The sequence below is a fragment of the Qipengyuania intermedia genome, assembly GCF_019711615.1.
GTDB lineage: Bacteria > Pseudomonadota > Alphaproteobacteria > Sphingomonadales > Sphingomonadaceae > Qipengyuania > Qipengyuania intermedia.
Genome location: NZ_JAIGNS010000003.1, coordinates 1 through 57,050, shown reverse-complemented (window position 1 = coordinate 57,050; position 57,050 = coordinate 1). Strand labels below are relative to the sequence as shown.

The following is a 57,050-nucleotide window of genomic DNA, read 5'->3' as shown; positions in this document are numbered from 1 at the left end:
AGAAGAAGGCCTGCCCCTTACGCACCTCGTCCGCATAGCGCAGCGTCTCGAGCAGCAAACCCTTGCCGCACGGCTTGATGGCGACAAGCTTTTCCGAACCGCGCACCGATAACTGTCCGAGCGCCACCTTGCCCGCCTTGCGCAGCGCCTCGCGCAGCACAATGAACGCCTCTTCGGCGAGGTCGTCCTTGGGCGCGACGTAATAGGGCTTCTCGAAATACAGCGGGTCGATCTCGCAGGTGTCGACGAACTGCACCAGCTCCAGCGTCTTGCGGCTCTCGATCTTGACCGCCTCGATCTCCTCCTCCTCCAGCAGGACGTATTCGCCCTTGGACACCTCGTATCCCTTGATGATCTCGTCGCGATCGACCGGGCCGATGCCAGGCACGACCTTCTCGTACTTGATCCTTTTGCCGCTGGGCTCGTGGATCTGGTTGAAGCTGATCTTTGCGCCCGTTTTGGACGCCGAGTAGATCTCCACCGGGATCGAGACGAGCGCTAGCCTGATCTGTCCCTGCCAATATGCGCGTGCTGCCATGCGTAACTCCGTTTCGAAGGAGTCAGCGATTAGAAGCGAGGATGGTTTCAAATGGCGGAATTGGGGCCGATTGCGGACTGACCGGAGTTGGCTCTGGAAATGTCCGAAGCGGACATCGGAATTGTAGAGCCTCGGGTCGACTTAATTCGCCGCCTCTACTGGGCTCAGGAACTTCGTCGAGCGACTGCTGAATTTACCCCTCCAGAAAGACCAGCTCGCAAGGAGACCCAACAGCACAAGAGCCAACCCGGCAAAGGTCATTGCGATCCGCCATAGGAATCCGCCAACCTTCGCGGCATGTATCGGGTAGAGTTTCTCGACAACGGTAGAAGCTGCATCACCCATCGCCGGATCATCCTTGGCAACGATGGTTCCAGTTTCTGGCGCGATCCATGCATAGCTTCGACCATTAGGCGTCCACTCAAAGTCCTGCCGGAAACGAACTGTAATCGGTTCGCCGGGCGCTGCAGGCATCATCAATCGACGGGCGGGGGCCGAAGGATAAGCCGCCTGAGCGTTGGCCATGACGGATGCCCAATCGGTACTTTCGCTGATGGACGCTAGGTCACTCGGGAGTTCGGGCTTAGCATCGGTAGTCGCGATCGGTGAGAGCAACACGGAAGAGATCGCCGGGAACACCATCATCGTGCCAGTGGCAGCGACGATGAGCAGCAAAGGCGATGTGACCACGCCCAGATCGCGATGATGCCTTACTATTGCGCTAGAGGTGTAGCGCGCCGGCCATAGGCGGAACCGGAATGTCTTTCTGGTACGCCACCAAAGGATCGCCCCGGTGATGGTGAATGCCAACAACAGCAGCCCCAGAACTCCGGTTATGGTCTTCCCAGCTTCGCCCATCAGCAGGTAGTGATGCAGGTCGAACAACCACAGTTCGGGCCGCTCCCAGATCCCCGACCAGCGATCGATAACGGTCCCATCTTGTGCGATGTAAGCACCGCTCCCGTCCAAATAGATTGCCTGGTGTAATCCGATCTCTTCGCTAGCAAACGTGATGCGGGACAGCCCGGGCGCGGTCTCAACGGCAACTTCAATCGCCTTGGCCAGTTCGGCCGGACTGCTGGCCGGTGCGTCATTGGCACCGTCCAGCAGGATCCAGCTGTCTTCCCATAGGAGAACTGTGCCGGACAGTCCGATCACAGCCAGAACCAAGCCGACCAGGCCGCCTGTCCAGCGATGCAGAAGCGAGAGAAGTTTCATCAGAATTCGCTGCGCAAGCTCAAGGTAAAAGTGCGCCCGCGGCCGGAGAAGAAGCGGCTGTTGTCCGTCACACGGACCGTATCGCTATCATAGGTGACGTAGAACTTGTCGGTCAGGTTCTGGGCGGCCAGCGAAACTTCTCCGAAGTCCGCACGATACGAAACGAATGCATCGAGCAGCGTGTAGCCTTCGAAATCGGTAGCCGTCGAAGCGTCGTTGAACTCGCGCTCGAGATACATGCGCGCCTGCGCCCGAGCGCTAAAGCGTCCCGAGGTGTAATCGGCTGCCAAATTCACGCGGTCGGGAGAAATGTTCGCGCCGTCGAGGTCCTCGTCGATGAGGCCATCGTCGTCGGCATCGGTCTGCCCTTCAAGCGCCGCGTAGCCCCCGCTAAGCGAAAGCCCGGTAATCGGGGTCTGCCATGCGAGACTTGCCTCGAAGCCTTGGATCTCGATCGGCTGGCGCTCGACCTCGAATACATCGTTGCGCAGGACGAGAAGCGATCCAAAATCGCTCGACGACCAGAAGTAGCTGGCCGATGCCTTGATAGCGCCGCGATCCCATTCGAGCCCCAGCTCGCGGTTGTTCGAGACCACCGGCTCAAGGGAAAGGAAATCGTCGACGTCGATCCCCGCTTGGGTGATCCCTCGCAGGATACGGCCGACATCGGCGATGGTGAAACCTTCGGCATAGCTTCCGTAGGCCCGCAGCCCGTCGATTGGCTCGATGATAACACCGCCGTTCAAGAGCATATCGTCGAACGATGGTGAGCCACCCTCGACATCCACGGACCCGTAGCTGGCGAGCGTCGTGAAATCGCCGACATTGAGTTCGACATTCTCGTAGCGAAGACCGCCTGCCAGACGCACTACTCCATCAGCCAAGGCCAGATTGCCCTGGAGGAAGGGGGCCAGACTCCGGAAATCGCTTTGCGGTACCCAAACACGATCGGTTTGCACGAGGGACTGCGCGGTCCGGTCGAACAACGCATCGAATCCGGCCGTCAGCACGAGGTCTTCAAAACCCGGAAGCGCACCTTCGTAGCTGACCTTCGCGCCGAGCTTGCGCGACCGATTAGCCGACTGATCGAAAAGGGTGCCGCTTGGATCGATCGCCGGATCCTGAAAGGTCCCGAATACACCGCCGCCGAAGACGTCGCTGGTTCGGCTATAGAACCCCTGCAAAACAAACGTGCCGCCGGCGAGGTCGGGATCGGTCAATGAAGCCGAAAGTAGCTCCGCAGTGTTCGAAGGCGGCGCGCCCGGCGTTTCGCCACGCTCGCTAGTGGATGGGATGTTGGTCGTGCGATTGCCGGAAACAGAAACGTAATTGGCATTGCCTTCGAGTTCGAACCTGTTCGCGACAACTTCAAAACGGGCACCGTTGGCGAGATCGTAGCCGAGGCGAGCGAAGGCTGACCAGCTGTCGCTGTCCTGGATCTCGCCCTGTGTGCCATCGACCCCGATGCGATTCCCCGAGCCATCGAAGAACGCTCCACGTTTTTCGAGCGTAGCACCAAAGTTGGCGTCGAGCGATCCGGCGCGATAACCGACCAACGCGCCTGTTTTCGCGCCAATACCTTCGCCATCGAAGCCATCGGGAAGTGTGACCTGCGAGAGGGTACGGAGAGAAACGCCGTCTTGCCGGGGCGCGCCGACAGTCACCTGGTTCACCACGCCACCTGTGGCTCCGATACCCTGGAGCGCGTTCGATCCGTAAATGACTTCAACGCGATCGATAAAGAACGGGTCGATCGTGTAGCCGTCGCGCGAACCATCTCGGACAGGCGTCGACTGGGGAATGCCATTGATCGCGTAAAGCGGCGCACGCCCGCGCAGGCTTTCACCTGCTCCTGACAGTTTCTCCCGGGTCGGAGAGAAGGACGGCAACAGCGCGGAGACTGCATCCACCGTCGAGCCGGAAACAAGGACCTGCCTTTCGAGCGCTTCGCTATCGATAACGTCTACGGTCAGCGGCAGCGCGCTAGCCGGAAGCTGCGTTCGGGCCGCGGTAACGACAATCGTATGCTCGCCATCCGTGTCCGACGATGCCGTCCCGAGAACATCGGTGGTTTGAGCAATAGCGGGCGAAAGCGGTGTCAGCGCAAGCGCGCCGACCAGATAGCGGTACATTCAAAGCTCCCTTGAGATTTGCCGTCGCCTAACCTTTCTGCGATTAATTCGCAATAGCAATATTGAGACTTCCTTAGAGAGCTCGCTTGCCGTCAGTGATGTCGGTTGAGGGGCCGTTTGCGGTCAGTCCGGTTATGGCATCTAGATCGCGATAAGCTGCCGCTCGGCTTCCGACCCGTTTGCAGTCATCGCGAAGCGAAGGTAAGCTAGGCCATGTTGTCGAGCCTGCTGCGTTCTCTGCCGTATTTGGTGCACACAAACAGAGAGCTTGGTTTGATGCTTGCGGGTGAGAAGCCGATGGCCTCTTTCGTCGGTGGCTGGGGCTGCTTTCCGGAAGTCGTAGAACGATACCTAAGACTTTTCGATCGCCATGTCGCAGAGGGTCGGCTTGTGCGCATGGACCATTTTTCTGAAGCTATCGGGAGGCGTGCCTACATTGCTCACCGGATATTGTTCGCGTTACCGGGAGAAGAATGGCGAATGCAGGCAATGATTGATCTTATGACGGGTGACGAACCGTGGTCGCCCGCGTTAGAGCGTCGGCAAGGCGAGCTCCTTGGTTACGCGGACTGGATGAACGACTATTGGCTGGAGTTCATCTATGGAAAGCAGACGGTCTGAATTCCACCCAATGTCTGACAATCAGCGCACCTGCGAGCTAACCTGGAAACGGTCGATAAGTGCTGCCGAGCGACCGCTTCCTTAGTTAGATTTCAGTCCTCTCCGCCAATAGCAACGCATCCTCGACATCGACACCAAGGTAACGCACCGTGTTCTCGATCTTGGTGTAGCCCAGCAGGATTTGGATAGCCCGGATGTTTCCCGTCGCGCGGTAGATCATCGCCGCTTTCGTCCGACGCAACGAATGCGCCCCATATTCTGCCTTTCGCAGTCCGATTGCCGTTACCCATTCATCGACCAGGCGGGCATACTGTCGCGTGCTCATGTGGCTTGCTGGATCAACACGACTCGGAAATAGGTAGTCGACAGTCGAGCCACCTCTGCGATCCAACCACGCTAGCAGTGTAGCTCGCACATCAGCGGTAATCTCGAACTGCACCGGCTTGTTGGTCTTTTGCTGGATGACGGTTGCTCGATTGCGGATGTCGACACCCGCAACCACGTCTCCGATCTTGATCTTCACCAAATCGCAGCCCCGCAGTTTGCTGTCGATCGCGAGATCGAAAAGGGCCTTGTCCCTCAATCGCCCTTCGCGATCGAGATGAAAGCGGATCGCCCAAATCTGCTTCTGCGTCAGCGGACGCTTAGTTCCGACATTCTTACCAGCGTTCCAGGCCGGGTGATGCCGCGTGGCTGCATCAAACCGTGAGTATCCCATTCATTTTCTCCTCGGCCATGATTGGCCGAGAAGATAACGCTCGAGATAATAATGCTTGTTTTCAGCCCAAAAATCGACTGGCAGCTTTCAGTGGGGGAAACTCGAAAAGCTGCCTATCAATTGGCCGAAGGTTTTCAGATTTTACCAGTCAGCAGTTTGCTTCCATTGGCACGCGTCCGGATTAGCAAGCTCAATCACACTGCTCTGCTAGTCCCACGAGATCACGCTATCCGCCGAACTCCAGCTCGCTGGCCGGATCATCTTTTCGTGTGCGATACGGACTGACCTGATCTCCGCCTCAATCTCTCGCCGCCAATGCGCGAGGAAATCGAACAGCACCGGGAAATCCGGTGCTGCATCGTATTCCTGCCAAGCATAGATCTGCAGGAGCGAAGGGTGATCCGGCATGAAATAGCAGATCTCAGCCGTCGTCAGCCCGTACCCTTCCAGCTGAACCAGCAAAGCGAGGTCGGTCATTGAAGTGTGGGCTGGCTGTCCGGGCCGTCGAGCGAGCGCAGCGCCGCGAATACATCGTCAACGGAAGCCGGACCCAATTCGGGGGGCTGGCGCATCGCCGGCTGGTTTTCGACGGCATGCCGATCTGACGCCCAGGAAGCCAGAATGGCTCGCTTCACTTCGGGCTCAAGCGCTGGATGATGCGCCACATCGAATGGATGCAAATATCGTGCGAATGGTTGCGACATAGGAAAATCCTCCTTTCTGCCTTGCCGCTGGTCACTCACTGCGGATTGCTCCGCTCGGCGTATTTTGTGAGTCGATTTCAGACCGTCAAGACCCTTATAAGGCGTCCGGAAAGCGCCCATTGGCAGTCGCAATCGGCGAGTGCCAAAAAATTTGATTTGGACCTCTTGAAGCCGTTTCCAGCAAAACTAAATCGCGAAATGCCTCCTGCCGATCATCCGGGGGAGGCGCTGTAAGTCATTTCGCTTTGTAATGGAGGTTATGCATGCATTTCCGACCTTTGCACGATCGCGTGCTGGTTCGCCGTATCGAGGCCGAAGAAAAGACGGCCGGCGGCATTATCATCCCTGACACCGCCAAGGAAAAGCCGATGGAAGGCGAAGTCGTCGCCGTTGGCCCGGGGGCGCGTGACGATGCCGGGAAGCTGGTGGAACTCGCCGTCAAGGCGGGCGACCGCATCCTGTTCGGCAAGTGGTCCGGCACCGAAGTGCGGATCGACGGCGAGGACCTGCTCATCATGAAGGAGAGCGACATCCTCGGCATCATCGAAACTGCCGCCGAGCTCAAAAAGGCGGCGTAAGCAACCAACCCGATCTTCGGTTCAATCGAAAGAAGAGAAAGGAGCAGGCCAGATGGCTGCGAAAGAAGTAAAGTTTGCGTCGGATGCGCGTGATCGCATGCTCCGCGGCGTGGATACGCTTGCAAATGCGGTCAAGGTAACTCTCGGCCCCAAGGGCCGCAACGTGGTGATCGAGAAGAGCTTCGGTGCTCCTCGTATCACCAAGGATGGCGTCACTGTCGCCAAGGAAATCGAACTCAAGGACAAGTTCGAAAACATGGGCGCACAGATGCTGCGCGAAGTCGCCAGCAAGCAGAACGACAAGGCGGGTGATGGCACCACCACCGCCACCGTTCTTACCCAGGCCATCGTGCGCGAAGGTGCCAAGGCGGTTGCTGCCGGCATGAATCCGATGGACCTGAAGCGCGGTATCGACCTCGCCGTCGGCACCGTGGTCAAGGACCTCGAAAGCCATGCCAAGAAGGTGTCCGCCAACAGCGAAATTGCACAGGTCGCGACCATTTCCGCCAATGGCGACGAAACCGTCGGTCGCATCCTTGCTGAAGCCATGGACAAAGTCGGCAACGAAGGCGTGATCACGGTCGAGGAAGCCAAGAGCCTCGAAACCGAGCTCGAAACGGTCGAGGGCATGCAGTTCGATCGCGGCTATCTCTCGCCCTACTTCGTGACCAACGCCGAAAAGCTGAAGGTGGAACTCGAGGATCCCTACATCCTCATCCATGAGAAGAAGCTGTCGAACCTGCAGGCGCTGATCCCGTTGCTCGAACAGGTCGTGCAGTCGGGCAAGCCGTTGCTGATCATCGCGGAGGATGTCGAAGGCGAAGCCCTGGCAACCCTGGTGGTCAACAAGCTGCGCGGCGGCCTGAAGGTCGCGGCGGTCAAGGCACCCGGCTTCGGCGATCGCCGCAAGGCCATGCTGCAGGATATTGCCATCCTCACCGCCGGCAATGTGGTCAGCGAGGAACTCGGCACCAAGCTGGAAAATGTCACGATCGGCATGCTCGGCCGGGCCAAGAAGGTCATCATCGACAAGGACAACACCACCATTGTCGATGGTGCCGGTAACAAGGCCGACATCGACGCCCGGGTAAGTCAGATCCGCGCCCAGATCGAGACCACGACCAGCGACTACGATCGTGAGAAGCTGCAGGAACGCGTGGCCAAGCTGGCTGGCGGCGTTGCCGTCATCCGCGTCGGCGGTGCCACTGAAGTCGAGGTCAAGGAGCGCAAGGATCGTGTCGACGACGCGCTGCACGCAACCCGTGCGGCCGTCGAGGAAGGCATCCTGCCGGGTGGCGGGATAGCCTTGCTCCGCGCGCTCAAGTCGCTCGAAGGCCTAAAGGCAGCCAATGACGACCAGCAGTCGGGTATCGACATTGTGCGCCGTGCGCTGCGCGCCCCGGCTCGCCAGATTGCCGAGAACGCGGGCGAGGACGGTGCCTATATCGTCGGCAAGCTGCTCGAAGGCGACGACTACAACCACGGCTTCAACGCCGCGACCGGCGAATATGAAGACCTGGTGAAGTCGGGTGTCATCGATCCGGCGAAGGTGGTGCGCACTGCGCTGCAGGACGCGGCTTCGGTTGCCTCGCTGCTGATCACCACCGAGGCGCTGGTGGCCGAACTGCCCAAGGAAGACACGCCCGCACCGATGCCGGCGATGGACTTCTAACAAGGTTAGGAGAGCGCGGCATCAAGCTGCGCTCTCCACACCTCCACGCACGGCTGGCGGCAGTGCTGCCTGGCGTCTCCACACGCCCTCTTGAGCAAGGCAGTCTCCGAAAATGGCGATGTCAGAAAAATCGGTCCAATGAGAGAGGAGGAGATTATGACCGACAGGTATCTGGGATATCTTTCACGCGAACATGCGCGGCTCGAGAACGAAATCCGGCTGGAAAGCAAACGACCCAAGCCTGACGAAGTTCTGATTGCCCGCCTGAAGAAGCTCAAACTGGCGCTCAAGGACCAAATGCGAAGCTGGGCTTCCGATCACGCGAGCAGCGATCGGCTGACCGCGTAAACGGACTAGAACCAAACATATTCTCTCTTGGAAGAAGGCAGGCGCACCTCTATCGGTGCGCCTCGTTCTCTCTTGCAAGGTGCTGAAAAAACGACGATAAAAAATTTTATCCAGTCTTGAAACCAATTGCGCGTTTCCTAATTTCGTTGATACCGGATGCCATAATGGGTCCGGTTGGACATTAGGGCGTCAGCTCTTTCGTTCGCTGACGCTTCTCGTGCCCAGATTGCTCAACAAGGAGGATTTGGAAATGAGAACTGCATTTGATTTGACCCCCTATCGCCGCTCGACGGTCGGCTTTGATCGGCTCTTTGATGCGCTCGAAAACAGCTTCCGTGCTGAGACGCAGGACAGCTACCCACCCTTCGACATCGTCCGAACCAGCGAGGACAGCTACCGGATCACTCTGGCGGTGGCCGGCTTCCGTCCGGACGAAATAGACATCACCGCACAGCAGAACCAGCTCGTCATCTCCGGTCAGAAAGACGAGAAAGACGAAGACGGTGTGAATTTCTTGCATCGCGGTATCGCTGCGCGCGCGTTCCAGCGCCGGTTCCAGCTGGCCGACTATGTCGAAGTGCGCGATGCGGACTATGAGCACGGCATGTTGACGATCTCGCTCCAGCGGATCGTCCCGGAATCGCTCAAGCCGCGCAAGATCGCCATCGGAAGCAGCAAGCATGGCAATGACGACACGCCGCAGCTGACTGAAGACAAGGCGGCCTGAGCCTCATGGCAGCTGAGAGGGCCGGTCTCACCAATGGGACCGGCCCATCTTGGTAAATTAGATTCCCGGTTCGAGTTTAAGCCTGACCATGCGCTCTTCGCCGCCGCGCATCAGCGTGAGTTCGACGATTTGTCCGACGCGAAAGTCGTCAAGTCGGGCGAGCAGATCGCCCACTCTGGACACAGGTTTGCCATTCAGAGCGGTAACGATGTCCCCAGGAGCTACGCCGCCCCTAGTGCGCTGCGCTGCAATCAGACCGGCGCGATCCGCTGAGGACCCGGGATCGACCCGCAGTATGAAAACACCTTCGATCCCCGAAACACGTTTGAGCCGGTCGTTGATATCGTCATCGCTTTCAAGGCCAAGGCTGGGTCGCGTATAGCGCCCCTCAGAAATCAGTTGCGGCACAACCCGCATGACCGTGTCGACCGGTACGGCAAAACCGATGCCTGCCGATGCCCCCGAGGGACTGTAGATTGCGGTATTGATCCCGATCAGTCTGCCCGCTGAATCGAGCAGCGGACCGCCAGAATTGCCTGGGTTGATGGCCGCATCGGTCTGGATCAGGTTGCGAATGTCGGGGCCGTTCTCATTAGGCAGCGAGCGATCCAGTGCCGAGACGATCCCTTTAGTCAGGGTCCAGTCTAGGCCGAACGGGTTTCCAATCGCGAAGACATTCTGCCCGACTTGCAGATCATTGCTCGTTCCTATGGGGACCCGAGCGGGCGCTGTGAAACCTGCACCGCCGATCTTCAAAACAGCAAGGTCGTGCTGTGGGCTCGTACCCACCAGTGTGGCGGAAAACTGGCGACCGTCAGCAAGCTGTATTTGCGCTTCTGATGCACCCTCGATGACATGATAATTGGTAAGGATATGACCTGCCTCATCCCATACGAGGCCCGAACCCGACCCGCGCGGGACGCTATAGACATTACGTGTCCAGAAATCGGCAACTCGCTGCCGTGTCGATATGAAGACGACGGACTCTCGGGCATTGCGGAACAGGTCGATATTGGCGCGTTCATCTGCAGCTAGATCTCCACGCGGAGTGACCATCCGTGGCTCGGCCACCGGAGCTGACTGGTTGAAGAGTAACGACACTGTTGCAGCTAAGAGGAGCCCATTCATTATGATCAAAACCACTATCCATGGACGCGAATTTGGCGTTGCCTTCGTCAACGATCTTCTCATCACAGATAAATAGCGCTGGTTATGCAAGGATCAACGGAACGCCGCTTCATTCTTCGATCGACAGCGGTATCGACAAATTTCAATCCATGATCGGACATTGGGGAAGCCCATAACCAAGGCTAAGCTGCCAGTCCGCTTCCAGGTTCCTCTAAGAGGGCCCGAACGTCCGCAATGGGGGCGCAAAGCTGCCATTAATCGGGCATAGGCACCGCAATCTCCCATTGATCTTGGTGCCCATCACTTTCATGTCGGGTGCACCAATAAAGGCGGTCCAACAGGGCCGCCTTTATTGGTTCGGCGCATGAGGATCGAAAATCGTTCGGAATCGGAGCGGAGCGGAGATGGCGTAGCTGCGAAGCAGCGGAGCAATCCTGTCGGGCGCACCAAGTCACCGATGCTTCTTGTGGGAATATGCAGCGAGCACGGTGAGGCCTGCAGATGAAATCACCAGCGCGAGGCAGACGCCGCCCCAGCCAAAAACATCGTAGATCGCCGTCGCGGCAATGCTCCCGATCCCGCCTCCGACGAACATCAGGACGATATAGATCGTGGTGAGCCGCGTTCGAAGGTCCGCTGCGAGGGACAGAAAGGTCATGCGGCCCGTTACATCGATCCCCGGCCCGACCAGGTTCACCAGCACCAGCGGCACGATTAGGCCCCAGAGCGATCCGCTCATTGGATAGAACAGCGCGATACCAACCAACTGTATGGCCGCGAAGACCAGTCTCGCCTTGCGCGCCCCGACCAGATCGGCCCACCTTCCGAGGCGGGGCGTCGAAAAGATGGAGACGGCAGCGATCGCAGCGAGGTACCCCACCGTATCGGTGCCATATCCTACTTCGGGCGAGGTCAGATAAAGCGCGAGAGCCAGCCAGAGCGCGATGAATTGGGCGAAATTGAGTGCCTGGATTGCTCCCGAAAGTACGACATCGCGATGCTGCCGGGCGAGGGGAAAGACCGACCCCACCAGCGACCAGTACCTGGCTTGGCCGCGCTCGCGCTCGCCACCTTCCATCAGGTACGGAAGCGCGAGCGTAACGCTGATCATCAGTCCGGTCGCGATCCAGTACACCAGTCGCCAACCATAATGCTCCGCTATCCAGCCTGCACCCACACGCGCGATAAGAATACCGAGGATGACACCGGCCGTCAGCAAGGCGGTGACCTGACCCAGTCGCTCGGGTGCGACGCGTTTCGAGGCATAGGCGGGCAGGAGATAGGGCGCGATCGTAAAGAAGCCGAGCGACGTCGATCCCGCGAGGAACTGACCGAAAGTCTCGGCAATGGTCATGACCGCCAGGCTGACCGTCTGACCTACAGTGAACGCGATGGTGAGGCGCCTGTTGGAATACCTGTCGCCCAAGGGGAGAAGGAGCAGGATACCGACTGCCAGTGCGAGTTGGTTCAGGGCGGGGACAAGGCCGATCCGCGCCTCGCTCACCCCGAAATGAGATGCGACTTCGCCGATAATGGGATGGATATAATAGGCGTTGGCAGTCACCACCGCCGCCGCGATGGCCAGAAAGTATTCCTGCGAGCGCGTCATCAGCGCAGGCGTGGTCACCCCAGGTGGCCAGCTTTGCGCGCCATTGCGATCAATCCGGCCGCAAGTTCTTCGGGCTGATCTTCCTGGCAGAAGTGGCCGCAATTCGGCAATGTGCGGTGCTCGATGTCTCTGGCACCGGCGATTCGCTCGATCAGGAATTTTTCGCTGCCCTTGGTGATCGGGTCGTCCTCACCGAATAGCGTGAGGAATGGTCCCTCGTAAGCGGCGAGCGAAGGCCACGCTTTCTTGTTCTCCTCCACTCCGGGCATTCCGTCTTCTACCGGTACGAGGCTTGGGAAGGCGCGCGCCGCAGCCTTCGATGGCTCGTCGGGGAAGGGGGCATCGTAAGCGGCGATTTCTGCCTCTGAACGTTCGGTCGCTGTGGCACGGTCGAGCAGGGCTCCGATGCGGAATTCGGGAGAAGACCGCGCGAACTCGCGCCAGGCGAGAAATGCCGCCGAAGGCGTTCCGCCAGCGGGCAGGAAGGTGTTGCTCGCCACTACGCAAGTGAAAAGGTCGGGGTCATGTGCGAGCATCCGAAGGCCCAGCAATCCGCCCCAGTCCTGAACGAAAAGGGCAGCGGGACGCGGTTCTACCGCCGACCTCCATTGCTTCAGCCAATCGACATGCCGCTCATAAGTGAAGAATTCGGGATCGTCCGGCTTGTCGCTCTTCCCGAAGCCGATGAGGTCCGGTGCCAGCACGCGAAAGCCGGCTTCGACGAGAATCGGGATCATCTTTCGGTAGAGAAAGGACCAACTCGGCTCGCCATGGAACAAGAAGACGGGAGGTGCAGACTTGTCGCCTTCGTCCACATAATGCTGGCGGGCGGAATATCCTTCGCCGAGGTCGATCTCGATCCAGTTTTCCGCGAACGGGTAGTCCGGAATATCCGCGAAGCGATCGGCGGGCGTACGAAGGATTCTCATCGGGCTCTCCCATTACCGACCTCGAATGCCAGGCATCCGCGATCGGTTTCTGTTCGCAACCCCTAGGGCGTCGGCTTGCCGCTGTCACCAAGCTGGCTGACCGGCACCGTCTCCTTGAAGGTGTGCGTGACATAGGGGAAGGGAATCTCGATACCCGCATCGTCGAGTGCAGCCTTCACTGCGCGCACGACCTTGTCCTTGCTTTCCCAACCGGAGCGCGGCGTCGAACCGGCCCACCAGCGCACAAGGAAATCAACCGAGCTGGAGTTGAACTCCTGCGCAAAAATATCGACGCCCTTGCTGGCCAACACATCCTCGACATCTTCCACGGCGCGACGGATTACATCCGCTGCATGGTCGAGATTGGTATCATACGAGACACCCACGACAACTTCGTGGCGGCGCTGGTCCTCGTCGGTGAAGATCTCCACCGGGTTCTTGAACAGGATCGAGTTCGGAACGACCGTCAGTTCACCCGACAGCTTGCGAACATGGGTTTCGCGCAGTGTAATATGCTCGACCTTGCCGGTGATGCCTTCGCACTCGATGATGTCGCCGATGCGCATCTTTTCCCGCAGCATGATTAGCACGCCGGCAAGGAAATTCTCGAAGATATCCTGGAAGGCGAATCCGATCGCGACCGCACCGATCCCGAGACCGGCAAGCAAGCTGGCCGGGGTGAGGCTGGGGATCACGACGACTGCGGCGATGAACAGGCCGACCAGCCAGATGCCAAGGCGGACCAGCGTATCGATCAGATTCTTCAGGCTGGCGCGGATTTCCGTGCGGCCGACGAGCGCATCCGAAATCTTTACGGCGAAGCGCGCAACGATCCAGGTGACGAAAAGTATGATCAGCGCGATCGCGAAGCTGGGTAAAGCCTCTACCAGGCCAGTGCCCATTTCCCGCAGCTGGTCGCGCAGCGTTGCGATGTAATTCACCCTAAGAACTCCCTTTGGGAGGCAACGTCATGCCTCCGGCAGGGTTCCAGAATTGCAAACTATTAGGGTTTGCCCGCCTTAGGGCTGTTTCTTGCCGTGCTCTTCGCGTGCGATTTCGTGCAGCCAGTCTGCGTGGCGGGGAGCCTTCTTGGTCTCGCTCCATTCCTCCAGCATCATCGGCGCAACGCGCTTGAGTTCGGCGTACTGTTCTTCGGTGCCGATATCGGCAGCCAGTTCCACACGGTGGCCATTCGGATCGAAGAAGTAGATCGACTTGAAGATACCGTGATGCGTGGGGCCGAGAACATCGATGCCAAGGCTTTCGACATGCTCCTTGGCAGCAAGCAGTTCGTCTTCCGATGCGACCTTGAATGCCAGGTGCTGAACCCATGCCGGCGTGTTCTCGTCGCGGCCCATGTCCTTCTGGTTGGGCAGTTCGAAGAACGCCAGGATGTTTCCATTACCCGCGTCGAGAAACACGTGCATGTAAGGATCGTAATCGCCGGTCGAAGGCACATGGTCTTCTGCAAAGGCTGTGGTGTAATCCATGCCCAGAACCTTGCCGTACCATTCGACGGTCTCTTTCGCGTCCTTGCAGCGATAAGCGGCGTGGTGGACGCCGCCCAGCTTGACGGGATGATCGACTACGTCGCTCATTCGGCAGGCTCCGCTTCGACAGTCTGGGCATCCTCTACGCTGAGCACGCCGCGCTTGATCTGGTCGCGCTCCATGCTCTCGAACAGGGCCTTGAAATTGCCTTCGCCGAAGCCGTCGTCGCCCTTGCGCTGGATGAATTCGAAAAAGACCGGACCGACCTGTGCTTCTGCAAAGATCTGGAGCAAGAGACGCGGGGTGCCGCCTTCGGTGGTCCCGTCCATCAAGATGCCGCGCATTTTGAGGTCTTCGACCTTTTCACCGTGGCCGGGCAGACGTTCTTCGAGCATTTCGTAATAGGTTTCGGGAGGTGCAGTCATGAAGGGCACGCCGAATTCCTTCAGCTTGTCCCAGGCCTTGACGAGATCGTCGCAGATGAGGGCGATGTGCTGGATGCCTTCGCCGTTGAATTCGCGCAGGAACTCTTCGATCTGTCCCTTGCCGCCTTCGCCTTCCTCGTTGAGCGGGATGCGGATTTTGCCGTCGGGGGCGGTGAGCGCTTTCGAGGTCAGGCCGGTATATTCGCCCTTGATGTCGAAAAAGCGGATTTCGCGGAAGTTGAAGAGCGTCTCGTAATAATCCGCCCAGTACTTCATGCGGCCGTTGTAGACGTTGTGCGTGAGGTGATCGATCACATCGAAGCCGGCGCCTTCCGGATGCTTTTCGACACCGGGGAGATATTCGAAGTCGATGTCGTAGATCGACAGGCCTTCGCCGTCCTCGGTGGAATAGCGATCAATCAGGTAGACGATCGCGCCGCCAATGCCGCGGATTGCCGGAATGCGAAGTTCCATCGGACCCGGTTCGTTGGCGACCGGTTCAGCACCACGCTCGATCAGTTCGTCATAGGCTTTCTTTGCGTCGCGGACGCGGAAGCCCATGCCGCAGGCCGACGGGCCATGCTCGCGGGCGAAGAACCATGCGGCGCTCTTCGGTTCGTAGTTGAGGATCAGGTTGATCTGGCCCTGACGCCACAGTTGCACGTCCTTCGAGCGGTGGTTGGCAACATGCGAGAAACCCATCGCTTCGAAAACCGGTTCGATCACGCCTTTCTCAGGCGCACAGAATTCGACGAATTCGAAGCCGTCGAGACCAATGGGGTTTTCGAAAAGATCGGGCATCTCAATCCTCAGTTGTTCAATTTAGTTTCAATAGAAACCAAATACGGGATGGCTCCTTTCATGTCAAGAAACCAACGGGCGCCAACCTGGCCCGTTCCGACGGATTGCCTTCCAGGCAGGACGAGTCCATGTGTCGATCGATGGCAAAAGAAGACCTAGATGAAATACGCCGCGCCGTGAGCGCAGTCTGTTCCGATTTTCCTGGTGAATACTGGAGAGAGAAAGACCGCGAGCGCGCCTATCCGGCTGAATTCGTCGATGCGATCACGCGGGCGGGTTTTCTCGCTGCACTCATCCCGGAAGAATACGGGGGCAGTGGGCTCAAGCTCGATGCCGCGACGGTCATCATGGAGGAAATCCAGGCGTCCGGTTGCAACGGCGCCGCAGCCCATGCCCAGATGTATGTGATGAATACGCTGCTTCGCTACGGCAGCGAAGAGCAGAAGCGCAGCTATCTTCCGGGCATCGCCAACGGCGACCTGCGCCTGCAAGCATTCGGCGTATCCGAACCGACGAGCGGCACCGACACACTTTCCCTGCGCACTTTCGCCAAGCGGGAAGGCGATGAATACGTGATCAACGGCCAGAAGATCTGGACGAGCCGTGCCGAGCATTCCGACCTGATGGTTTTGCTGGCGCGTACGACACCGCGTGACGAGGTGGCCAAGAAGACGGACGGCCTCTCGCTCTTCCTCGTCGACATGCGTGAAGCGGTCGGGAATGGCATGACCATAAAGCCGATCCGCACGATGATGAACCATTCGACGACGGAGGTTTTCTTCGACGACACGCGTATCCCGGTATCGGCACTGATCGGCGAGGAGGGGAAGGGGTTCCGCTATATCCTGTCGGGCATGAATGCCGAGCGGATCCTGATCGCAGCCGAATGTATCGGCGATGCAAAATGGTTTATCGAAAAGGCGAGCGACTACGCCAAGGAGCGCCAGGTATTCTCGCGACCGATCGGCCAGAACCAGGGCGTCCAGTTCCCGATCGCGCGCTGTTATGCGCAGATGCGTGCCGCCGAACTGATGGTCCACCATGCCGCCGAGGTTTACGACGAAGGCGGGAATGCAGGGGCCGAGGCAAACATGGCAAAGATGCTAGCGAGCGAAGCCAGCTGGGCTGCTGCCGACATGTGCGTGCAGACGCTGGGCGGGTTCGGATTCGCCGAGGAATACGATGTCGAACGCAAGTTCCGCGAGGCGCGCCTCTACACGGTCGCCCCGATCAGTACGAACCTCATCCTCAGCTATCTGGCAGAGCACGTCCTCGGCCTACCGCGTTCCTACTGATCGGGCTGCAAATAGCCCTTGCGCGTAAAGGTTAACTGTGATTCTGTGTCCCTGATGAGAGGCAAGGTCAGACTCAACACACGGCAAAGGCAGAAAGCGTCGCACACTGCGGCGCTTGCGGCGTTGCTCGTGATGGGCGGTATCGCTGTCGCAGGGCCTTCCGGTCTGCTCGCATGGAGCGAGAACCTGCGCCTCCTCGACCAGCGTGAAGCGCAGCTGGCCGCTCTGCAGAAAGAACGTGCTGCGCTTCAGAACAAGGTCGCTCTCCTGCATCCGGATCACGCCGATCCGGACATGGTCGGCGAACTGCTCCGCAGCCAGCTCAATGTCGTCCACCCGGACGAAGTGGTCATCAAGCTCGACGACTGAGCCGGGCGCCAAGCCCTCAATTCCGTAAGGTTTTCGTATGCGCGCAGCTTGGGCGTTGCGCGGTGCGGGCCGCTATGCCTATAGGCTGAGCCATATTCCTCCCCGGAAGATAAAGGATGCTGTAGTTTGGCAAAGGCCCCCAAGAGCAAAGCAGCCGCGAAGGCGCCGAAGAGTCCCGCTGAAGATACGGAATTCGTCCTGCACTCATTGCAGGAAGAACTGGAGAAGAAGCAGCGCTTCGATGCCAGCACCGACCAGATGATGCACTTCTACGAACAGATGCTGCTAATCAGGCGTTTCGAAGAGCGCGCGGGCCAGCTCTACGGCCTCGGTCTCATCGGCGGTTTCTGCCACCTATATATTGGGCAGGAGGCTGTCGCAATTGGGCTGCAATCCGCGCTCGACGGGGACAAGGACAGCGTGATCACCGGCTACCGTGATCACGGCCACATGCTCGCTTACGGGATCGATCCCAAGGTCATCATGGCCGAGTTGACCGGCCGCGAAGCGGGCATCTCCAAGGGTAAGGGCGGGTCGATGCACATGTTCTCGACCGAGCATAAGTTCTACGGCGGTCACGGCATCGTCGGCGCGCAGGTCGCCCTCGGCGGAGGCCTGGCGCTCGCGCATCAGTACAACGAAGACGGCGGCCTGTGCCTTGCCTATTTCGGTGACGGGGCGGCGAACCAGGGTCAGGTCTACGAAACCTTCAACATGGCCGCGCTGTGGAAGCTGCCGATTGTATTCGTCATCGAGAACAACCAGTACGCGATGGGCACCGCGGTCAGCCGCAGCTCCGCAGAAACCGAGTTCTACCGCCGCGGTACTGCGTTCCGCATTCCGGGGATGAAAGTCAACGGCATGGATGTCCTCGAGGTGCGCCAGGCGGCCGAGATCGCGTTCAAGCACGTGCGTGACGGGAAGGGTCCGGTCCTGATGGAATGCGAAACCTATCGCTATCGCGGCCACTCGATGTCGGACCCGGCGAAATACCGCACCCGCGAGGAAGTGCAGGACATGAAGGACCACAAGGACCCGATCGAGGGCCTGAAGAAGGTCCTGCTGGAAAACGGCGCGAAAGAGGAAGACTTGAAAGCCATCGACAAGGACATTCGCAAGGTCGTCAGCGAGGCTGCCGACTTTGCCGAGAATTCGCCCGAGCCGGAAGCTTCCGAACTCTACACCGATGTCCTGGTGGAGGAGTATTGAGCCATGGCTATTGAACTGAAGATGCCCGCGCTGTCTCCCACCATGGAAGAAGGCACGCTCGCCAAATGGCTCAAGTCTGAAGGTGATGCCATCGAGATCGGCGACATCATCGCCGAGATCGAAACCGACAAGGCCACGATGGAATTCGAAGCGGTCGACGAAGGCACGCTGGGCAAAATCCTGGTCGAAGAAGGCACCGAAGGCGTGAAAGTCGGCACGGTCATTGCCATGCTGGCAGGCGAGGGCGAAGACGCCTCCGATCTCGATGCTCCAGAAGCAGCTGAGGTCGATGACGTACCGGGCGAGGGCAAGGACGTCGGCCAGGACGCCTCGGAAGCCGAGATCACCAAGCCTGCCCGCAAGGTGGACGTGAAGGATCCCGAAGTTCCGCATGGCACCAACATGGCCAAGGTCACCGTGCGCGAAGCGCTTCGCGATGCCATGGCCGAGGAAATGCGCCGTGACGAGCGCGTCTTCGTGATGGGCGAGGAAGTCGCGCAGTACCAGGGTGCGTACAAGGTGACGCAGGGACTCCTCGACGAATTCGGTCCGAAGCGTGTCATCGATACTCCGATCACGGAATATGGCTTTGCCGGCATCGGTGCCGGTGCCGCCATGGGCGGACTGCGCCCGGTGGTCGAATTCATGACCTTCAACTTCGCGATGCAGGCCATCGACCACATCATCAATTCGGCTGCGAAGACCAATTACATGTCGGGCGGACAGATGCGCTGCCCGGTCGTGTTCCGCGGCCCCAACGGCGCGGCAAGCCGCGTCGGCGCGCAGCACAGCCAGAACTACGGGCCGTGGTATGCAAGCGTCCCCGGCCTGATCGTGATCGCGCCGTTCGACAGTTCGGACGCGAAAGGCCTGCTCAAGGCGGCTATCCGCTGCGAAGACCCGGTCGTCTTCCTGGAGAACGAACTCGTTTACGGCCGGACGTTCGAGCTTCCCGAACTGGACGACCATGTCCTGCCGATCGGCAAGGCGCGGATCATGCGCGAGGGCAGCGATGTGACGATCGTGTCCTATTCGATCGCCGTGGGCCTTGCCCTGGAAGCAGCCGAAGAGCTGGCTGGCGAGGGGATCGACGCCGAAGTCATCGATCTTCGCACTTTGCGCCCGCTCGACAAGGAGGCGGTACTCAAGAGCCTCGCCAAGACCAACCGCGTCGTCATTGCCGAAGAGGGCTGGCCGACCTGCTCGATCGCTTCGGAGATCACGGCGATCTGCATGGAGGAAGGCTTCGATCATCTCGATGCTCCCGTCACGCGGGTATGCAACGAAGATGTGCCGCTCCCTTATGCCGCCAATCTGGAAAAGATGGCGCTGATCGACAGCGCGCGCATCGTCGAAGCTGCAAAGAAGGTCTGTTACCGGGACTAACGCTGCCTGCGCCACCTGCCCGGCTGATTCGCTTTTGCTGCCAGGCTGAGTGACGCGTTAACCTCTCTCCCAAAGTCAGGGACTCGCTGCGTTCTCCGTGTTCCGGAGCGACGCGCCCCGTCATTTTAACCTGTCTTTAGGGCTGTTGTTTTACCTCGCCGACATCCGGGGACCCTAAGAGGGAGCCTCGACATGTTGGATATGGGGTACGCAATGCTTCGCAAAGCGGTGCAGTTTCTGAAGCAGGTTCGCGATGATGCACGCGGCAACGTGCTCGTGCTCGTCGCCGCCTCGCTCGTTCCCATGGTCGGTACCATGGGCCTTGCCGTCGATGCTGCCCAATGGATCAGCTGGCGCCGTGACCTTCACAGCGCCGCCGATGCTGGCGCAATGGCGGGGGCACTCGCCATGAAGAATGGCGAAGACGTGGACGCCGTGGTCAAGAAGGTACTCGGCGAAAACTACCAGCACATTTACACTATCGAGGCGATCGAGACGCCGCCGACTGCCGGTGATTTCGCTGGCGACAACAGCATGGTCCGCGTCGTGCTCAGCACCTCGCGCGAACTGCCGTTCTCCAGCCTGTTCCTGGCGAGCGCGCCGACCATCAGTGTCGAAGCCGTGGCACAGTCGAGCTCGGAAGTTCCGAACTGCATGATTGCGCTCGACCAGAATTCGACCGGCCTGACTATCTCGGGCTCTGCCTCCGTCAGCATGAACTGCGGCATGGCTTCCAACTCGAATTTCGACGCAACAGCCTCGGGTACCAATACGATCAAGGCGGGCGCGCTGTCGGCCGTCGGCACGGTCACGAATTCCGGCGGTGTCACGAGCGATACAGCCATCAACAACAATGCACCGCCTGCTGCCGACCCGTTCGATGGCGTCGATACGCAACCGAATATGGTGTGTTCCGATTGGCCCCTGCCGTTCAAGGGTCCGGGCAATACGCTGGGGCTGAACTACGGCACCTATGGCTGCTATCAAGGCATCCAGATCCAGAACAACGCAACGGTGACGCTTGCGCCGGGCACTTACTACATCGGTGCCAAGGGCCTGAGCGTTGGCGGTAATGCTACGCTGAAGGGCACGAACGTCACGCTCGTTTTCACGAATACGGACAATCCCTTCAATGCGGGTGCAATCGGCAACATCACTCTTGCAGGCACCTCTTCGGTCCAGCTGACTGCCGCCGAAAGCGGACCCTACGAAGGTCTGATCATCGTGCAGGACAGCCGCCTGGTTGCCTCCAACAAGAACCGTCTTTTCCTGACTGGTGACAGCAAGTCGGTATTCGATGGCGCGATCTACGCGCCCAGCAACATGGTCGAATTCAGCGGTAACAGCAGCATGACGACCGACTGCCTGCAGATCGTGTCGAGGTTCATTACCTTTACCGGAAACACGAAGGTTACCAACAAATGCCCCGCAGGTCGCGGCGTCGCCTCCTTCAGCGGCAGCGAATATCTGAGGCTGCGCCAATGATCGCGACTTTTGCCAAACTCGTCCGCAGCACGCGCGGAAACGCGACGATCGAGGTTGCGCTGGTCATGCCGCTGGTGCTGGCCATGGCGCTGGGCGGGATCGATTTCGCGATGGGCTATCGCCACAAGGTGGAAATGCAGCAGACGGCCCAGCTGGGTGCTGAGTATGTGATGGGTACCCTAGAAAATGTCCCCCCAGACCCCGTTGTCGAAGCTGTGGTCAGCGACGCCTCGGGGCTACCCATGGGAAACATCAAAGTTCAGACCCGGATCGAATGCGACGGCGTGAAGCAAACGATCGGCGCGCCATTCTGCGTCAATCCGACAGCAGTCGAGACCAAGTTCATGACCATCACGGTCAACGAAGACTGGGAGCCGATGCTCAACATCAAGGGCATTGCTGATTACGCCACCAAACAGAACCACGTCGGCTCGGTTACGATAAGGACGCAATGATGCTGAAAAGGATCAAGACTTTCCTCCTCGATAATCGCGGTACGGCAGCCGTAGAGTTTGCACTGGTGCTGCCGCTGACCGTGACGATGCTTCTCGGCACGCTCAACATGAGCATCTACCTGTTCTTCCAGAACTCGTTGTCATCGGCACTCGACGAGGCATCGAGAGCGGTTTCCGTCTGGCCGATCCCGTCGGATTCGGACCTCCAGAGCGAATTCACCGATCACCTCCTGAGCGCACAGCAATTCGGGAATGCCCAGCTCGCGATCACGCATGGCACGGATGTGTCCGGCAGGGACTATGTCGACCTCGAAGCGACGGGCGGAATATACGTGAACCTCGTGTTCGTCGACCTGGGCACCATTCCGGTGCGCCTGACGAAGCGGTCCTACCCGCAGCTGTGATTTCGATTTAGCGGCGGGGAAGGGCGCGTCTTGCGTCCGCCCTCCATGTTCGTCATTGCGGCGCCATGGTCGAACAAGCCCGAACTGATCGGCAGGAACTTGGCGAAGAGGTAGAGCTCGCGCTCGCCTATGCGCGCCAGCATGATCGCCCCTTGATGAGATCCGTATTCGAGCTGGACCGCAGGCTCGCAGGGGTCGTTGCCACGAGCAGCGAGACCATGATCGGCCAGATGCGCCTTGCCTGGTGGCGTGACCTCCTCGAAAAGCCAGTAAGCGCGCGCCCGTCGGGCGAGCCGCTGGTAAAGCGCCTCGGCGATACATGGGGGGGAAGCGCTAGCGAGTTCTCCCCTCTCGTCGACGGATGGGAAACCCTGCTGGTTGCCGATGCGCTCGATAAGGAAACACTGAGGCAATTTTGCGAAGGCCGAGCGGAGGCGTGGGCTGCAATAGCCCGGGCGCTCGAGCTTCCCGGCACCGACCAGCGTCGCGCTTACAATGCCGGATATCGCTGGGCCCTGGCTGACCTTGCCGCGCATTTATCCGATGAGGGGGAACGCAGCATGGCGCTCGATCTTGCAAAAGGGCTCGAGCCGGCCGCGCCTTTGCATCGCCGCCTGCGGCCCCTGGCAATCCTGTCCGGCCTCGCCAAACGCTCACTAGCTATGGGAGGAGTACCATTGCTCGAAGGGCGCACGGCAGCATTACTGGCCTTGCGCATAGGGATTTCCGGCCGCTAGACAGTGACTTAACGGAAGTTTCTGGGGGCGCAGGGATGAAGCATGCAATAACCGGGGCGTTGATCACGCTCGCTGCGATGGGCCTCGGACTTTTCTGGTACCAGGGGCGGGCGGAAGTGGAAGAAGCTGCCCCGCCGCCGGATCTTTCCTCGCTCCTGATGGATGACGCCGCCCCGGAAGGCCTGCCGATTGCGGATGCTGCGAACATGGTGGGACCGACCCCGCCCGAGGCCAGCGAACTGACCAAGGAACAGCAGCGTTTCTTCCGCTACGACCGGGATCGAGACTGGCGCATTTCGCGTACCGAAATGCTCTCCACGCGGACGGCAGCGTTCAGGAAGCTCGACAAGGACGGCAACAATTTGCTGACCTTCGAGGAGTGGGCAGTGACCACGGTCGACAAATTCGAAGGTGCCGACGCCAATGGCGACAACGAGCTCACTCCGGGCGAGTTTGCCACGACCCGGCCGAAACCGAAGAAGCGGACGTCGCGCTGCGCCTGCTGATCAGGCTGGCACTGCCTCAAGGTTTGCAATCCACTCGCCCATCTCGGCCTTGGCGCGCGAGGTGTAGGCTTCCTTGCGCTGCTTCTTCTTGACCTCGTGGAGAGGAGGGAAGAGGCCGAAATTGACATTCATGGGCTGGAACGTGTCCGCTTCCGCATCGCCGGTGATGTGGCTGAGCAATGCCCCGAAAGCTGTGGTGCGCGGGGGCGCCGTCCACTCGGTTCCAGACATCTCGGCTGCTGCCATCATCCCTGCCATCAGACCCACTGCCGAGCTTTCGACATAGCCTTCGCAGCCGGTGATCTGGCCGGCGAAGCGGATGTGCTCCGCGCCGCGAAGGCGCAGCTGGCGATCCAGCACCAGCGGAGAATTGATGAAGGTATTGCGATGCAGGCCGCCCAACCGGGCGAACTCCGCATTCTCCAGTCCGGGGATGGTGCGGAACAGCTCGACCTGTGCGCCGTACTTCAGCTTCGTCTGAAAGCCGACCATGTTCCACAACGTGCCGAGCTTGTTGTCCTGGCGGAGCTGCACGACCGCATAGGGCCAGCGCCCCTGAGGATGTTCTTCCGTTGTGTCGTAAGGATTATCGAGGCCAACCCCCTTCATCGGACCGTAGCGCAGCGTTTCCACCCCACGCGCAGCCATGACCTCGATCGGCATGCAGCCATCGAAATAGGGCGTATCGGCTTCCCACTCGCGAAACTCGGTCTTCTCGCCGTCCATCAACCCCTGGTGGAAAGCGAGGTACTGCTCCTTCGTCATCGGGCAATTGATGTAGTCGCCATCCTCGTTGGAGGCCTCGGTCCGCTTGTTCCAGCGGCTCTGGATCCAGCATTTCGACATATCGATGCTGTCGCGGTGAACGATGGGCGCGATTGCGTCGAAGAAGGCGAGCCGGTCCTGACCTGTCGCACCGACGATGCTTTCAGCGAGCGATTGGGCGGTGAGGGGGCCTGTCGCCACGATGGTCGGCCCGGACGCGGGGAGGGTATCGACCCGTTCCCGCACCACCGTCACATTCGGGTGTTCGTCCAGCGTGCGCTGCACCTCTGCCGAGAAGACGTCACGGTCGACTGCCATGGCGCTTCCCGCTGGGACTCGCGCGACTTCGCCTGCGCGCATGACGATGCTGTCGAGCCTGCGCATCTCATCGTGCAGCAGGCCGACTGCGTTCTTGTCGCTATCGTCGGATCGGAAGCTGTTGGAGCAGACAAGTTCGGCCAGCCCGTCGGTCTGATGTGCGGCCGTCGTTTCTCCGCTGCCTCGCATTTCGGACAGGCGCACCTTGAACCCGCGCCGCGCCAATTGCCATGCCGCCTCGCTGCCCGCGAGACCGCCGCCGATAATCTGGATGTCGTGTGTCATTGCGCTGCGCACCTAGAGCTTGCACATGCCCTCTATCAAGGCTTACCGACCGGCAAAGAGGGGAATCCATGCCAAAACGCGCCTTATCCGAACATCGTCCATACTTGCTTGCCAGCCTGATCGCGGCAATCAGCTTTTTCTTCGTGGAAGATGATCCCATCGGCGGCATTTGGTTGATGGGATGGAAAGCAGCAGGCGTGGGCTTCCTTGCGGTTTATGCCGCGCATCGCGGGAAGGGCTTCGACGCATGGCTGATCGCAGCCGTCATGGCCTTCGGAGCGATGGGCGATGCAATGATCATGGTGAGCTTCCTGATCGGAGGCGGGCTCTTCGCCATCGGCCACCTGATCGCAATCTGGCTTTATCTGCGGCATAGGCGCGCGGCGACCACCGGAAGCCAAAAAGCGACAGGGTTAGCATTGTTGATCTTCACGCCGATCCTTGCCGCACTGATCACCTATCCACTTCCAAATTGGCAACTTGCCGCAGGCTACAGCTTCCTTGTCGGGGCGATGGCGGCAGCAGCCTGGACCAGTAACTTTCCGCGTTACCGAGTGGGTGCTGGCGCAGTGCTGTTTGTCGTTTCAGATTTGCTGATCTTCGGTCGGGAAGCCGGCAGGGTACCCTATGAGCTCGCGGAGTGGCTCATCTGGCCGCTCTACTACGGCGGGCAGTTCCTGATCGCGACCGGTGTGGTCCAGACTCTGCGGCACCCGGAGTTAAGAGCGGAAAAGGCCTAGGGCTGCCACGCCGCGATTGTCGTGCGGTGCAGTTCGCGCCGGTGTCCCTCGTAACCACCGGTGGCCTTGTGCAGGACGGCGCGATTGTCCCACATCACAAGCATGTCCGGTTCCCACTTGTGGCGATAGATGAATTCTTCGCGCGACTGCCATTCGGCAAGCTCGGACAGCAGGGCGATTGCCTCGGACTGCTCCATGCCCTCGATCCCGATGATGTATCCCAGCGTTGAGTAAAGGCACTCCGCACCTGTCTCCGGATGCTTCTGGACCAAGGGGTGCGTCCTGGTTTCGCGCGCCGTCTCGTTAGGCCGGATCGCCATCGATCGGCCTTGGTCCCGCTCTCCGTACGTGCCCTCGGGTGCATAAGCTAGCTGAGCGCTGTGGATCGCGGTGAGCCATCTCAAATAAGCTTTCCGCCCATCGGGCAATGCTTCGAAAGCGGCCTGCTGGTCGGCGAAGAGCGTGTCCCCGCCGGTAGACAGAATATCGACGGCGAGGAGGCAGGTGCCAGCGGGCGGATGGTCGAGGAAGCTCCAGTCGCTGTGCCAGTTCTCGGCAAACAGCGGACTGGTCTCGTCAGCCTCGCGCAGGATCGCGGCAATGTTCTCGCGCCCGTCGATAGGGTCGAAGAAGGGATCGTCCCCGAATCCGCCCATGGCGAGGGTAAAGCGTTCCAGATCGTCATCGCACATAGCCTGGCCGGGAAAGGCCAGCACCTTGTGCTGCAGCCAAAGTGCGCGAACGCGGGCGATTTCAGGCTCGGAAAGAGCGCGGGACAGGTCGACGCCGGTTACCCTGGCGCCGAACGGCCCGTTGCTTCTTTCCGCAGCGATGCTCACCCGCCGGGCTCACCTTCGATGTTCTTGTCCGAATGGGCGGTGGTGTAAGGCTCGGTCGTCTTCGCGGCATTGTCCGCGATTTCTTCCGCAATTGCCTCTTCCGCCTCGTTTTCCGGCTCTTCCGTCTCGTCGATCAAAGCCGCACCGACGATCTTCTCGCCCTTGGCGACATCGAAGATGCGCACACCCGAAGACCCGCGTCCCGAGATGGAGAAGCCCTTGTGGTCTTCGAACCCGTTGGGAATTTCGTGACGGAAATCGATCGGGAGGCGGATCAGCTTGGCCTGGTCGGTGACCAGCATCAGCTGAGCGCCGTGCCTTACGGGGAAACTGCCGACGACCGGGCCGTTGCGTTCGGGATTGCTGTCAGGCGTGCCGATATTCGTCAGGCCCTGACCGCCGCGCCCGATGGTGCGATATTCGTACGCAGACGAGATCTTTCCGTAGCCGTTGGCAGTCAGCGTGAGGATGAACTCCTCCGCCTCTTCCATCGATGCAACGGTATCGGCGTCCAGCGTGTGGACCGCGTCATTGTTCTTCCAATGCGCAGCGCGAAGATAGGCTTCGCGCGTTTCCATGTCGGCAGAAAGCGGATCGAGAACCGCCATCGAAACGACCTTGGCGTCGTTCTTCAGCGTCATGCCGCGCACGCCAATGCCCGTCCGGCTCTTCGTTTCGCGCGCATCGGTGGCGGCAAAGCGGATTGCCTTGCCGGAATCCGATGCAAGGAACACTTCCTGGTTTTCGCTCAGCAGTTCGACGCCGATCAGGCGATCCCCGCTGCCTTCCACGAAGCCCATCGCATACTTGCCGTTGCTCGGTACGTTGGTGAACGCATCCATCGAGTTGCGGCGGACCATGCCCTGTTCCGTCGCGAAAACGATGTTGAGCTTGGACCATTCTGCTTCGTTCTCGGGCAGGGCGAGCACGTTGGTCACCCGCTCCTCGTCGCCAAGCGGCAGGAGGTTGACCATCGGCCGACCCTTGGTCTGCGGGCTGCCTTCGGGCAGTTTCCAGACCTTCATACGATAAACACGTCCGGTATTCGTGAAGAAAAGCACAGGGTTATGCGTCGAAGTGACGAACATTTCGACGACTGCATCCTCGTCCTTCGTCGCCATTCCGGAGCGGCCCTTCCCGCCGCGCGCCTGGGCACGGAAGGCTTCAAGCGGCGTGCGCTTGATGTAACCGCCATGCGTGACCGTTACGACCATCTCTTCGCGTTCGATGAGATCTTCGTCTTCGATCCCGTCCCATGCGGGCGCGATCTCGGTAATGCGGGGCGTGGCGTAGGTCGCGCGGATCTCGTCCAGTTCTTCGCGCATGACACCGTAGAGCTTCACGCGGTCGGCAAGGATCGAGAGATACTCTTCGATGGCGATCGAGAGTTCCTTGAGTTCGTCACCGATTTCGTCGCGGCCGAGCGCGGTCAGGCGGTGAAGCCTCAGGTCGAGGATCGCCTTCACCTGCCGTTCGGACAGGCGATAGGTTCCGCCGTCCTGTTCGTCGGTCGGTTCGATCGCTTCGACAAGCGCGATATACTGGCCGATGTCGCCAATCGGCCATTCCTTCGCCAGCAACTTGCCGCGGGCTTCCGCGGGGTTGGAAGAGCCGCGGATCATCGCAACCACCTCGTCGAGGTTGGAAACGGCTACCACGAGGCCGAGCAACGTGTGAGCCCGTTCACGCGCCTTGTTCAATTCGAACTTGGTGCGGCGCGTGATGACTTCTTCACGAAAGGTGATGAAGGCCTGGATGAACTCGCGAAGGGTGAGCACTTCCGGCCGTCCGCCGCGAATGGCGAGCATGTTGGCGGGGAAGCTGGCCTGAGCCGGGGTATAACGCCAGATCTGGTTTAGCACGACCTCGGGCGAGGCATCGCGTTTGAGATCCACGACGACCCGCACGCCTTCGCGGCTCGATTCGTCGCGGATGTCGGAGATACCTTCGATCCGCTTGTCCTTAGCGGCTTCCGCGATTTTTTCGACAAGGGCGTTCTTGCCGACCTGATAGGGGATGGCGGTGAGGACGATCGACTGGCGATCCTTCGCCTTGGTTTCGACCTCATGGCGCGCCCGCATAAGGATCGAGCCGCGACCCGTCGTATAGGCGCTCCGCGCGCCGCTCTTGCCGAGGATCAGCGGAGCGGTCGGGAAGTCCGGACCCGGGATGATCTCGAACAGCTCTTCACTGGTGATCGCGGGATTATCGATATAGGCGAGACAGCCGTCGATCACTTCGCCGAGATTGTGCGGCGGGATATTGGTCGCCATGCCGACCGCGATACCGCCGGCACCGTTCACCAGCAGGTTCGGGAAGCGAGCCGGGAGAACGGTCGGCTCCTGCCGCGAACCGTCGTAGTTGTCGGTGAAATCGACCGTGTCCTTGTCGAGATCGTCGAGGAGCGAGTTGGCGACACGCGCCAGCCTTGCTTCGGTGTAGCGCATGGATGCAGGCGGATCCGGGTCCATCGATCCGAAGTTGCCCTGGCCATCGACCAAGGGCACTCTCAGCGACCAATCCTGGGTCATGCGGGCCAGTGCGTCGTAGATCGCCGCATCGCCGTGAGGGTGGTAGTTACCCATCACGTCACCGACGATCTTTGCGCTCTTGCGATAGGGCCTGCCGGCGACGAAGCCGCCTTCCTGGCTGGCGAAGAGAATGCGGCGATGAACCGGTTTCAGCCCGTCCCGAACGTCGGGCAGGGCGCGGCTGACGATCACGCTCATCGCGTAATCAAGATAGCTGGTCTTCATCTCATCGACGATGTCGATGCGGGTGTATTCGGAGCCCGGAGCCGGGTTTTCCATCAATTCGGTTTCGTCAGACAAAACGCTGTGTTTCCATGATCTGCGATCGAGGGATCAGTTCAAGCGGTCACTGTAGGGGAAGCGGCGGACTCATGCCAATTTTAAGGGGTGGGAGTGGGCTGAATCTGGCGCTTTTTCCACATATGTCTTGAGGCCTTTCGCATCGCTTTGCTGAATGGCCGGTCAGGGCGTCATTCAATGTCCATTCAGCGCGAAATCCCTACAAGATTTGCAATGAGAGCGTATAAAGGCCAATTGCCGCACCGTTGAGTGAATTCGGCGCCCCCGCGCTCATTCCCCTATCCACTCTTGGGAGTTAAATGATGATTTTCACCCGTCTTTCCAAGGCTTCGAGCACGTCTTCGGCGCTCGCCCTTGCCATGATCCTCGGCGCAACCGGTACAGCTGCGACCGTCGCGCTGGAACAGCCCGCTTTCGCGCAGAAGAAAAAGAAGGACGATAAGGCCGACGCGAAGAAGTATTCCGACGGATTTATCGCAGTCTACCAGCCTCTTTCGGAGCAGGTGAACGGTGGCGCGCCCGACTGGACTGCCATCAAGGCCCAGCGCCCTGCCATCGTCGCGGCGATCGAGACCGATGACGACCGAATGGTTGCCGGCAACCTGATCTACAGCATCGGCACCAACCTCGAAGATCGCGCCCTGCAGCAGGAAGGCGTGGAGCTGATGCTTGCCAGCGGCAAGGTCGCACCGGAATCGCTCGGCCAGTACAATCTTCTTGCGGGCCAGCTTGCCTATAACGCTGACGAATACGCGAAGGCGCGGACTTACCTGATGAAGGCGGTCGAGCTTGGCGCCACGCAAAGCCAGCCCGAGGGCCTGATTGCCGAATCCTATTTCACGGAAGAAAACTACAAGGCCGGCCTGGACTATCTCGCAACGGCAATCGCTGCGCGTGAAGCTGCCGGCGAAGAGATCAACGAACAGTGGGTCCGCCGCGGCCTCCAGATGGCCTACAACAACCAGATGAAGACCGAGCTGAACGATTTCGCGCAGCTCTTCATCAAGCACTTCCCGAGCCAGCAGAACTGGGGCGAAGTCGTTGCCATCACCGCTTACGGCGGCGGTTGGCAGAATCCGGAAATCCTCGACCTCATGCGCCTGGCGCGTGATGCCGACGCCCTGCGCGACGAGCGCATGTATGCCGACTACATCGACAGCGCCGATTATCGCCGTCTTCCCGGTGAAGTCGCTGCCGTCATCAACGAAGGCTACACCAAGGGCACTCTGAAGCGCACGGACAGCTACGTTTCGGAAATCTTCGGCATGGCCACCGATCGCGCGGCAACCGACCGCAATGATCTCAAGGGCATCCTGACCGGTGCACGCGGAGCGGCCGACCTGAAGACCGTCATGACCGGTGCCGACCTGGCACTAAGCTATGGCGATTATGCGGCTGCGGAAGCGCTTTACACCAAGGCACTGGGCCTTGCTGGGGTCGATACCAATCTCGCCAACACCCGCCTCGGCATTGCACTGCTCGAACAGGGCAAGAGCGCGGAAGCTATCGAGACCTTCAATGCCGTGACCGGCCAGCGTGCTGCCATTGCCAACCTGTGGGCGATTTATGCCGAACAGCAGGGCGGCATGTAAGAACGCAACCTTCTGATCGAGAAGCGGCGCGGATCCCACCCGGGGTTCGCGCCGTTTTCCTATCTAACGCAGGCGTTTGACCCAAACCGTGTTGTCGCGGCGCTCGACCTTGAATTGCTCGATAGCCTCAAACAGGTCTGAAAGTCGCTTGAAACCGTAGTTGCGCACATCGAAGCTGGACCGGTTGCCAGCGATCTGGCCGACCTCTCCCATCTGGGCGAATCCGTCATCGTCTCGCCGAGCTGCTTTCCATGCCGTGCCGAGCAGTTCGACAAGTTCTTCGTCGATCCCGCCTTTCGGCTTCTTGCCATTCTGCTTTGGCGTATCGGGCTCGTCCGAAGCGCCCTTGATGAGCGCGTCGATATCGATGAAGCGCGTGCAGGCGCTCTTGAAGGCGTCTGGTGTCTTGTTCTTGCTCCCGAAGCCGTAAACGAGCAGACCGTCTTGCCTGAGGCGGGTCGCGAGCGGGGTAAAATCGCTATCGGAACTCATGATGCCGAAGCCGTCGACCTTGCCCTGGTAGAGGAGGTCGATCGCATCGATCGTCATCGCCATGTCGGTGGCATTCTTGCCCGCCGTCATGTCGAACTGCTGGTAGGGCAGGATGCCGTATTTGTGGCTTAGCGGCCCCCAGTTTGCCAGGTTCGGCTTGGTGAAATTGCCATAGGCCCGCTTGATATTGACCTGCCCCAGTTCGGCCATGACTGTCAGGACCGGATCGATCCCCTTGGGCGAAGTGTTGTCCGCATCGATCAGCAGCGCGATGTTTTGTAGAGGTTTTTCAGGCATGGGTGCTCCTTGGAGTTACAAAGGCGCCCTTGCAAGTCACTTCGCAGGCTGGAATTCGCGTGTCTCTTCATCGCGCACGTAGAGAACACCCTCTGCAATCGAGAAGAATGCTCCACGTAGCTTGAGCGTGCCTTCGGCTTCGCCTTTCTGAACACAGGCGAAGGTCCTAAGATTGTCGAGGCTGACGCCGACAGCTGCAAGCTCCATCGCGCGTTCGGCCTCCCGCCCTTCGGTGCCATATTTGGCCGCCACCTCGTCGCGAGCCTGATCGAGCAGGCCCACCCAATTCGCGATAAAGCCGCCTTCGCCCAAGGCATTGCCGTAAAGATCGCGCGACAATGCGGCCTGACAGCCCCCGCACATGCCGTGACCCATGACGACGATTTGCCGGACCTTTAGGAAGTTTACAGCAAACTCCAGAGCCGCGGAGACACCGTGCTGGCCGGGTGTGTCCTCGAACGGCGGAACCAGTGCGGCGACATTGCGCACGACGAAAATTTCGCCCGGATCGACGTCGAAGATCTGGGCAGGGTCCACACGGCTGTCGGAGCAGCCGATGATCATCAGCTTGGGGCTCTGCCCCTCGGCTACGAGCTTGTCGTAACGTTCCCTCTGCTCGGGATAGCCGTCGGCGCGGAAGCGATGATATCCGCGCAGTAGCTCGGTAAACTCGGGCATCAGAAACGCTCCCCCCGGATTACCTCGACGTCCCACATCGACAGAAGCAGGCCATGGCTGGTCAGGATCGGCGCAATGTCTTCCGCCAAGGCCATAGCCTTGTCCTGGGGAGCTATCGTCAGGATCAGCACCTTGTCCGTTCCCATCACGCGTTCTTCGCGCCAGCGGCCTTCGCGGCCCTTGCCGGACTGGACAGGCGTAACGGTCCATCCGGTAATACCTGCACGGTCGATGGCATCGGTAACGCGCCGCTGAAGCGCCGTGTCGGTCAGTATCTCGATGCGTTTCCGGATGACGGTTTCGATCATATCAAGTCCCTCAGGCGGCAGCCAGACGGCTCGCCAAAGCACCAATCAAGCCGATATTGACTAGGATGTTGAACGGGAAGGTCACGCTTAGCGACATGGTGAGGTAGATGCCGGCATCCGCCTGTGGCAGGGCGAGGCGCATAGCCGCTGGCACGGCGATATAGCTGGCACTGGCACACAGCACGCCAAGTGCGGCTGCAGAGCCGACATCGAGGCCGATTGCGCTGCCCAGTATCGTTCCGAGCGCTCCGTTCACCAGGGGCAGGAATATCGCCACGAGAGCGAGGCGGACGGTCATTGCCCGCGCATCCATCAGGCGCCGCGCCGCGATCAGGCCCATGTCGAGGAGGAACAGGCACAGGACGCCCTTGAAACCTGCCTGGAAGAACGGCTCGACATCGGAAAATCCGCTCGCGCCAGAAATCATGCCGATAGCGAATGCTCCAAGAAGGAGCACCACCGACGCATTGAAGAACACTTCATGCAGCAGCTCGCCCGTTCCCTGATCGTTTTTCGCATCCGTCTTGTCGATCGCCTTGCGGGCAAGCAACAGGCCGGTGAGGATCGCCGGTGTCTCCATCGCAGCCATTACCGCGACCATGAAACCGCCCGGCGGGATGCCACGAAGTTCATACACTTCGACTGCGGTCACGAATGTCACCACGCTGACCGAACCGTAATGGGCCGCCACTGCGCCGGAATTTAGCGTATCGAGTTTTGCAAATCCCTTGAGGACTGCAAACGCGAACAACGGGATGAGGAAACTTGCACCTATACCTGCAAGCAGGGCGTGGGCGACCGTCGTGTCGACACCGCTTTCCGAAACGGCGACCCCGCCTTTGAGGCCGATCGCCGCCATCAGGTAGAGCGACATGCCCTTGGCGAGAGCTTCGGGAACCGCAAGTTCGGATCGCGCAAAGGCCGCAAGCATGCCCAGCACGAAGAACAGGATCACGGGAGATGTAAAGGTCTCAAGCGTTGCGGCATCCATGCGCGTCTCACTAGAATGCGCCGGGTGCAACGGCAAGTCAGCAATCGGCAACATATCCACGGGTTGCTTGGGAGGCCGCGCAGGCCTAGATGGGCGGCGCAATGAACGACCTTTCATCCGCTCCCGCCCCCGAAGACGAACGCCCGCGCAAGCAGCGCAAGCCGGACTGGATCCGGGTGAAGGCACCCGTCAGCAAGGGTTATCAGGAAACGCGCAAGCTGATGCGCGACCTGAAGCTCAACACCGTGTGCGAAGAAGCGGCCTGTCCCAATATCGGCGAATGTTGGGACAAGAAGCATGCAACGGTTATGATCCTTGGCGATGTGTGCACGAGGGCTTGCGCGTTCTGTAACGTTAAGACTGGCATGCCCCGCCTCGTCGACCCGATGGAGCCGGAAAACGTCGCGATTGCGGCTGGCCAGATGGGCTTGCAGCACATCGTTATCACCAGCGTCGACCGCGACGATCTACCCGATGGCGGTGCGGGTCAGTTCGTGAAAGTGATCAAGGCCTTGCGCCGTGAGACGCCCGACACGACCATCGAAATCCTTACGCCCGACTTCCGCGGCAAGATGCGCGCGGCGGTAGAGGCGATCTGCGAAGCGGGTCCCGATGTCTACAACCACAATCTGGAAACCGTGCCGCGTCTCTACCCCACGATCCGGCCTGGCGCGCGCTATTACGCCTCGCTGCGGTTGCTGGAAGAGGTGAAGTCTCACGATCCGATGATTTTCACGAAGTCGGGCATCATGCTCGGCCTCGGCGAGCAGCGGCTCGAGGTGCACCAGGTGATGGACGACATGCGCAGCGCCGACGTCGATTTCATCACCATGGGCCAGTACCTCCAGCCCACGCCGCGCCACGCGAAGGTGGAGGATTTCGTCACGCCGAAGGCTTTTGCAGCCTATGGCTCGATTGCGCGTGCGAAGGGCTTCCTCCAGGTCGCCTCGAGCCCGCTGACGCGGTCGAGCTACCACGCCGGCGACGATTTTGCGCAAATGCGGGCGGCGCGCGAAGCCAGGCTTGCGAAGGAGCAGGCGAGGGCGTCCGCCTGATGCCAGGCATCACCGAGACCCGGCGGCTACCCTACAGCTGCGAGCAGATGTTCGACCTTGTGGCGGACGTCGGCAGCTATTCCAAATTCCTGCCCTGGGTCGTCGCGACGCGGGTGCGAAGCGACACCGAGACAGAAATGGTCGCCGACATGCTCGTCGGCTTCAAGGCGATCCGCGAGAAATTTACCTCCCGCGTGGTGAAGAGCCGTCCTGATTTCATCGAGGTGTTCTACGTCGACGGTCCCCTGAAGGATCTAGATAACAAGTGGACGTTCCGCTGCCTGCCCGATGGCGGGTGCGAGATCGATTTCTGCGTCGATTTCAGCTTTCGCAATTCGGTCTTCGAAGCGCTTGCCGGTCAGTATTTCGATCGCGCATTCCGCAAGATGGTCGAGGCGTTCGAAAAGCGCGCCGACGATCTTTACGGCCGCGAGAACGCCGCAGCGAACCTTTAAGGCAGAAGCAGGTCCAGCGCGCAGAGCGTCGCTTCCTTGCGTATCTCGGCACGCGATGTCGGCTCGAAACGTCTCAGCTCGCCTTCCGGTTCGCCCTCGTCACCGCGCACGACCTTGGCGAAGACGACCGTGCCAACCGGCTTGAGTTGCGTTCCCCCGCCGGGACCCGCCACGCCGCTGATGGCCACGGCGACATCTGCATTGCTGCGCGCAAGCGCGCCCTTGGCCATCGCCCATGCGCAGGCAATTGACACCGCGCCGAAGGTCTCGATGATATCGAGCGAGACGTCGAGCATCTCCATCTTGGATTCGTTCGAGTAGGTCACGAATCCGCGGTCGAGCACGGCAGACGAGCCGGGGATTTCAGTCAGCGCAGCTGCCACCAGCCCGCCCGTGCAGCTTTCCGCCAACACGACCTTGCGACCGGCGGCCGCGTTTTCCTCGATTACCCGCTTGGCGAGTTCGTCGATTTCGTCAGGGAGTAGGGCGTGGAGCGTCATGCTCACCTCATGTGTCAGTTGCGGATCACCGTTGCGACAGCCTGTGCAGCAATCCCTTCGCCGCGGCCGGTGAACCCGAGCCTTTCGGTGGTGGTCGCCTTCACCGATATGCTGTCGATGTCAACGCCAGCGAGTTCTGAAATCCGCGCCCGCATTGCGTCGCGATGGGGTCCGATCTTGGGTTCTTCGCAGATAAGGGTAAGGTCGATATTCCCGACCCGATATCCTGCCTCGCCCACCAGTTTGACCGCGTGCAGCAGGAACTTGTCGCTGCTGGCGCCCTTCCATTGCGGATCGCTCGGCGGAAAATGATCGCCGATATCGCCGCGCGCCACTGCGCCGAGGAGTGCATCGACGATCGTGTGGAGCGCCACGTCGGCATCGCTATGGCCGGACAGGCCCTTGTCGTGCTCGATCCGTATCCCGCCGAGCCACAATTCCTCGCCAGCGACAAGGCGATGCACGTCGAAGCCCATGCCGGTCCTTACGTCGGGTGCCTCGCTCACGAAATCCTCCGCAAATGTCAGTTTTTTCAGGCGCTCGTCACCATCGACCAGTGCCACATCGCCGCCATGTGCGCGCAGGACCTGCGCATCGTCGCCGGCATCTAGTCCGGCGGTCCATGCCCTATGCGCCTCGCGGATCGCATTAAAACGAAAGGCTTGGGGGGTCTGCACCCGTCGCAGGACATCCCTGTTCGCCGATCCGGACATGACCCCGCCGGTATCGATGGCGAGGCTGTCGACTACCGGGAGCGTGGGGATCGCACCTTCGTGGCTGTCCAACGCCGCCAGCAGGTCTGCGATCACGGCGCGCGGGACGTCCGGGCGCGCCGCATCATGAATCAACACGTGCTCGGCATCGCCTACAGCGTCCAGTGCCCTTGCAACGGACTCCTGGCGCGTATCGCCACCTTCGACTAATGTCACTTGCAAGCCGCTCAAGGCGTCTTCCGCGAGCTTTTCGCCTCCGGGAGGGATGGCAACGACGACAATGGCGGCGCCCTCCGCCAGGAAGGTTTCGACCGAATGCCGGACCACGGGCTTCCCGCGCCACATGGCGAACTGCTTTGGAAGCGGCTGCCCGGCGCGCACGCCTTTGCCGGCAGCGACGACGATCGCGGCGAAGGAGGGGTGGGGGAGATGGTCTGCCATCGCCTTGCCCGCTAGCCGCTTGCCGTTTTCGCTGCAACGCACTATGTGCCTGCCCAATTATTAGGCACACGCGAAAATCATGAGCGCCCATCCCAAACCGCCCGTAGCACCTGCGCCGATCGACATCGGCAATGTCCGGATCGACACGCCTGTCGTTCTGGCCCCGATGACGGGTGTCACGGACCTGCCGTTCCGCAAGATGGTGCGGCGGTACGGCTCGGGCCTCAACGTGACCGAAATGATCGCCAGCGAGGCCGCCATCCGCGAAACGCGCCAATCGGTCCAGAAAGCGGCGTGGGACCCGACCGAAGAGCCGGTATCGATGCAGCTCGTGGGCTGCGACCCGGCCAGCATGGCCGAAGCGGCCAAACTGCAGGAAGGCAATGGCGCCGAAATCATCGACATCAATTTCGGCTGTCCGGTCCGAAAAGTCGTCGGGCAACTCGCCGGGTCGGCCTTGATGCGCGAAGTCGGCCTTGCGACCAAGCTGATGGAATCGACGGTCAAGGCGGTGAACGTGCCGGTGACGGTGAAGATGCGGATGGGCTGGGACCACTCCGATCTCAACGCGCCTGAGCTTGCGCATATTGCCGAGGATCTCGGCGTGAAGATGGTCACCGTTCACGGCCGCACGCGCAACCAGATGTACAAGGGCAGCGCCGACTGGGCGTTCGTGCGCAAGGTCAAGGATGCGGTTTCCATCCCGGTGATCGTGAACGGCGATATCTGCACAGTGGATGATGCCGCCAAAGCGCTCGACCAGTCGGGGGCCGACGGCCTGATGATCGGACGCGGCGCCTATGGCAAACCGTGGTTGCTTTCCCAGGTCATGCACTGGTGGCGCACCGGCGATGTCCTCGAAAGCCCGAGTTTCGACGAACAGTACGAAGTGGTGGTCGAGCATTACCGCGATATGCTGGAGTTGTACGGCGAAGATGTGGGCGTGAAGATCGCGCGCAAACACCTCGGCTGGTACACCAAGGGAATGCACGGCTCTGCCGAGTTCCGTAATCGTGTGAATTTTATCGACCAAGCCCCTGTTGTGCTTGATGAACTTGAGCGCTTCTACGAACCGTTTCTCAAGCGGCGAGCAGCGTGAGCGAAGCGCCCTCGGCGTCGGTACAGCTTGCAGGAATGGTCTTTGCCGTCCTGCTCGTCGATCCTGAAGGCCTTGTGCATGAAGCCAATCCCCCGGCCGAGGAATTGCTTGGAAAGAGCGCCCGCCGGATTGTCGGCTGCAGACTCCTCGATCTGATGAGCATCGTGCCGGAGCGGGTGGAAGAATCCTTGCTGAAAACGGATACGCAGTTGATCGCGCGCGGCTTGACCGTCAGTGCCGGCGGGCGCGATCACAAGGTCAATCTGAGCTGTTCTCCTCTTCACGCCTACCCGGGCTGGCGCGTCATCACCGTGTCCGAAGCGGGGCAGGGCGGTAACGAGAACGAAGACGAAGACCGCACGGAACTGCGCGCACCTGCGGTGCTGGCCCACGAGATAAAGAATCCGCTCTCGGCCATTCGCGGCGCCAGTCAGCTGCTGGCGAAACGCGTGAGCGAGAAGGACCGGCCGTTGGCAACCATGATCGAGGGGGAGGTTGCCCGCATCGCCGAACTGATCGACCGGATGCAGCAGCTGGGAAGCTCCAATCCCGTCGAGACAGAACCCTGCAATCTCCACGAGGCAATCCGCGGAGCGATGGCAACGGTAAGGGCTGGGCGTAAAGGTGCATGCGAACTGGTGGAGGAATTCGACCCCTCGCTGCCGCAAGTCCAGGCCGATCGAGGCGCACTCGAGCAGGTGCTGATCAACCTCCTCGCTAATGCCTGCGATGCGAGCGTGGGTGTGGACGATGCCCGCGTCGTGGTTCGTACACGCTTCGTGAGCGGCCTCGTGTTTTCGGCCATCAGGCTGGGCAAGCCTGTTCGCCTGCCGGTCGAGATTACCGTCACCGACATGGGAGACGGCGTGCCTCCCGAGCTGCGCGAACAGATTTTCGAGCCCTTCGTCTCCGGCAAGTCGCAGGGACAGGGCCTTGGCCTAGCCCTCGTCCGCAAGCTGCTGCGCGACATGGGCGGAAGGGTCGCCCATGAACGCGATGAGCGCGCAGGCCTGACCCATTTTCGCATCAACCTGCCCGTTGCGCAGAAGGAAAGCTGATCGATGACCAACCGTGTACTCCTGGTCGAAGACGATCGCGCCATAGCCACCGTTATCACCGAGGCCCTCAAGGACGAAGGCTATGACGTCACGGCGTGCAGCAGTGTAAGCAAGCGAGACGCCTTGCTTGCAGGGCATAGCTTCGACGTCATGCTGACAGACGTCATGCTGGAAGATGGCGATGGCCTGGCGTCGATCGCGGACGTGCATGAGGCCGCCCCCAAAATGCCGGTCATCGTTTTGTCCGCCCAGAATACGCTGGATACCGCCGTCAGGGCGAGTGACAGCCGCGCCTTCGAATATTTCCCAAAACCTTTCGACCTCGACGAACTGACGCAGGCCGTGCGCCAGGCAACCAAGCGTTCCGCGCAGAGCGCCGACAGTCTGGAAGGTGAGGGCGAAGGCTCGCTTCCCCTCATTGGGCGCAGCAAGGCGATGCAGGACGTCTATCGCATGATAACGCGCGTGCTGCGCAACGACCTGTCGGTGCTTGTCACGGGCGAAAGCGGCACCGGCAAGGAACTGGTGGCAGAAGCCATCCATGAACTCGGATCGCGTCGCACCGGTCCCTTCATCGCGGTCAATATGGCCGCTATCCCGCACGACCTCCTGGAAAGCGAACTGTTCGGCCACGAACGCGGCGCTTTCACCGGCGCTGTGTCGCAGCAGATCGGCAAGTTCGAGCAGGCCAATGGCGGCACGCTTTTCCTCGACGAGATCGGGGACATGCCCGCCGAAGCGCAGACGCGCCTGTTGCGGGCGCTTCAGTCCGGCAGGATCCGCCGCGTCGGAGGGCGCCAGGAAATCGGCGTCGACGTGAGGATTATCGCGGCGACGAACAAGGATCTCGGCCCGATGATCGCCAACGGGACCTTCCGGGAGGACCTCTACTACCGCCTCAACGTCGTCCCCATCCACCTTCCTCCACTGCGCGAACGGCGAGAGGATGTCGGCGCGCTGGTGAAACATTTCCTCGGTCAGGCGGTCGCGGAAGGGCTGCCGAACCACGGTATCTCGGATGGGGCGATCAAGCGGCTGGAAGCCCAGCGGTGGAAGGGCAATGTGCGTGAATTGCGCAATGTCGTCTTCCGCTTGGCGCTCACCGCGCGCGAGGATGTGATCGATGGCGAAACGGTGGACGATGCGCTTCCTGCGGCGGAAGAAAGCACGACCGGTACCGGAACGCCGTTCGAGACCGCTTTGCAAGCGTGGCTTTCGGCCAATGCGAGCGCGCCCGGCACACTCTATCACAGCGCCCTGGCTGCTTTCGAAAAACCTCTTTTCGAGCACGCCCTGGAGGAGACCGAGGGTAACCAGCTACGCGCCGCACAGCTTCTTGGCATAAATCGCAACACCCTTCGGAAACGGTTAAGCGACCTCGAAATAGAGCCGGAGCGATACGTCCGACGACGTTGATGTTCATTTCGTCGTTTTTCGTCTTGCATATTTGCAACAGAGGTGTCGTAAACTAGCCACGATGGCGACAATGGCCGGTCTTTCCCAGAAGCGCACTCCGCGTTGGTGGCGGCGATTTGTCGTCGCCTCGCGCCGCGCGAACCTGATTTCCCTGGTCGAAATTTTGGCCGTGGCGATCTTTGCCATAATGGTTGCGACCACCTGGGCTGCCTTTACCCGCGCCCCGCCGACTGGCGAACTTCTGCCGAGCAGGCAGGTCGCTGTCCTGCTAATCGGCACCCTCATTCCGGCAATGGCTCTCCTCGTCCTTGCCGGACGACGACTGGCGCTGAGAAGAGCGGCCGGTAGCACGGCGCGCCTGCACGTACGCCTCGTGTTCTTCTTCTCGATGATTGCGGCGGTGCCAACGCTACTGGTGTCGGCATTCGCTGCAGTGCTCTTCCAGTCCGGCGTCGATTTCTGGTTCTCCGACAATTCGCGCGGGTTGATGGAAAACGCGAACCAGTTGGCCGAAGTCTATTACGAGGATAACCAGCTCGACCTCGGGCAGGAAACCATCTCCATGGCGATGGATATGCGCTCGATCCTGCAACAGGTTTCGATCACTGATCCCGATTTCCAGCTGGCCTACCGCTACCAGGCCGAACCGCGCGATGTCATCGAGAGCGCGATTATGCAGGCGATGCCCGATGGCACCGCCCGTGTCGCGGTTGTCTACGGCATCAACCAGGCGAGCGATCCGGTGGGCTTTACCGAGAAAAATCTGCGAGCGCTGCGTGCAGGTGAATCCGTTGCGATCCAAGGTAGCCCAGAACGGATCGAAGCCGTTGCTCCAATTGATCGCACCGCTGGCATCTATCTCTATACGGCGCGTAACGCCGAGGCTGCTAGCTTTCGCAATTGGGAGCGAGCGCGATCGATTTCGACAGCTTATGAGGAGCTGACCAAGCGAGCCAGAGCCCTCCAATTACGGTTGAATCTAGCGCTGTTCTTCGTCAGCCTCGCGCTTGTCGGACTGGCGGTCTGGTTTGCCCTGCGTTTCGCGGATCGGCAGGTCGAGCCACTGACCGACCTCGTCGGCGCTGCGCGCAAGGTCGGCGCGGGGAACTTCGCCCTGCGCGTCGAAGGGCGTACCGGCGCAGACGAAATCGGCCTGCTCTACCGGGCCTTCAATCGCATGACCGCCCAGATCGAGAAGCAGACCGACGCGCTGGTCGGCGCGAACGAGGAACTGGAAGACCGTCGCAGTTTCATCGAAGCAGTCCTGGAATCCGTGAGCGCCGGGGTCATCACTATCGATGGCAAGCGCCGCGTCCTGCTGATGAACGCCCCTGCCCAGAACATGCTTCTGGAAGGCGGCGAGGGAAGCGCGCACCCCGAAACGCTCGACGCAATGGTGCCGCAGATCGCTGTCCTCGTGGAGGCAGGACTTGACCGCGGTGTCGTCAGCCACTCGCGCCACGGCGAACTCATGACGCTAGCGGTACGTCTCGTCCCCGAAGGCGACGGACACGTGATTACCTTCGAGGACATCACCCGCCAGCTGCTCGACCAGCGGCAGGCCGCGTGGTCCGACGTCGCTCGCCGCATCGCGCATGAGATCAAGAACCCGCTGACTCCGATCCAGCTCGCCACCGAGCGCCTGAAGCGCCGCTATCGCAAGCAGATCGAACAGGACGGTGAACTGTTCGACGAACTGACCAATACGATCGTGCGCCAGGTCGGCGAATTGCGCACCATGGTGGATGAATTTTCCAGTTTCGCGCGACTGCCGAAACCGGTCTTCCGCCAGGAAGATGCGCTCGACCTCGTGCGTCAATCGATGTTCCTGCAGGAAGTCGCGAACCCGCAGATCAACTACGGGCTGAACACCGAGACGGACGGCCCGCTAAAGGTCGAAGCCGACCGTCACCAGCTCGGCCAGGCCGTCACCAACATCCTCAAGAATGCTGCCGAAGCGATCGAAGCGCGCGCGGCGAATGCGGAACCCGACTATCGCGGCATGATCGGCGTGGATGTCTCCGAGGACGAGAAATTCATCACCATTGCTGTCAGCGATAACGGCATCGGCCTGCCGCAGGACCGGGAACGCATCCTCGAACCCTATGTCACCACCCGCGAGAAGGGCACCGGCCTCGGCCTCGCGATCGTGAACAAGATCGTCGAAGAACACGGCGGCGAGATGAATTTCTCCTCGCTCGAGGAGGGCGGAACGCGCGTTACCCTCAAAATCGCACGCGATCCGCATCGCGGCCCATCCATCGGTGAAGACCGTTCGAATACCGAGAAAGCAGGAAGATAATCATGGCACTCGACATTCTCATCGTCGATGACGAACGCGACATTCGGGAGCTGGTGGCAGGCGTCCTGAGCGACGAGGGCTATGAATGCCGGACCGCCGCTGACAGCACCTCCGCGCTCGATGCGGTCGACGAGAAACGCCCCAGCCTCGTCCTGCTCGACGTGTGGCTCCACGGCAGCCAGATGGACGGGCTCGAAGTGCTCGACGCGATCAAGGCGCGCGAGCCCGAGCTGCCGGTCATCATCTTCTCCGGCCACGGCAATATCGATACCGCCGTCTCTGCCGTCAGTCGCGGCGCGATGGACTTCATCGAGAAGCCGTTCGAAGCCGAACGCCTGCTCCTCCTGGTCGAGCGTGCGACCGAGACCGAGCGCCTGCGCCGCGAAAACACGCGGCTGCGCGAAGGCATGGGCGAGGGGGGTGAGTTCACCGGCAATTCTGCCGCAATCAACGCCGTTCGCGCCACGCTCAAGCGCGTCGCCAGCACCGGCAGCCGCGTCCTGATCAGCGGCCCGGCAGGGTCGGGCAAGGAAGTCGCCGCGCGTCTGCTACACAGCTGGTCCACGCGCGCAGACAAGCCTTTCGTGGTCGTCAATTCGGCGCGCATCACGCCCGAACGGTTCGAGGAAGAGCTGTTCGGCGAGGAAGCCGAGGGCAAGCTCGTCCGGCCCGGCCTGCTCGAAACTGCCGATGGCGGCACGCTCTACCTCGACGAAGTGGCGGACATGCCGCTGTCGACGCAGGCGCGCATCCTGCGTGTGCTTACCGACCAGAGCTTCGTACGTGTCGGGGGCACGCGCCAGATCGGCGTCGATGTCAGGGTAGTCTCGTCCACCGCGCGCGATCTCGAGGCGGAAATGGAAGAGAAGCGCTTTCGCGAGGACCTTTTCTACCGACTGAATGTCGTGCCGGTAGAAGTGCCCTCGCTTTCGGAACGGCGCGACGATATCCCTGCGCTGGCCGAACATTTCTTCGCCCGCTATGCAATCGAGCAGGGCATCCGCCCGCCCGAGATCAGCGAAGAGGCGATGGCCGCACTCCAGGCCTACGACTGGCCCGGAAACGTTCGCCAGCTGCGCAATGTCGTCGAGCGGACTATCATCCTCACCCCGCGCGAAAACCTCGACACCGTGGAAGCGGACATGCTTTCCGAAGAAGTCACGGGCGGGAAGCTGGGAGACAGTGGCGGAATGGCCCAGCTGATGGGCGCTCCCTTGCGGGAAGCGCGCGAGAGTTTCGAGCGCGAATATCTTGCGATCCAGATCCGCAGGTTCTCCGGCAACATCTCCAAAACCGCCAGTTTCATCGGGATGGAACGATCGGCTTTGCACCGAAAACTCAAGTTGTTGGGAATGGCCGAGCGCCGCAATAACGAGCGCAAATAGGCTGCGCCAGAACCTGCGCAATTGCGACAATAGAATAATCCTGTTGCCCAAAAAGCGCGGAAACGTCACATTGCCCCTGGTTGCGGGTTTTGCTGCCCGGACCCCGGACGCCGCAAGAGCGTCCAGATTGCGTCTGCCGAGGCGGGCGCCAAAAAGAAGGAGCGATGATTATGGCCGGCGAACGCACCCTATCTGCGCGACCACGCGCAGCCCAGGAACCCCAGAGCAAGGGCAAGGCCCCGAGCTTGCAGGACGCATTTCTCAACCTGCTGCGCAAGAACAAGGCGCCGGTGACGGTGTTCTTGGTCAAGGGCGTCAAGCTGCAGGGGATCGTCACATGGTTCGACAATTTCTCCATCCTGCTGCGCCGCGACGGGCAATCGCAGCTGGTCTACAAGCACGCAGTCAGCACGATCATGCCGGGGCAACCGGTCGATACCGATCAATTCGCCAGCCAGGGATCCGGCGCAAAGCAGCGGCTGCTGCAGGATGTGTTCCTCAGCCGCGTCAGCGAAGCCGAGGCTCAGGTCACCATGTTCCTGGTGAACGGCGTCATGCTCCAGGGCAAGATCGCCGCTTATGACCTTTTTTGCATGATGCTGGAACGCGATGGCTACGTGCAGCTTGCATACAAGCACGCTGTTTCCACTATCCAACCCGCAACCCCGGTCGATCTGTCCGAGGACTGGGACGAGGACGAACACTGAGCTTCGATGACGATCTGATGGGCGAAGTCTCGCGCGGTGCGCGGGCCCTCGTCGTGTGCCCGGACATCAGGGGCATGGCCTACGATCTCGATGCGGAAAGCCGTCTCGAAGAGGCGGAGGGGCTCGCCCTTGCGATCGGCATAGTCGTAGCGGACAGCTTCGTGCTGCCGGTCCGCGATGTGAAACCGAACCTTCTGTTCGGCTCGGGTCAGGTTGAGAACATCCGCATCGCTTGCGAGCAGAACGAAGCGGAACTGGTCGTCGTCGACGGCGCACTGAGCCCCATCCAGCAGCGCAATCTCGAAGACAAGCTGGCGCGCAAGGTCATCGACCGCACGGGTCTGATCCTCGAGATTTTCGGAGAACGCGCAGCTACGGCCGAAGGGCGCTTGCAGGTCGAGCTTGCCCATCTGGACTACCAGCAGAGCCGGCTTGTGCGTAGCTGGACCCACCTCGAACGCCAGCGAGGCGGCTTCGGCTTCCTCGGCGGCCCGGGCGAAACGCAGATCGAAGCCGACAGGCGGATGATCCGCCAACGCATGGGACGTTTGCGCAAGGAGCTGGAACAGGTCCGCAAGACGCGCGGACTGCACCGCGAACGGCGCGAACGTGCACCCTGGCCTGTCGTCGCTCTGGTTGGCTACACCAATGCCGGCAAATCGACCCTTTTCAACCGCCTCACCGGCGCCGAAGTCATGGCCGAGGACCTTCTGTTCGCAACACTCGACCCGACGATGCGTGCGATCGCGCTCCCCGGCGTCGAAAAGGCGATCCTTTCCGATACGGTCGGCTTTATTTCCGACCTTCCGACGCAGCTCGTGGCGGCATTCCGGGCGACACTGGAGGAGGTGACCGCAGCCGACCTGATCTGCCACGTGCGCGACATGTCGAGCCCTTCGGCGGATGCGCAAAAAACACAGGTTCTCAATGTGTTGCGCGATCTCGGCGTGGTGAACTCTGAAGAAGGCACCGACGCGATTCCGATCCTGGAAGTGTGGAACAAGTGGGATTTGCTCGACGATGAAAGAGCCGAGGAACTCGGCGGAGTGGTCGAGACTTCCGACGATATCGTCGCCCTGTCGGCGCTGACCGGGGAAGGGGTGCCTGAGTTTCTCGATCGTGTCGGTGAAATCCTGACTGCGCAAGCGACGGTGCGCCAATTCGAACTACCCGCTAGTGACGGACGCCGGATCGCATGGCTCCATGCACACGGAGACATTCTGGAAGAAGAAGCGCTGGAGGAGGGGGCTCAAGGCCCCATGCGGCGGTTCACGGTACGGCTCAACCCAAAAGAACTGGGCCAGTTCGAGAGCCTTTGATCAGGACTTCTCGGCGCGCTTGACCGCCTGCCACAGTTCCTCTTGAGCTTCGAGAGAGCGCGTTTCGAAATCTCCGCCAGCGAGATTTTCCATGGCCCGAAAACGCCTTTCGAATTTGGCGTTGGCGGCACGAAGCGCCTGTTCCGCATCCATGCCGTAAGCCCGGACGAGGTTTACCGCTGCGAAAAGGAAATCGCCCGCCTCTTCTTCGCGCTCGCTCTCAGTTGCCTCATCAAGTTCCTGTATTTCCTCAAGAACCTTCGCGCGTGGACCTTCAGTATCAGGCCAGTCGAAACCGTGCCGAGCGGCCCGTTTCTGAAGCTTTTGCGATCGCATCAGGGCCGGAAGGGCTTTTGCAACGCCGTCCATGGCACTTTGCGATCCGGCCGCGCTTCGTTCCGCTGCCTTGAGATCTTCCCACCGCGCTTCTTCCATGACGCCGCCTTCATCACCGAAGATATGCGGATGTCGGCGTTCCATCTTTTCCGAGATGGTTTCCACGACGTCGCCAAAATCGAAATGTCCGGCTTCCGACGCCATTTGAGAATGGAAGACCACTTGGAAAAGCAGGTCGCCGAGTTCGCCTTTCAGGTCGGCATAGTCTTCGCGTTCGATCGCATCGGCAACCTCGTAAGCTTCTTCAATCGTGTACGGAGCGATGGTTTCGAAGCTTTGGGCCGTATCCCATTCGCACCCGCGCTCCGGATCACGCAGACGTTTCATGATCTTCAGGAGGCGCTCTATATTCTGGGGCATAAGGTCTACCGGAGTGGGATTATGGTCTACATTACAGCGAGGCGTCGATCTATCTGCATGCTAGTGCGATAATATATATTATGTTAAATGGAAGATAAGGCTATTCGCGCGCGGACGCCCTCATTCCATCCCCGTCAACCACCGGACCAGAATGTAAGCACCGAGGATAATGGCAACCCAAATCGCAGCAATCCTGAGCATCTTGCCGCCAGTCAAGCCATCGCGGCGCATTCCGGTGAGGTAAGCAATCGCCAAAGCACCCATCAATGCAGCCCAGACCCAACCACCGCCGCTCATAGTGTGATCTCCAATCCGTCGTAACCGACAATGAAGCCTTTCGGCACCTCGGCCTCAAGCGTCGCATAGTCCATGCTCTTGTCGAGATGTGTCAAGACGGCGCGCTTCACCTTGCAACGGCGCGCAAAATCGATCGCCATTTCGAGATGCGCGTGCGTGGGATGCGGCCGGCGACGAAGGCAATCGACAACCAGGAGATCCGTGCCTTTGAAGCAAGACACCATCTCCTTCGTTATTTCGCTAAAGTCTGTCGCGTAACCTATTGATTTCCCATCTGCCTCAAACCGAAAGCCTGTACTTGTGACCGGACCGTGAGGCATCTCGACATAGTTATAGTCGAACCCTGCGACCAAGCGAACCTGTCCGACCTCCTGCAAGTCCATCAGGGTTGGATAGCCGAACTGGCCCTCGAACACGTAATCGAACCGTTTCCGCAATCGTTCGCAGGTTACTTTGCTTGCGTAGCCCGGAAGAGGGTTCGTGCGATCGTACCGCATCACCCTGAGATCATCGATCCCATGACAGTGATCCGCATGGTCATGCGTCCAGAAGACCGCGTCTACCTTGGCTATGTCATTGGCAAGAAGCTGGGCGCGCAAGTCGGTCGAGGTGTCGATAAGCACCCGTTTGCTCGCGTTGTTCTCGACAATGATCGAAACGCGCGAGCGCCTGTTCCGCGGGTTTCCAGGGTCGCATTCGCCCCAGTCATTCCCGATGCGAGGCACGCCGGTCGACGTACCGGAGCCAAGCATCAGCAGTTTCATGCCACAGCCTTGGAAAACAACCGGTAGAAATTCGCGGTGGTATAGCTGCCAAGCTCATCGACGCTTTCGCCGCGCATTTCGGCAATGAAACTCGCGGTATCCCGTACGAAACCGGGCTCGCACGGTTTTCCGCGATGCGGCACGGGCGCGAGGAACGGGCTGTCCGTTTCGACCAGGAGCCGGTCGGCAGGAACGGTCTTTGCAACCGCCTGCAAATCCTTGGCATTCTTGAACGTCACAATGCCGGAAAGCGAAATCGACAGGCCCAGCTTCAGGACCGCCTCGCCAAATTCAGCTGATGCGGTGAAGCAATGAATGAGAGCCGGAAATGCCCCCTTCTCCATCTCGTCAGCAAGTATCGCGAGCGTATCTTCTTCCGCGTCGCGCGTATGGATGATGACCGGAAGGCCAGTCTCTCTCGCGACGTCGATATGGATGCGAAACAGGCGCTGCTGCTCTTCGCGATCCGAATGATCGTAATAGTAGTCGAGCCCGGTTTCGCCCAGGCCGATAACCCGCGGATGGCTTGCCGCTTCGAGCAATTCCTCGCGCGTCAGATCGGGATGGTCATCGGCATTATGCGGATGAATGCCAACGCTGGCCCATACGTCGTCTTGCGCAGCAGCGGTAGCGACGACCTGATCCCATTCCTCACGCTTTGTGGAGATGTTGAGAAAGGCCCCCACCCCCGCGCTTCGTGCCCGGTCGAGAACGTCGGATTGATTTTCGACGAGACCCTCGTACTCGAGATGGCAATGGCTATCGACGAGCATCAGGCAGCAACTTCTGCTTCAGGCAATTCAAGGCGCGGGAAAGCAGGAACAGGCTTCTCGATCGTGTGACCCGCGGCAACGAGAGCCGGGAACCAGCCCTCATCCGCGAGATCGGCATAGGTCCGCCTTTCGGTCGAGACTCCAAGCTGGTCGAGGACGAGAGCAGCCTTTGTCGGGACCACGGGCTGGATGGCAATTGCGAGATCGCGAATGGCGATGAACAGTGTCTGCAGGACCGCCTGCATCCGGTCTGGATCGGTTTTCTTGAGCGCCCAGGGCGCTTGCTCGTCCACATAAGCGTTGCACGCAAAGACGGCTTTCAGCCAAGCCTCGATGCCTACGCTGAAATTCAGGGCCTCGAATTCGCGAGGTAGAACTTCGCGACACGCGTTCTGGACGATGTCCAGCAGCGTCTTGTCATCGCCGTTCGGTTGGAACTGCGCAAGTTTCCCATCCATATTCTTATGAATCATCGACAGCGTACGTTGAGCGAGGTTTCCGAAGCTGTTCGCCAGCTCTGCATTCACTTTATTTACAAGCGCTTCGGCAGAGTAGCTGCCATCCTTACCAAAGACCACTTCCGCCATGAGGAAGTAGCGCAAGGAGTCGACTCCGAACAGATCGACGAGCTCGTTCGGATCCGTGACATTGCCCGCCGACTTCGATTCCTTAACCCCGCGATTGAGCAGGAAACCATGGCCGAAAACACGCTGCGGCACAGGAAGATCGGCGCTCATCAGGAAGGCTGGCCAGTAGATCGTGTGGAACCGCACGATGTCCTTGCCGATGAGGTGCAAGCTTGCAGGCCAGTATTTGTCCCAGGCTTCACCCCCGTCGGGATATCCCACACCCGTGATGTAATTGGTAAGCGCGTCAACCCACACGTACATTACGTGGTTGTCGTGGCCCGGAACCTTGACGCCCCAATCGAAACTGGTGCGGCTTACCGAAAGGTCTTTTAGTCCACCCTCGACGAAAGCGATCATCTCGTTGCGCCGGCTTGCCGGCTCGAGGAAACCCGGGGTCTTCAACAATTTGAGTAGTGGCTCGGCATACTTTGACAGGCGGAAAAACCACGTTTCTTCTTCCGTCCATTCTACCGGCGTGCCTTGGGGAGACAGCCTTTCGCCCCCCTCCCCTTCGACGAGTTCCTTTTCGTCGTAATAGGCTTCGTCACGGACGGAATACCAGCCCTCGTAACGATCAAGATAGAGGTCGCCCTTCGCCTCCATCGCCTGCCATATGGCGCGGCTGGCCTTGTGGTGGTCTTCGTCCGTGGTCCGGATAAAGCGGTCGTAGGTGATATCAAGACGATCGAACAAGTCCCTGAACGCACCCGACATTTCATCGGCCAGCTCGCGCGGGGTCTTGCCCAGATCGCGTGCCTTCTGGGCCATTTTGAGACCGTGCTCGTCAGTCCCGGTCTGGAACCGGACGTCGCGCCCCATCAGGCGCTGGAAACGCGCGATCACATCTGCGGCGATCGTCTCATAGGCATGGCCGATATGCGGCTTGCCATTGGGATAGTGGATCGCGGTGGTTATGTAGAAAGGATCAGCCATTGCGGCGCTCGCTAGCCGCCCCTGCTGCAGCGAGCAAGGTGCCGATTTCCATCGCCAGCAATCCTGGGTCGAAATTGTACGTCGGTTGTTCGCTCGTCAGGCGCACTAGCTCGCTGTGGGTCTCAACCAGCCTACGAGGATCGGGCCCCGCTTCCGCGACGCGTTCCGCAAGGATGGCCCGCGCAAGGTCGAGGATGGCCTGCAGCCGCGGAATATCCTGCTTGGCGCCGATCACGCCGGCGAGCTCGCCGCGAAGCGCGAAATCCCTATCGCCCTTCTCGATGATCGTGCGCATCAGCCGAGCAGCCGATCCCAGGTCGCGCTCGACAAAGGAAAGCGCGGCGCCGGGAGAACCTGCCGCGGCATCGATGGCGGCATCCCTCGTCGCGATGTCTGCTTCGGGGGCGAGGTCCCGCAGCAATTCATCCATCTGCTGTCTGGACAGCGTGGGGAAGCGGACGGTCCGGCAGCGGGAACGGATTGTCGGCAACAGCCTGGCCGGGCTATGCGCGACGAGCAGGAAAAACGTGCCGGCAGGCGGCTCTTCGAGATTCTTTAGGAGAGCATTCGAAGCGCCAGTTTCCATATCGTCGGCAGGATCGATGATAACGGCCCTTCGCGTCCCCATGGTTGGCCGGGTCGTCAGGCGCCGCTGGATTTCGCGAACCTGCTCAACCTTGATACCGCGGGCCAGCTCATAGGGCTTGCCGTCGTCACGCTTCTTGGCTTCTTCCTTGTTCTTGGGACCGTAAGTGAGCGTGAGAATATCCGGATGTTCGCCGTGTCCTGCATCGGAGCCCACCAATTCCCTCGCAGCGGCCTGTGCGAAAGCGGCCTTGCCCAACCCCTTCTTCCCCGCGAGCAGCCAGGCATGATGCATTCGCGCGCCGCCCAGGGCCGTGCGCCATTCGGCCCAGGCATCATCGTGACCGACGAGGCTCAACCGACCTGCTCCGGCAGTATGGGCAAGATGGCTTGAAGCACGCGCTGATGCACCTCGCCAACCGTTCCTTCGCCATCGACAATGTGGAACCGCCCAGGTTCTTCGGCAGCGAAGGCTTCGAAGGCGGCGTTCACGGCCAGATGGTAGCTGTCATCACGTCCGCCGATAGCATCCGTCTCATCGCCATCGCGCTCGCGTAGACGCTGCGCGACCTGATCCGAGGAAGCCCGCAGAACGATCGTCGCGTCCGGCAGGAGACCGTGGCTACCGATTGCGTGAAGCTGGCGCACAGCAGCGTCGCCAAGTTTCCCAGCCTCGCCTTGGTAAGCACGGCTTGAATCCAGATAGCGATCGCAGATGACCCAGGATCCCTTCTGCACAGCCGGTTCGATGAGGCGCGCGACATGATCCGAGCGAGCAGCTGCGAACAACAGGGCTTCGGCTTCCGCCTCCCAGCCTTCGCCCGGGGGATGGAGGAGTAGTTCACGAATGGCCTCCGCTCCTGGCGTCCCGCCAGGTTCGCGCGTGAGGACCGCATTGATGCCGTGTTCTTCGAGATGCTTGGCCAGCAACCGTGCCTGGGTGGATTTGCCCATGCCCTCGCCGCCCTCGAACGAGATGAACCGGCCCCGCATTATCGCAGCCATCCGCGGATGCCATTCGACATCCGGTCAAGAAAGCCTGCCTCACCGACCGGCGCTGCCGCGTGTAGCGGGACGCGATATTCGGGCATGCCCTCTGCCTCGACCAGCAGTTCGGCAACCTGTTCGTTCTCCGAAATCGGCGCGCGCAGTGGGCCGCGATAGCTGATGGACAGGCGGACCTCGGGGTCGGAGCCCTCCGGAAGGCTGATATACACCCCGCCGGGAGCGACGAGGTCGACCGTTCCGGCGTCGCCACCCTGCACCTGCGCTTCACCGAGTATGGCTCCCCTGCCGAGAAGCTGCTTTTGCTCGAACTCGCCAAAGCCCCATTCGAGAAGTTCGCGCGCGGCCCTGTCGCGTACGGAGGAGCGCGGACTGGCAGCCACGACCATGACTAGCCGACGCCCGTTCCGCTCGGCCGAACCAAGAAATCCATAGCCAGCCTGGTTCGTGAAACCTGTCTTGATACCGTCCGCGCCGGGGACACGTCCCGAGATCGGATCGTGGTTGGGCTGCGTGATGCCGTTGTATGTGAACTCGGTCCGCCCGACGTAATGCCGATATTTCGAAGGGTGCTTGCGGATCATCGATGCCGCGAGCAGGCCCAGATCGCGCGCGGTGGTGAAAGTCTTGCCGTTGTCCATCCAGCCATTCGGGGTTCCGAAGTGACTATCCCGCATTCCGGTTTCACGCGCCTTCTCGTTCATCTCGGCGACCCAGGCATCGATCGAACCCGCCGCACCATGTGCCAGCATTGCTGCGCCGTCGTTGGCAGAAACCGTGGTCACGCCATGGATGAGATCGTCCACCGTAACGCGCGCCCTGTTCGGCAGGAACATGGTGGAGCCGACATTATTCCACTCGTCCCAGACTTGCGGATCGACTGTGAACACCTGGCGGGGCACCAATCGACCTTCCTCGATCCATTCGAAAGCGAGGAAGGTCGTCATGACCTTCGTTATCGACGCCGGCATGAACCTTCTGTCGGCTTCCCGCGCCAGCAGGACCTGCCCGCTGGTGAGGTCCAATAGATATGCGATCGGCGCCTCTTCGCTCGCCGGAGGACGGGCGCTGTCTTGCTGGGCCGAAAGCGGTTGGACGGCAAGAATGCTGGCGGTCGCAAGAGCGATCAAGCGGGTAGATATCGGCAAACGTTTCCACACCGGATATCCGGTGTTCCCAGTGACTGTTCGAATTTGGTCACGGGTATAGCCGGGCCGGTACGGATTGGCGAGTTGCGCCCTCACCTTTCCACCGGACTTATCGGCGCGTCTGTTCCCTTACCGCGCAATCTCGTCTGCGAGCAGGCCGACGCTCATCGCATAGTAATTGGAACAGTTGTATTCGAGGATCACGCGATAGTTTGATGTGAGCAACCAAGCGGGGGTGCCTGGTCCGTCAGGCTGGAACAGCGACACCATGGTCCCCGGAGCAAGCGGGCGCTGGGGCTGGACGCCTAGCTCTCTCCACTCTTCGACGGTTTTGTACTGGCTGTGGCGTTCATGGACGCGTGAGCATACGGGCGCATCCAGCTTCGTGCGATACCGGTCGACATCGAAACCCGATGGTACATAGGCGCGAACACCCCACGGCTGACCAGTCCTCCAGCCTGCATCCCGGAAGTAATTGCCGATCGACGCCAGTGCGTCGGCGCGGCTGTTCATGATGTCGGCTCGTCCGTCACCGTTCCCGTCCGTGGCAAGTCGAAGGTAGACGCTTGGTAGAAACTGCGGATTGCCGAATGCGCCCGCCCAGCTGCCCTTGAGCTCGCTGCGGGAATAGCCCTTGTCCGCGACTTTCATCAGCGCCACCCACTCTCCCGCGAAGAGATCGCGCCTGCGACCCTCCCAGGCTAATGTCGCCAATGCCTGCGAAAGGTCGAAGCCGCCCTTCACCGCGCCATAGGCCGTCTCGTGACCCCAGATCGCGACGAGGATTTCCCCGGGAACGCCGAACCTCTGCTCCAGGGCAGTAAGCTCGGAACGGGCGTTGGCGTAATTGCGCCGCCCCCCGGAAATCCGCGCTTCGTCGACGTGGGTCGCGATATACGGTGCCAAGGGCGGATAGCCCGAGCGCGTCGGCGAGCCGGGCTGGGATTGATCGAGCTGGATCACGCGTGTGTTGGGTTCGAGCCCCGCAGTCATTCGCTGCAGCGTCGCCTCGCTGACGCCCTCCGCCCTCGCCTGTGCGATCAGCAACTGGAGATAGGCGTCGAAAGACATGTCCTGGGCCGCAACGGGCGATGCCGCAGACGCAAGTAAGGTGGCGAACAAAAACGAGAAAATGGGGCGTCGTGTCATGGGCATAACTTTGCAGTAGGACTGTGAACGGGAGATGTCATCCGTAACCCTACTATGCAAAACCATTGTCAGTTCCGGGATGACAAAGACACTGCGCGGCGCTAGCGGGGTTGCCGCGGCGGACAGGTGGCAGAGCGGTTGAATGCACCGGTCTTGAAAACCGGCAAGGGTGCAAGCCCTTCGTGGGTTCGAATCCCACCCTGTCCGCCAATACCACCTGAGAGCTCCAAAACCTTCCCGCGTGAGATTGTTGCGCTGACCGCGACCGATTTTTCTGTAGAATTCCGCCAAGATCGCCTTTGGTTTGCAAGCAAGTTGACTCCACGCGGCAAAGAGTTAACTTTCCGTTAACCCTTTTGGCAATCGAGTCGTTTTCGACCGTGCACGATTAGGGATTGAACAAAACTCATGGGCCGCCTGCGATGCAGACTTCGGATGAACGTCCGGATGCGTCGAAGGCATCTATTCCGCCTTCTTCCCGTCTGTCTCGCACGACGTGCACCATAATCAGAGCGGCTGACGCAACGCCGCCTGGGGCCGCCTAATTGCAACTTTCAGCATTAGGGGAAGAGACATGCCTATCCGCGTAGACGAAGACGGCGACACCATCATTGATCGCGACGATGACGATTCCACGCTGGGAATTCCTGCTCTCATAGACGCGAGCGGCGATGGCAAAGATGACGTCGACTTGCGAACCGACGGTTCGACGGCCGAAGTCAATGGAGCATTGGTCGCTACAGGCTCGGTCAATTCCGGCACGGGTAACTTCAACGATTTTCTCGGTGTCCAAAACAACGGCACCGAGTTCGGTTTCAACACCGACACCCCCGATCCCTCCAACCCTCACATCAAGACTTCGTCCAACTTCACGAAGACAATCAAGCTGAGCGAAGTCGGTATCGTGACCGTGGACGGGGTCGATTATTACCAGTTCCTGCTCGACGTAAACGAAAACAACGCAAATCCGACCGAGCAACAGATTTCGCTCGACAGTTTCAAGCTCTACACTTCGCTTGATAACACGATCTCTACCCTCACCGACCTCGAAGCGCAGCATCTCGCATTCGATATCGATAATGCCGATCCCGGAAATGCGGCGACCGAGAACGATATCTCGATCCTCTTCACGGATGCCTATTCGTCGGGAAGCGGGCGGTCCGATCTTTCCATCCTGGTACCGGTCGACGCTATCGAGGCCCAAGGTGACGGGCCGGCGGATACCTACCTCTATCTTTACACCGAATTCGGCTATGCCGGGGAAGGCTACCGCACCAGTTCGACCTTTGAGGAATGGCGTACCGTCGATGCCGTCACTCTCCAGGGCATGAAGTTCAACGATTTGAACCAGGATGGCATCCGTCAGGAGGCTGGTGCGGACGGCATTCTCGGGAACGCCGATGACGAAGTCGGCCTCGAAGGCTGGACCATCTTCATCGACTCCAACGGGAACGGCGTACTTGACGGTGATGAAAGATCGACCGTCACCGACGCGAACGGAAATTACTTCTTCTACGGTGTCCAGAGCGGTGCGACCTACACGATCGACGAGGATCTGAGCGGGAGGCCTGACTGGATCCAGACGACCGGTGACAACGAAACCGTCACTGTGCCTGGCAATGCGGAAACCGGATCGAACATCATCGTCGATCCCATCGGCAACTATCAGCTGATGCCGAGCATTCACCTCGTGAAGGAGGTACCCGAAATCATCGGGGGCAGCGGACTTAACGGGCTCGCAGGTGCCGACAGCCCCGGCGACCAGATCGTCTACTTGTTCACCGTAACGAACAATGGCGACCTCGCCCTCACGGATGTCGACCTGACAGATCCCAATATCGACGGTGGCTCGCTCGTGCGGCTCGACGATATAATCGGGAATAACGACAATGTCCTCGATTTAGGGGAAAAGTGGGCATTTACCGCAACGCACACCGTCACGCAGGATGAGCTGGACTCGAATGGAAACGACAGCTCGGATGGGCCCGATGGCGACATCGACAACACCGCAACCGTAACGGCGCAATCAGCAGGTGGGGAAGTATCCGCCAACGACGACGAGGACGCCCCGCTTCTTCAGATCCCGGGTATCGAGGTTCTCAAGTCCGTCGATTCCATCGAGGACGATGACGATTTCAACGGCTCGGACCAAGTGGATAGCGCCGGCGACGTCATCAACTACAACATCACCATTTCGAACACCGGGAATTTCGCGCTCTCCGGCGTCACGATGACCGACAAAGTGGAGGCATACGCTAGCGTCAACGCCACCCCAGTCGAAGATGGCTCCGGCTTCAACATCGGGGATACCGATGCTGACGGATACCTCGATGTAGACGAGGTCTGGGAGTACACTGCAAGCTACACGGTGACGCAGGCCGATATCGACAATAGCGGGGGAGGTGATGGCGCGATCGACAACGTCGCGACCGGTGACACCAACGAGACCCTGCCCGATCAGGACGATGCCACCGTTCCGATTGTGGATGCACCTTCCATCAACATCGTGAAGGAAGGCGTCTCCGACGATCCGGACTGCACCGATGCGGGCGATACGATCACCTACACCTATACGGTGACCAACACCGGCAATGTCGCGCTGACCGGCGTGGTCGTGGTCGACGACCAGCTCGGCACGCTCACGCTCCAGAGCGGCGATACCGATAACGACGGCAACCTCGATGTCGACGAGACCTGGATCTACACCGACAGCTATGTCGTGACCCAGGCCGACGTGGACGAATGGGGCGGCGACGACGGCACGATCGACAATGTCGTGACCGCCAACGGCAACTCGCTCGCCACCGGCACGGCAGCGCTGGAAGCGCAGGACGAGGAAAGCATCGCCCTGTGCGACGAGCCCGCCATCAACATCGTGAAGGAAGGCGTCTCCGACGATCCGGACTGCACCGATGCGGGCGATACGATCACCTACACCTAT

56 protein-coding genes and 1 tRNA gene (1 of these 57 running past the window's edge) are annotated in these 57,050 nt (G+C 60.2%); 27 read left to right on the top strand and 30 right to left on the bottom strand.

The features are described from left to right. From ku to K3179_RS12105, 3 genes are all read right to left on the bottom strand, one after another. Positions 1–538, bottom strand: partial view of a non-homologous end joining protein Ku gene (gene ku / locus K3179_RS12115; protein WP_221565743.1) — the 5' portion only. It extends 293 nt beyond the left edge of the window; the window shows 538 of its 831 coding nt (coding positions 1–538); its start codon is at positions 536–538; the stop codon falls past the left edge of the window. A gap of 141 nt (positions 539–679) precedes the next feature. Beyond that, positions 680–1,756 carry a PepSY-associated TM helix domain-containing protein gene (locus tag K3179_RS12110; RefSeq protein WP_221565741.1) on the bottom strand — a complete coding sequence of 359 codons (1,077 nt, stop codon included), beginning with the start codon at positions 1,754–1,756 and terminating at the stop codon, positions 680–682. Beyond that, the gene (locus K3179_RS12105; RefSeq protein ID WP_221565739.1) at positions 1,756–3,888 is read right to left on the bottom strand and encodes a TonB-dependent receptor; all 2,133 of its coding nucleotides are present in this window, start codon (positions 3,886–3,888) and stop codon (positions 1,756–1,758) included. The genes K3179_RS12110 and K3179_RS12105 overlap by 1 nt, the downstream gene beginning before the upstream one ends. Positions 3,889–4,101: 213 nt before the next feature. Between K3179_RS12105 and K3179_RS12100 the strand changes: the two genes are divergently transcribed. Further along, complete coding sequence (locus K3179_RS12100) at positions 4,102–4,509, top strand: hypothetical protein (RefSeq protein WP_247713043.1); 408 nt, start codon at positions 4,102–4,104, stop codon at positions 4,507–4,509. Positions 4,510–4,594: 85 nt separating this feature from the next. Here K3179_RS12100 and K3179_RS12095 read toward each other — a convergent pair whose 3' ends face one another. The 3 genes from K3179_RS12095 to K3179_RS12085 form a co-directional block, all read right to left on the bottom strand. Further along, on the bottom strand, positions 4,595–5,227 hold the full coding sequence (locus K3179_RS12095; protein WP_221565737.1) for a tyrosine-type recombinase/integrase: 633 nt from the start codon (positions 5,225–5,227) through the stop codon (positions 4,595–4,597). Positions 5,228–5,434: 207 nt separating this feature from the next. After that, entirely contained in the window at positions 5,435–5,704 is a 270-nt protein-coding gene (locus tag K3179_RS12090; protein WP_221565735.1) for an usg protein, read from the bottom strand. Continuing rightward, positions 5,701–5,931, bottom strand: a complete 231-nt coding sequence (locus tag K3179_RS12085) for a hypothetical protein (protein WP_221565733.1) — start codon at positions 5,929–5,931, stop codon at positions 5,701–5,703. The genes K3179_RS12090 and K3179_RS12085 overlap by 4 nt, the downstream gene beginning before the upstream one ends. Positions 5,932–6,194: 263 nt before the next feature. Here K3179_RS12085 and groES point away from each other — a divergent pair, with 263 nt between their 5' ends. The 4 genes from groES (at position 6,195) to K3179_RS12065 (ending at position 9,256) form a co-directional block, all read left to right on the top strand. After that, complete coding sequence (groES, locus tag K3179_RS12080) at positions 6,195–6,509, top strand: co-chaperone GroES (RefSeq protein ID WP_066760610.1); 315 nt, start codon at positions 6,195–6,197, stop codon at positions 6,507–6,509. Between the two features lie 52 nt (positions 6,510–6,561). After that, the gene (groL, locus tag K3179_RS12075) at positions 6,562–8,181 is read left to right on the top strand and encodes a chaperonin GroEL (RefSeq protein ID WP_221565731.1); all 1,620 of its coding nucleotides are present in this window, start codon (positions 6,562–6,564) and stop codon (positions 8,179–8,181) included. 156 nt (positions 8,182–8,337) lie between these two features. Further along, the gene (locus tag K3179_RS12070) at positions 8,338–8,529 is read left to right on the top strand and encodes a DUF465 domain-containing protein (protein ID WP_221565729.1); all 192 of its coding nucleotides are present in this window, start codon (positions 8,338–8,340) and stop codon (positions 8,527–8,529) included. 250 nt (positions 8,530–8,779) lie between these two features. Then, positions 8,780–9,256 (top strand): Hsp20 family protein, encoded by a 477-nt coding sequence (locus K3179_RS12065; protein WP_221565727.1) that lies wholly within the window; start codon positions 8,780–8,782, stop codon positions 9,254–9,256. Positions 9,257–9,313: 57 nt separating this feature from the next. On the opposite strand, the gene K3179_RS12060 is transcribed toward K3179_RS12065, so the two are convergent. The 6 genes from K3179_RS12060 to hppD all read right to left on the bottom strand — a co-directional run bounded on the left by K3179_RS12060 (position 9,314) and on the right by hppD (position 15,638). Continuing rightward, complete coding sequence (locus K3179_RS12060; RefSeq protein ID WP_425594763.1) at positions 9,314–10,357, bottom strand: S1C family serine protease; 1,044 nt, start codon at positions 10,355–10,357, stop codon at positions 9,314–9,316. 478 nt (positions 10,358–10,835) lie between these two features. After that, positions 10,836–12,011 carry an MFS transporter gene (locus tag K3179_RS12055; RefSeq protein WP_221565725.1) on the bottom strand — a complete coding sequence of 392 codons (1,176 nt, stop codon included), beginning with the start codon at positions 12,009–12,011 and terminating at the stop codon, positions 10,836–10,838. Continuing rightward, positions 12,008–12,922 carry a haloalkane dehalogenase gene (locus tag K3179_RS12050; RefSeq protein WP_221565723.1) on the bottom strand — a complete coding sequence of 305 codons (915 nt, stop codon included), beginning with the start codon at positions 12,920–12,922 and terminating at the stop codon, positions 12,008–12,010. Before K3179_RS12050 ends, K3179_RS12055 begins: the two co-directional genes overlap by 4 nt. 62 nt (positions 12,923–12,984) lie before the next feature. Then, a complete protein-coding gene (locus K3179_RS12045) occupies positions 12,985–13,863 on the bottom strand; it encodes a mechanosensitive ion channel family protein (protein WP_345722898.1) in 879 nt (292 codons plus the stop codon). Positions 13,864–13,941: 78 nt separating this feature from the next. Beyond that, positions 13,942–14,520, bottom strand: a complete 579-nt coding sequence (locus K3179_RS12040; protein WP_221565721.1) for a VOC family protein — start codon at positions 14,518–14,520, stop codon at positions 13,942–13,944. Next, positions 14,517–15,638 (bottom strand): 4-hydroxyphenylpyruvate dioxygenase, encoded by a 1,122-nt coding sequence (gene hppD / locus K3179_RS12035; protein ID WP_221565719.1) that lies wholly within the window; start codon positions 15,636–15,638, stop codon positions 14,517–14,519. Before hppD ends, K3179_RS12040 begins: the two co-directional genes overlap by 4 nt. 140 nt (positions 15,639–15,778) lie before the next feature. Between hppD and K3179_RS12030 the strand changes: the two genes are divergently transcribed. The 9 genes from K3179_RS12030 to K3179_RS11990 all read left to right on the top strand — a co-directional run bounded on the left by K3179_RS12030 (position 15,779) and on the right by K3179_RS11990 (position 23,484). Next, entirely contained in the window at positions 15,779–16,933 is a 1,155-nt protein-coding gene (locus tag K3179_RS12030) for an acyl-CoA dehydrogenase family protein (protein WP_221565717.1), read from the top strand. A gap of 54 nt (positions 16,934–16,987) precedes the next feature. After that, positions 16,988–17,302 carry an FtsB family cell division protein gene (locus K3179_RS12025; protein ID WP_221565715.1) on the top strand — a complete coding sequence of 105 codons (315 nt, stop codon included), beginning with the start codon at positions 16,988–16,990 and terminating at the stop codon, positions 17,300–17,302. A 126-nt stretch (positions 17,303–17,428) separates the two neighbouring features. Next, positions 17,429–18,511 (top strand): pyruvate dehydrogenase (acetyl-transferring) E1 component subunit alpha, encoded by a 1,083-nt coding sequence (gene pdhA, locus K3179_RS12020; protein WP_221565713.1) that lies wholly within the window; start codon positions 17,429–17,431, stop codon positions 18,509–18,511. 3 nt (positions 18,512–18,514) lie between these two features. Beyond that, the gene (locus K3179_RS12015) at positions 18,515–19,897 is read left to right on the top strand and encodes a pyruvate dehydrogenase complex E1 component subunit beta (RefSeq protein ID WP_221565711.1); all 1,383 of its coding nucleotides are present in this window, start codon (positions 18,515–18,517) and stop codon (positions 19,895–19,897) included. A 213-nt stretch (positions 19,898–20,110) separates the two neighbouring features. Beyond that, positions 20,111–21,382 (top strand): pilus assembly protein TadG-related protein, encoded by a 1,272-nt coding sequence (locus tag K3179_RS12010; RefSeq protein ID WP_221565709.1) that lies wholly within the window; start codon positions 20,111–20,113, stop codon positions 21,380–21,382. Further along, positions 21,379–21,837 (top strand): TadE/TadG family type IV pilus assembly protein, encoded by a 459-nt coding sequence (locus K3179_RS12005; RefSeq protein WP_221565707.1) that lies wholly within the window; start codon positions 21,379–21,381, stop codon positions 21,835–21,837. Before K3179_RS12010 ends, K3179_RS12005 begins: the two co-directional genes overlap by 4 nt. After that, positions 21,834–22,241, top strand: a complete 408-nt coding sequence (locus tag K3179_RS12000; protein ID WP_221565705.1) for a TadE/TadG family type IV pilus assembly protein — start codon at positions 21,834–21,836, stop codon at positions 22,239–22,241. Before K3179_RS12005 ends, K3179_RS12000 begins: the two co-directional genes overlap by 4 nt. A gap of 65 nt (positions 22,242–22,306) precedes the next feature. After that, entirely contained in the window at positions 22,307–22,978 is a 672-nt protein-coding gene (locus K3179_RS11995) for a hypothetical protein (RefSeq protein ID WP_221565703.1), read from the top strand. 35 nt (positions 22,979–23,013) lie between these two features. Beyond that, a complete protein-coding gene (locus tag K3179_RS11990; RefSeq protein WP_221565701.1) occupies positions 23,014–23,484 on the top strand; it encodes an EF-hand domain-containing protein in 471 nt (156 codons plus the stop codon). Here K3179_RS11990 and trmFO read toward each other — a convergent pair whose 3' ends face one another. Next, a complete protein-coding gene (gene trmFO, locus K3179_RS11985; RefSeq protein ID WP_221565699.1) occupies positions 23,485–24,852 on the bottom strand; it encodes a methylenetetrahydrofolate--tRNA-(uracil(54)-C(5))-methyltransferase (FADH(2)-oxidizing) TrmFO in 1,368 nt (455 codons plus the stop codon). It lies immediately after the preceding gene. A gap of 104 nt (positions 24,853–24,956) precedes the next feature. Here trmFO and K3179_RS11980 point away from each other — a divergent pair, with 104 nt between their 5' ends. Next, positions 24,957–25,592, top strand: a complete 636-nt coding sequence (locus K3179_RS11980; RefSeq protein WP_247713042.1) for a lysoplasmalogenase family protein — start codon at positions 24,957–24,959, stop codon at positions 25,590–25,592. Here the strand turns inward: K3179_RS11980 and K3179_RS11975 are convergent. Continuing rightward, positions 25,589–26,431 carry a TauD/TfdA dioxygenase family protein gene (locus K3179_RS11975; protein ID WP_345722890.1) on the bottom strand — a complete coding sequence of 281 codons (843 nt, stop codon included), beginning with the start codon at positions 26,429–26,431 and terminating at the stop codon, positions 25,589–25,591. The two genes, K3179_RS11980 and K3179_RS11975, sit on opposite strands and share 4 nt — an antisense overlap. Continuing rightward, positions 26,428–29,262 (bottom strand): DNA gyrase subunit A, encoded by a 2,835-nt coding sequence (gyrA, locus tag K3179_RS11970; protein ID WP_221565695.1) that lies wholly within the window; start codon positions 29,260–29,262, stop codon positions 26,428–26,430. The genes K3179_RS11975 and gyrA overlap by 4 nt, the downstream gene beginning before the upstream one ends. A gap of 299 nt (positions 29,263–29,561) precedes the next feature. On the opposite strand from gyrA, the gene K3179_RS11965 reads away from it, so the two are divergent. Further along, positions 29,562–30,854 carry a hypothetical protein gene (locus tag K3179_RS11965; RefSeq protein WP_221565693.1) on the top strand — a complete coding sequence of 431 codons (1,293 nt, stop codon included), beginning with the start codon at positions 29,562–29,564 and terminating at the stop codon, positions 30,852–30,854. A 63-nt stretch (positions 30,855–30,917) separates the two neighbouring features. On the opposite strand, the gene K3179_RS11960 is transcribed toward K3179_RS11965, so the two are convergent. Genes K3179_RS11960 through K3179_RS11945 form a run of 4 tightly spaced genes read right to left on the bottom strand, consistent with a single transcriptional unit; the run spans position 30,918 to position 33,620 of the window. Then, complete coding sequence (locus K3179_RS11960; protein ID WP_221565691.1) at positions 30,918–31,643, bottom strand: NYN domain-containing protein; 726 nt, start codon at positions 31,641–31,643, stop codon at positions 30,918–30,920. Positions 31,644–31,679: 36 nt separating this feature from the next. Further along, entirely contained in the window at positions 31,680–32,321 is a 642-nt protein-coding gene (locus K3179_RS11955) for a carbonic anhydrase (RefSeq protein ID WP_221565689.1), read from the bottom strand. Beyond that, on the bottom strand, positions 32,321–32,629 hold the full coding sequence (locus K3179_RS11950) for a P-II family nitrogen regulator (RefSeq protein WP_100261280.1): 309 nt from the start codon (positions 32,627–32,629) through the stop codon (positions 32,321–32,323). The genes K3179_RS11955 and K3179_RS11950 overlap by 1 nt, the downstream gene beginning before the upstream one ends. Positions 32,630–32,639: 10 nt before the next feature. After that, positions 32,640–33,620, bottom strand: a complete 981-nt coding sequence (locus tag K3179_RS11945; protein WP_221565687.1) for a sodium-dependent bicarbonate transport family permease — start codon at positions 33,618–33,620, stop codon at positions 32,640–32,642. Between the two features lie 101 nt (positions 33,621–33,721). On the opposite strand from K3179_RS11945, the gene lipA reads away from it, so the two are divergent. Beyond that, entirely contained in the window at positions 33,722–34,675 is a 954-nt protein-coding gene (gene lipA / locus K3179_RS11940) for a lipoyl synthase (RefSeq protein WP_221565685.1), read from the top strand. Continuing rightward, positions 34,675–35,130, top strand: coding sequence for a type II toxin-antitoxin system RatA family toxin (locus K3179_RS11935; RefSeq protein ID WP_221565683.1), 456 nt, complete (start codon positions 34,675–34,677; stop codon positions 35,128–35,130). The genes lipA and K3179_RS11935 overlap by 1 nt, the downstream gene beginning before the upstream one ends. Here K3179_RS11935 and K3179_RS11930 read toward each other — a convergent pair. Continuing rightward, positions 35,127–35,630, bottom strand: a complete 504-nt coding sequence (locus tag K3179_RS11930; RefSeq protein ID WP_221565681.1) for a CinA family protein — start codon at positions 35,628–35,630, stop codon at positions 35,127–35,129. The two genes, K3179_RS11935 and K3179_RS11930, sit on opposite strands and share 4 nt — an antisense overlap. A 14-nt stretch (positions 35,631–35,644) precedes the next feature. Further along, complete coding sequence (locus K3179_RS11925; protein WP_221565679.1) at positions 35,645–36,784, bottom strand: bifunctional 2-C-methyl-D-erythritol 4-phosphate cytidylyltransferase/2-C-methyl-D-erythritol 2,4-cyclodiphosphate synthase; 1,140 nt, start codon at positions 36,782–36,784, stop codon at positions 35,645–35,647. 79 nt (positions 36,785–36,863) lie between these two features. On the opposite strand from K3179_RS11925, the gene dusB reads away from it, so the two are divergent. The 7 genes from dusB (at position 36,864) to hflX (ending at position 46,070) form a co-directional block, all read left to right on the top strand. Further along, positions 36,864–37,883 (top strand): tRNA dihydrouridine synthase DusB, encoded by a 1,020-nt coding sequence (gene dusB, locus K3179_RS11920; protein ID WP_221565678.1) that lies wholly within the window; start codon positions 36,864–36,866, stop codon positions 37,881–37,883. Further along, positions 37,880–38,941, top strand: a complete 1,062-nt coding sequence (locus K3179_RS11915) for a two-component system sensor histidine kinase NtrB (RefSeq protein ID WP_345722883.1) — start codon at positions 37,880–37,882, stop codon at positions 38,939–38,941. The genes dusB and K3179_RS11915 overlap by 4 nt, the downstream gene beginning before the upstream one ends. Before the next feature lie 3 nt (positions 38,942–38,944). After that, on the top strand, positions 38,945–40,357 hold the full coding sequence (locus K3179_RS11910) for a sigma-54-dependent transcriptional regulator (protein WP_221565676.1): 1,413 nt from the start codon (positions 38,945–38,947) through the stop codon (positions 40,355–40,357). Between the two features lie 61 nt (positions 40,358–40,418). Then, positions 40,419–42,659, top strand: a complete 2,241-nt coding sequence (locus tag K3179_RS11905; RefSeq protein WP_221565674.1) for a sensor histidine kinase — start codon at positions 40,419–40,421, stop codon at positions 42,657–42,659. 2 nt (positions 42,660–42,661) lie between these two features. Beyond that, complete coding sequence (gene ntrX, locus K3179_RS11900) at positions 42,662–44,044, top strand: nitrogen assimilation response regulator NtrX (RefSeq protein ID WP_221565672.1); 1,383 nt, start codon at positions 42,662–42,664, stop codon at positions 44,042–44,044. Positions 44,045–44,214: 170 nt separating this feature from the next. Next, the gene (hfq, locus tag K3179_RS11895; protein WP_221565670.1) at positions 44,215–44,751 is read left to right on the top strand and encodes an RNA chaperone Hfq; all 537 of its coding nucleotides are present in this window, start codon (positions 44,215–44,217) and stop codon (positions 44,749–44,751) included. Between the two features lie 17 nt (positions 44,752–44,768). After that, entirely contained in the window at positions 44,769–46,070 is a 1,302-nt protein-coding gene (hflX, locus tag K3179_RS11890) for a GTPase HflX (protein WP_221565668.1), read from the top strand. Here hflX and mazG read toward each other — a convergent pair whose 3' ends face one another. From mazG to K3179_RS11845, 9 genes are all read right to left on the bottom strand, one after another. Continuing rightward, entirely contained in the window at positions 46,071–46,826 is a 756-nt protein-coding gene (gene mazG, locus K3179_RS11885) for a nucleoside triphosphate pyrophosphohydrolase (RefSeq protein WP_221565666.1), read from the bottom strand. Positions 46,827–46,946: 120 nt separating this feature from the next. After that, positions 46,947–47,123, bottom strand: a complete 177-nt coding sequence (locus tag K3179_RS11880) for a hypothetical protein (protein ID WP_221565664.1) — start codon at positions 47,121–47,123, stop codon at positions 46,947–46,949. Next, the gene (locus K3179_RS11875) at positions 47,120–47,887 is read right to left on the bottom strand and encodes an MBL fold metallo-hydrolase (protein WP_221565662.1); all 768 of its coding nucleotides are present in this window, start codon (positions 47,885–47,887) and stop codon (positions 47,120–47,122) included. Before K3179_RS11875 ends, K3179_RS11880 begins: the two co-directional genes overlap by 4 nt. After that, a complete protein-coding gene (locus K3179_RS11870) occupies positions 47,884–48,660 on the bottom strand; it encodes a TatD family hydrolase (protein WP_221565660.1) in 777 nt (258 codons plus the stop codon). The genes K3179_RS11875 and K3179_RS11870 overlap by 4 nt, the downstream gene beginning before the upstream one ends. Continuing rightward, positions 48,660–50,222: a methionine--tRNA ligase gene (metG, locus tag K3179_RS11865; protein ID WP_221565658.1), complete on the bottom strand. Its 1,563-nt coding sequence runs from the start codon at positions 50,220–50,222 to the stop codon at positions 48,660–48,662. The genes K3179_RS11870 and metG overlap by 1 nt, the downstream gene beginning before the upstream one ends. Next, positions 50,215–51,165, bottom strand: a complete 951-nt coding sequence (locus tag K3179_RS11860; protein WP_221565656.1) for a DNA polymerase III subunit delta' — start codon at positions 51,163–51,165, stop codon at positions 50,215–50,217. The genes metG and K3179_RS11860 overlap by 8 nt, the downstream gene beginning before the upstream one ends. Beyond that, entirely contained in the window at positions 51,162–51,803 is a 642-nt protein-coding gene (gene tmk, locus K3179_RS11855; protein WP_221566266.1) for a dTMP kinase, read from the bottom strand. The genes K3179_RS11860 and tmk overlap by 4 nt, the downstream gene beginning before the upstream one ends. Then, the gene (locus K3179_RS11850) at positions 51,800–52,942 is read right to left on the bottom strand and encodes a D-alanyl-D-alanine carboxypeptidase family protein (protein WP_247713039.1); all 1,143 of its coding nucleotides are present in this window, start codon (positions 52,940–52,942) and stop codon (positions 51,800–51,802) included. The genes tmk and K3179_RS11850 overlap by 4 nt, the downstream gene beginning before the upstream one ends. A 147-nt stretch (positions 52,943–53,089) precedes the next feature. After that, positions 53,090–54,109, bottom strand: a complete 1,020-nt coding sequence (locus K3179_RS11845) for a lytic murein transglycosylase (protein WP_221565652.1) — start codon at positions 54,107–54,109, stop codon at positions 53,090–53,092. Between the two features lie 120 nt (positions 54,110–54,229). On the opposite strand from K3179_RS11845, the gene K3179_RS11840 reads away from it, so the two are divergent. After that, positions 54,230–54,319 (top strand) — tRNA-Ser (locus K3179_RS11840). A 364-nt stretch (positions 54,320–54,683) separates the two neighbouring features. Further along, on the top strand, positions 54,684–57,050 hold a 2,367-nt coding region (locus tag K3179_RS11835; protein ID WP_221565650.1), incomplete at its 3' end, for a DUF7507 domain-containing protein.

Coding starts and splice junctions, on each gene's coding strand:
- K3179_RS12110 (WP_221565741.1), bottom strand. CDS start 1,756: ATGAAACTTCTCTCGCTTCTGCATCGCTGGACAGGCGGCCTGGTCGGC.
- K3179_RS12105 (WP_221565739.1), bottom strand. CDS start 3,888: ATGTACCGCTATCTGGTCGGCGCGCTTGCGCTGACACCGCTTTCGCCC.
- K3179_RS12100 (WP_247713043.1), top strand. CDS start 4,102: ATGTTGTCGAGCCTGCTGCGTTCTCTGCCGTATTTGGTGCACACAAAC.
- K3179_RS12095 (WP_221565737.1), bottom strand. CDS start 5,227: ATGGGATACTCACGGTTTGATGCAGCCACGCGGCATCACCCGGCCTGG.
- K3179_RS12090 (WP_221565735.1), bottom strand. CDS start 5,704: ATGACCGACCTCGCTTTGCTGGTTCAGCTGGAAGGGTACGGGCTGACG.
- K3179_RS12085 (WP_221565733.1), bottom strand. CDS start 5,931: ATGTCGCAACCATTCGCACGATATTTGCATCCATTCGATGTGGCGCAT.
- groES (WP_066760610.1), top strand. CDS start 6,195: ATGCATTTCCGACCTTTGCACGATCGCGTGCTGGTTCGCCGTATCGAG.
- groL (WP_221565731.1), top strand. CDS start 6,562: ATGGCTGCGAAAGAAGTAAAGTTTGCGTCGGATGCGCGTGATCGCATG.
- K3179_RS12070 (WP_221565729.1), top strand. CDS start 8,338: ATGACCGACAGGTATCTGGGATATCTTTCACGCGAACATGCGCGGCTC.
- K3179_RS12065 (WP_221565727.1), top strand. CDS start 8,780: ATGAGAACTGCATTTGATTTGACCCCCTATCGCCGCTCGACGGTCGGC.
- K3179_RS12050 (WP_221565723.1), bottom strand. CDS start 12,922: ATGAGAATCCTTCGTACGCCCGCCGATCGCTTCGCGGATATTCCGGAC.
- K3179_RS12040 (WP_221565721.1), bottom strand. CDS start 14,520: ATGAGCGACGTAGTCGATCATCCCGTCAAGCTGGGCGGCGTCCACCAC.
- hppD (WP_221565719.1), bottom strand. CDS start 15,638: ATGCCCGATCTTTTCGAAAACCCCATTGGTCTCGACGGCTTCGAATTC.
- K3179_RS12030 (WP_221565717.1), top strand. CDS start 15,779: ATGGCAAAAGAAGACCTAGATGAAATACGCCGCGCCGTGAGCGCAGTC.
- K3179_RS12025 (WP_221565715.1), top strand. CDS start 16,988: ATGAGAGGCAAGGTCAGACTCAACACACGGCAAAGGCAGAAAGCGTCG.
- K3179_RS12015 (WP_221565711.1), top strand. CDS start 18,515: ATGGCTATTGAACTGAAGATGCCCGCGCTGTCTCCCACCATGGAAGAA.
- K3179_RS12010 (WP_221565709.1), top strand. CDS start 20,111: ATGCTTCGCAAAGCGGTGCAGTTTCTGAAGCAGGTTCGCGATGATGCA.
- K3179_RS12005 (WP_221565707.1), top strand. CDS start 21,379: ATGATCGCGACTTTTGCCAAACTCGTCCGCAGCACGCGCGGAAACGCG.
- K3179_RS12000 (WP_221565705.1), top strand. CDS start 21,834: ATGATGCTGAAAAGGATCAAGACTTTCCTCCTCGATAATCGCGGTACG.
- K3179_RS11995 (WP_221565703.1), top strand. CDS start 22,307: ATGGTCGAACAAGCCCGAACTGATCGGCAGGAACTTGGCGAAGAGGTA.
- K3179_RS11990 (WP_221565701.1), top strand. CDS start 23,014: ATGAAGCATGCAATAACCGGGGCGTTGATCACGCTCGCTGCGATGGGC.
- trmFO (WP_221565699.1), bottom strand. CDS start 24,852: ATGACACACGACATCCAGATTATCGGCGGCGGTCTCGCGGGCAGCGAG.
- K3179_RS11965 (WP_221565693.1), top strand. CDS start 29,562: ATGATGATTTTCACCCGTCTTTCCAAGGCTTCGAGCACGTCTTCGGCG.
- K3179_RS11960 (WP_221565691.1), bottom strand. CDS start 31,643: ATGCCTGAAAAACCTCTACAAAACATCGCGCTGCTGATCGATGCGGAC.
- K3179_RS11955 (WP_221565689.1), bottom strand. CDS start 32,321: ATGCCCGAGTTTACCGAGCTACTGCGCGGATATCATCGCTTCCGCGCC.
- K3179_RS11950 (WP_100261280.1), bottom strand. CDS start 32,629: ATGATCGAAACCGTCATCCGGAAACGCATCGAGATACTGACCGACACG.
- K3179_RS11945 (WP_221565687.1), bottom strand. CDS start 33,620: ATGGATGCCGCAACGCTTGAGACCTTTACATCTCCCGTGATCCTGTTC.
- lipA (WP_221565685.1), top strand. CDS start 33,722: ATGAACGACCTTTCATCCGCTCCCGCCCCCGAAGACGAACGCCCGCGC.
- K3179_RS11935 (WP_221565683.1), top strand. CDS start 34,675: ATGCCAGGCATCACCGAGACCCGGCGGCTACCCTACAGCTGCGAGCAG.
- K3179_RS11930 (WP_221565681.1), bottom strand. CDS start 35,630: ATGACGCTCCACGCCCTACTCCCTGACGAAATCGACGAACTCGCCAAG.
- K3179_RS11925 (WP_221565679.1), bottom strand. CDS start 36,784: ATGGCAGACCATCTCCCCCACCCCTCCTTCGCCGCGATCGTCGTCGCT.
- dusB (WP_221565678.1), top strand. CDS start 36,864: ATGAGCGCCCATCCCAAACCGCCCGTAGCACCTGCGCCGATCGACATC.
- K3179_RS11910 (WP_221565676.1), top strand. CDS start 38,945: ATGACCAACCGTGTACTCCTGGTCGAAGACGATCGCGCCATAGCCACC.
- K3179_RS11905 (WP_221565674.1), top strand. CDS start 40,419: ATGGCGACAATGGCCGGTCTTTCCCAGAAGCGCACTCCGCGTTGGTGG.
- ntrX (WP_221565672.1), top strand. CDS start 42,662: ATGGCACTCGACATTCTCATCGTCGATGACGAACGCGACATTCGGGAG.
- hfq (WP_221565670.1), top strand. CDS start 44,215: ATGGCCGGCGAACGCACCCTATCTGCGCGACCACGCGCAGCCCAGGAA.
- hflX (WP_221565668.1), top strand. CDS start 44,769: ATGGGCGAAGTCTCGCGCGGTGCGCGGGCCCTCGTCGTGTGCCCGGAC.
- mazG (WP_221565666.1), bottom strand. CDS start 46,826: ATGCCCCAGAATATAGAGCGCCTCCTGAAGATCATGAAACGTCTGCGT.
- K3179_RS11880 (WP_221565664.1), bottom strand. CDS start 47,123: ATGAGCGGCGGTGGTTGGGTCTGGGCTGCATTGATGGGTGCTTTGGCG.
- K3179_RS11875 (WP_221565662.1), bottom strand. CDS start 47,887: ATGAAACTGCTGATGCTTGGCTCCGGTACGTCGACCGGCGTGCCTCGC.
- K3179_RS11870 (WP_221565660.1), bottom strand. CDS start 48,660: ATGCTCGTCGATAGCCATTGCCATCTCGAGTACGAGGGTCTCGTCGAA.
- metG (WP_221565658.1), bottom strand. CDS start 50,222: ATGGCTGATCCTTTCTACATAACCACCGCGATCCACTATCCCAATGGC.
- K3179_RS11845 (WP_221565652.1), bottom strand. CDS start 54,109: ATGACACGACGCCCCATTTTCTCGTTTTTGTTCGCCACCTTACTTGCG.